At 71.4% G+C, this 57,671-nt stretch carries 45 protein-coding genes, 1 pseudogene and 1 riboswitch (2 of these 47 running past the window's edge); of the genes and pseudogenes, 13 read left to right on the top strand and 33 right to left on the bottom strand.

Annotation, left to right across the window (positions count from 1 at the left end; all coding sequences use genetic code 11):
* On the bottom strand, positions 1-1,167 hold the 5' portion of the coding sequence (locus tag OG802_RS26785) for a bifunctional acetate--CoA ligase family protein/GNAT family N-acetyltransferase (protein ID WP_329414409.1). 1,647 nt of this gene lie to the left of the window's left edge; 1,167 of the gene's 2,814 nt are visible here — the first part of the coding sequence; it begins with the start codon at positions 1,165-1,167; its stop codon lies beyond the left edge, outside the window.
* 176 nt (positions 1,168-1,343) lie between these two features.
* On the opposite strand from OG802_RS26785, the gene OG802_RS26780 reads away from it, so the two are divergent.
* Positions 1,344-1,625: an HPr family phosphocarrier protein gene (locus OG802_RS26780; RefSeq protein WP_007385204.1), complete on the top strand. Its 282-nt coding sequence runs from the start codon at positions 1,344-1,346 to the stop codon at positions 1,623-1,625.
* 143 nt (positions 1,626-1,768) lie between these two features.
* Here OG802_RS26780 and OG802_RS26775 read toward each other — a convergent pair whose 3' ends face one another.
* From OG802_RS26775 to OG802_RS26760, 4 genes are all read right to left on the bottom strand, one after another.
* A complete protein-coding gene (locus OG802_RS26775; protein WP_329414407.1) occupies positions 1,769-2,464 on the bottom strand; it encodes a GntR family transcriptional regulator in 696 nt (231 codons plus the stop codon).
* Positions 2,465-2,652: 188 nt separating this feature from the next.
* Positions 2,653-3,396, bottom strand: a complete 744-nt coding sequence (locus OG802_RS26770) for a M23 family metallopeptidase (RefSeq protein ID WP_329414405.1) — start codon at positions 3,394-3,396, stop codon at positions 2,653-2,655.
* A gap of 14 nt (positions 3,397-3,410) precedes the next feature.
* Positions 3,411-3,577: riboswitch (cyclic di-AMP (ydaO/yuaA leader) on the bottom strand.
* 218 nt (positions 3,578-3,795) lie between these two features.
* Complete coding sequence (locus OG802_RS26765; RefSeq protein ID WP_329414403.1) at positions 3,796-5,184, bottom strand: M16 family metallopeptidase; 1,389 nt, start codon at positions 5,182-5,184, stop codon at positions 3,796-3,798.
* Positions 5,181-6,530 (bottom strand): M16 family metallopeptidase, encoded by a 1,350-nt coding sequence (locus tag OG802_RS26760; protein ID WP_329414401.1) that lies wholly within the window; start codon positions 6,528-6,530, stop codon positions 5,181-5,183. The genes OG802_RS26765 and OG802_RS26760 overlap by 4 nt, the downstream gene beginning before the upstream one ends.
* 271 nt (positions 6,531-6,801) lie before the next feature.
* On the opposite strand from OG802_RS26760, the gene OG802_RS26755 reads away from it, so the two are divergent.
* Positions 6,802-9,267: a DNA gyrase/topoisomerase IV subunit A gene (locus OG802_RS26755; RefSeq protein ID WP_329414400.1), complete on the top strand. Its 2,466-nt coding sequence runs from the start codon at positions 6,802-6,804 to the stop codon at positions 9,265-9,267.
* Here OG802_RS26755 and OG802_RS26750 read toward each other — a convergent pair.
* Positions 9,264-10,382 carry a CobW family GTP-binding protein gene (locus OG802_RS26750; protein WP_329414399.1) on the bottom strand — a complete coding sequence of 373 codons (1,119 nt, stop codon included), beginning with the start codon at positions 10,380-10,382 and terminating at the stop codon, positions 9,264-9,266. The two genes, OG802_RS26755 and OG802_RS26750, sit on opposite strands and share 4 nt — an antisense overlap.
* Positions 10,383-10,669: 287 nt before the next feature.
* Between OG802_RS26750 and OG802_RS26745 the strand changes: the two genes are divergently transcribed.
* The 4 genes from OG802_RS26745 to OG802_RS26730 all read left to right on the top strand — a co-directional run bounded on the left by OG802_RS26745 (position 10,670) and on the right by OG802_RS26730 (position 15,900).
* The gene (locus tag OG802_RS26745; RefSeq protein ID WP_329414397.1) at positions 10,670-11,917 is read left to right on the top strand and encodes a citrate synthase; all 1,248 of its coding nucleotides are present in this window, start codon (positions 10,670-10,672) and stop codon (positions 11,915-11,917) included.
* 427 nt (positions 11,918-12,344) lie between these two features.
* Positions 12,345-13,286, top strand: coding sequence for a sucrase ferredoxin (locus OG802_RS26740; RefSeq protein ID WP_329414396.1), 942 nt, complete (start codon positions 12,345-12,347; stop codon positions 13,284-13,286).
* Between the two features lie 227 nt (positions 13,287-13,513).
* The gene (locus tag OG802_RS26735; RefSeq protein ID WP_329414394.1) at positions 13,514-15,223 is read left to right on the top strand and encodes a sensor histidine kinase; all 1,710 of its coding nucleotides are present in this window, start codon (positions 13,514-13,516) and stop codon (positions 15,221-15,223) included.
* Positions 15,220-15,900, top strand: coding sequence for a DUF7342 family protein (locus OG802_RS26730; protein ID WP_329414392.1), 681 nt, complete (start codon positions 15,220-15,222; stop codon positions 15,898-15,900). The genes OG802_RS26735 and OG802_RS26730 overlap by 4 nt, the downstream gene beginning before the upstream one ends.
* A gap of 14 nt (positions 15,901-15,914) precedes the next feature.
* Here the strand turns inward: OG802_RS26730 and OG802_RS26725 are convergent, their stop codons facing one another.
* The 3 genes from OG802_RS26725 to OG802_RS26715 all read right to left on the bottom strand — a co-directional run bounded on the left by OG802_RS26725 (position 15,915) and on the right by OG802_RS26715 (position 18,913).
* The gene (locus OG802_RS26725) at positions 15,915-16,973 is read right to left on the bottom strand and encodes an ABC transporter substrate-binding protein (RefSeq protein ID WP_329414391.1); all 1,059 of its coding nucleotides are present in this window, start codon (positions 16,971-16,973) and stop codon (positions 15,915-15,917) included.
* Positions 16,974-17,244: 271 nt separating this feature from the next.
* Complete coding sequence (locus OG802_RS26720) at positions 17,245-18,108, bottom strand: ABC transporter permease (protein ID WP_329414389.1); 864 nt, start codon at positions 18,106-18,108, stop codon at positions 17,245-17,247.
* Positions 18,098-18,913: an ABC transporter ATP-binding protein gene (locus tag OG802_RS26715; protein ID WP_329414387.1), complete on the bottom strand. Its 816-nt coding sequence runs from the start codon at positions 18,911-18,913 to the stop codon at positions 18,098-18,100. The genes OG802_RS26720 and OG802_RS26715 overlap by 11 nt, the downstream gene beginning before the upstream one ends.
* Before the next feature lie 160 nt (positions 18,914-19,073).
* Between OG802_RS26715 and OG802_RS26710 the strand changes: the two genes are divergently transcribed.
* Entirely contained in the window at positions 19,074-19,766 is a 693-nt protein-coding gene (locus tag OG802_RS26710; protein ID WP_329414385.1) for a response regulator, read from the top strand.
* 54 nt (positions 19,767-19,820) lie between these two features.
* On the opposite strand, the gene OG802_RS26705 is transcribed toward OG802_RS26710, so the two are convergent.
* The 6 genes from OG802_RS26705 to OG802_RS26680 all read right to left on the bottom strand — a co-directional run bounded on the left by OG802_RS26705 (position 19,821) and on the right by OG802_RS26680 (position 27,003).
* Positions 19,821-21,413: a solute symporter family protein gene (locus tag OG802_RS26705; RefSeq protein WP_329414384.1), complete on the bottom strand. Its 1,593-nt coding sequence runs from the start codon at positions 21,411-21,413 to the stop codon at positions 19,821-19,823.
* Entirely contained in the window at positions 21,410-21,988 is a 579-nt protein-coding gene (locus OG802_RS26700; protein WP_329414382.1) for a DUF485 domain-containing protein, read from the bottom strand. The genes OG802_RS26705 and OG802_RS26700 overlap by 4 nt, the downstream gene beginning before the upstream one ends.
* 80 nt (positions 21,989-22,068) lie before the next feature.
* Positions 22,069-22,755, bottom strand: a complete 687-nt coding sequence (locus OG802_RS26695) for a response regulator transcription factor (protein WP_329414380.1) — start codon at positions 22,753-22,755, stop codon at positions 22,069-22,071.
* Complete coding sequence (locus tag OG802_RS26690; RefSeq protein WP_329414379.1) at positions 22,752-23,903, bottom strand: sensor histidine kinase; 1,152 nt, start codon at positions 23,901-23,903, stop codon at positions 22,752-22,754. Before OG802_RS26690 ends, OG802_RS26695 begins: the two co-directional genes overlap by 4 nt.
* Positions 23,900-24,424, bottom strand: a complete 525-nt coding sequence (locus tag OG802_RS26685; RefSeq protein WP_329414377.1) for a DUF1453 domain-containing protein — start codon at positions 24,422-24,424, stop codon at positions 23,900-23,902. Before OG802_RS26685 ends, OG802_RS26690 begins: the two co-directional genes overlap by 4 nt.
* 458 nt (positions 24,425-24,882) lie before the next feature.
* A complete protein-coding gene (locus OG802_RS26680) occupies positions 24,883-27,003 on the bottom strand; it encodes a DNA gyrase/topoisomerase IV subunit B (RefSeq protein WP_329414376.1) in 2,121 nt (706 codons plus the stop codon).
* A gap of 446 nt (positions 27,004-27,449) precedes the next feature.
* Between OG802_RS26680 and OG802_RS26675 the strand changes: the two genes are divergently transcribed.
* Entirely contained in the window at positions 27,450-27,677 is a 228-nt protein-coding gene (locus tag OG802_RS26675; protein ID WP_329414375.1) for a DUF7455 domain-containing protein, read from the top strand.
* Positions 27,678-27,810: 133 nt separating this feature from the next.
* Here OG802_RS26675 and OG802_RS26670 read toward each other — a convergent pair whose 3' ends face one another.
* From OG802_RS26670 to OG802_RS26640, 7 genes are all read right to left on the bottom strand, one after another.
* A complete protein-coding gene (locus tag OG802_RS26670; protein WP_329414372.1) occupies positions 27,811-28,677 on the bottom strand; it encodes a serine protease in 867 nt (288 codons plus the stop codon).
* Between the two features lie 144 nt (positions 28,678-28,821).
* Positions 28,822-30,366, bottom strand: a complete 1,545-nt coding sequence (locus tag OG802_RS26665) for an RNA polymerase sigma factor (RefSeq protein ID WP_329414370.1) — start codon at positions 30,364-30,366, stop codon at positions 28,822-28,824.
* Between the two features lie 463 nt (positions 30,367-30,829).
* Positions 30,830-31,717 carry a FadR/GntR family transcriptional regulator gene (locus tag OG802_RS26660; RefSeq protein WP_329414369.1) on the bottom strand — a complete coding sequence of 296 codons (888 nt, stop codon included), beginning with the start codon at positions 31,715-31,717 and terminating at the stop codon, positions 30,830-30,832.
* 163 nt (positions 31,718-31,880) lie between these two features.
* Positions 31,881-34,283: an ATP-binding cassette domain-containing protein gene (locus OG802_RS26655; protein ID WP_329414367.1), complete on the bottom strand. Its 2,403-nt coding sequence runs from the start codon at positions 34,281-34,283 to the stop codon at positions 31,881-31,883.
* 106 nt (positions 34,284-34,389) lie between these two features.
* Complete coding sequence (locus tag OG802_RS26650; protein WP_329414364.1) at positions 34,390-35,148, bottom strand: NUDIX hydrolase; 759 nt, start codon at positions 35,146-35,148, stop codon at positions 34,390-34,392.
* 139 nt (positions 35,149-35,287) lie between these two features.
* On the bottom strand, positions 35,288-37,207 hold the full coding sequence (locus OG802_RS26645; RefSeq protein ID WP_329414362.1) for a glycogen debranching N-terminal domain-containing protein: 1,920 nt from the start codon (positions 37,205-37,207) through the stop codon (positions 35,288-35,290).
* A 705-nt stretch (positions 37,208-37,912) separates the two neighbouring features.
* On the bottom strand, positions 37,913-39,865 hold the full coding sequence (locus tag OG802_RS26640; RefSeq protein WP_329414360.1) for a DUF4192 domain-containing protein: 1,953 nt from the start codon (positions 39,863-39,865) through the stop codon (positions 37,913-37,915).
* Positions 39,866-40,026: 161 nt separating this feature from the next.
* Between OG802_RS26640 and OG802_RS26635 the strand changes: the two genes are divergently transcribed.
* Positions 40,027-42,192, top strand: a complete 2,166-nt coding sequence (locus tag OG802_RS26635; protein WP_329414359.1) for a RecQ family ATP-dependent DNA helicase — start codon at positions 40,027-40,029, stop codon at positions 42,190-42,192.
* A 561-nt stretch (positions 42,193-42,753) separates the two neighbouring features.
* Entirely contained in the window at positions 42,754-43,374 is a 621-nt protein-coding gene (locus OG802_RS26630; RefSeq protein WP_329414358.1) for a hypothetical protein, read from the top strand.
* A gap of 238 nt (positions 43,375-43,612) precedes the next feature.
* Here OG802_RS26630 and OG802_RS35995 read toward each other — a convergent pair.
* The 4 genes and pseudogenes from OG802_RS35995 to OG802_RS26615 form a co-directional block, all read right to left on the bottom strand.
* Positions 43,613-44,054 (bottom strand): annotated as a pseudogene (locus OG802_RS35995) (GNAT family N-acetyltransferase); the annotation flags it as partial.
* A 144-nt stretch (positions 44,055-44,198) separates the two neighbouring features.
* Complete coding sequence (locus OG802_RS26625; RefSeq protein ID WP_329414357.1) at positions 44,199-44,834, bottom strand: hypothetical protein; 636 nt, start codon at positions 44,832-44,834, stop codon at positions 44,199-44,201.
* A gap of 68 nt (positions 44,835-44,902) precedes the next feature.
* On the bottom strand, positions 44,903-45,604 hold the full coding sequence (locus OG802_RS26620; RefSeq protein ID WP_329414355.1) for a ribonuclease HII: 702 nt from the start codon (positions 45,602-45,604) through the stop codon (positions 44,903-44,905).
* A 92-nt stretch (positions 45,605-45,696) separates the two neighbouring features.
* A complete protein-coding gene (locus tag OG802_RS26615; protein WP_329414352.1) occupies positions 45,697-46,320 on the bottom strand; it encodes a TetR/AcrR family transcriptional regulator in 624 nt (207 codons plus the stop codon).
* Positions 46,321-46,504: 184 nt separating this feature from the next.
* Between OG802_RS26615 and OG802_RS26610 the strand changes: the two genes are divergently transcribed.
* A complete protein-coding gene (locus tag OG802_RS26610; protein ID WP_329414350.1) occupies positions 46,505-48,052 on the top strand; it encodes an MFS transporter in 1,548 nt (515 codons plus the stop codon).
* Positions 48,053-48,062: 10 nt separating this feature from the next.
* On the opposite strand, the gene OG802_RS26605 is transcribed toward OG802_RS26610, so the two are convergent.
* The 4 genes from OG802_RS26605 to OG802_RS26590 form a co-directional block, all read right to left on the bottom strand.
* On the bottom strand, positions 48,063-48,215 hold the full coding sequence (locus tag OG802_RS26605; protein ID WP_329414347.1) for a hypothetical protein: 153 nt from the start codon (positions 48,213-48,215) through the stop codon (positions 48,063-48,065).
* Between the two features lie 385 nt (positions 48,216-48,600).
* Positions 48,601-49,506, bottom strand: a complete 906-nt coding sequence (locus OG802_RS26600) for an ADP-ribosylglycohydrolase family protein (RefSeq protein ID WP_329414345.1) — start codon at positions 49,504-49,506, stop codon at positions 48,601-48,603.
* Positions 49,503-50,180, bottom strand: a complete 678-nt coding sequence (locus OG802_RS26595) for a histidine phosphatase family protein (RefSeq protein ID WP_329414344.1) — start codon at positions 50,178-50,180, stop codon at positions 49,503-49,505. The genes OG802_RS26600 and OG802_RS26595 overlap by 4 nt, the downstream gene beginning before the upstream one ends.
* 118 nt (positions 50,181-50,298) lie before the next feature.
* Entirely contained in the window at positions 50,299-50,904 is a 606-nt protein-coding gene (locus OG802_RS26590; protein ID WP_329414339.1) for a YdbC family protein, read from the bottom strand.
* Positions 50,905-51,060: 156 nt separating this feature from the next.
* On the opposite strand from OG802_RS26590, the gene OG802_RS26585 reads away from it, so the two are divergent.
* Positions 51,061-51,594, top strand: coding sequence for a TerD family protein (locus OG802_RS26585; protein ID WP_329414338.1), 534 nt, complete (start codon positions 51,061-51,063; stop codon positions 51,592-51,594).
* Positions 51,595-51,727: 133 nt separating this feature from the next.
* Here OG802_RS26585 and OG802_RS26580 read toward each other — a convergent pair whose 3' ends face one another.
* Complete coding sequence (locus OG802_RS26580) at positions 51,728-54,628, bottom strand: vitamin B12-dependent ribonucleotide reductase (protein ID WP_329414336.1); 2,901 nt, start codon at positions 54,626-54,628, stop codon at positions 51,728-51,730.
* A 161-nt stretch (positions 54,629-54,789) separates the two neighbouring features.
* A complete protein-coding gene (gene nrdR / locus OG802_RS26575) occupies positions 54,790-55,359 on the bottom strand; it encodes a transcriptional regulator NrdR (RefSeq protein ID WP_329414334.1) in 570 nt (189 codons plus the stop codon).
* Positions 55,360-55,943: 584 nt separating this feature from the next.
* Here nrdR and lexA point away from each other — a divergent pair.
* Positions 55,944-56,723: a transcriptional repressor LexA gene (gene lexA / locus OG802_RS26570; RefSeq protein WP_329414333.1), complete on the top strand. Its 780-nt coding sequence runs from the start codon at positions 55,944-55,946 to the stop codon at positions 56,721-56,723.
* Between the two features lie 174 nt (positions 56,724-56,897).
* Here lexA and OG802_RS26565 read toward each other — a convergent pair whose 3' ends face one another.
* On the bottom strand, positions 56,898-57,671 hold the end of the coding sequence (locus tag OG802_RS26565) for an ATP-dependent DNA helicase (RefSeq protein ID WP_329414332.1). 1,290 nt of this gene lie beyond the right edge of the window; the window shows 774 of its 2,064 coding nt (coding positions 1,291-2,064); its start codon lies off the right edge, out of view; the stop codon is at positions 56,898-56,900.

Raw genomic sequence — 57,671 nt, 5'->3', positions numbered from 1 at the left:
GGTGACGCCTCCGCCGCGCCGGTGCAGGCGGGACAGCAGGGCGATGCCGATGGCGCCCGACTGGGCGAACAGGCCGATCCGCCCGGCCCTGGGCATCTCCGGGGCGAGGGAGGCGTTCAGGCGCACCCGCGGCGAGGTGTTGATGACGCCGAAGGCGTTGGGCCCGATGATCCGCATGCCGTACGCGCGTGCCTGGCGCACGAGCCGGCGCTGGCGCTCGCGGCCGTCGGGGCCGCTCTCGGCGTAGCCGGCGGAGAGGACGACGAGTCCCTGCACCCCGTGCTCGCCGCATTCGGCGACGGCCTCGGGCACGTGCTCGGCGGGGACGGCGACGACCGCGAGGTCGACCGGCTCCGCCACCTCCCGCACCGAGCGGTGGGCGGGCACGCCGTCGACCTCCTCGATGCCGTCCGGGAACGCCTTGTTCACGGCGTACAGGCGGCCCGTGAAGCCGGCCTCGCGGAGGTTGCCGAGGACGCTGCGGCCGACGCCGCCCGGGGCGCGGCCGACGCCGACGACGGCGACGGAGCCCGGCGCCAGCAGCCGTCCCACGGAGTGCGCCTCGGCGCGCTGCTCCCGCGCGCGCTGCACCGCGAGGGAGCGTTCGGTGGGTTCGAGGTCGAACTCCAGGTGGACGACGCCGTCCTCGAAGCTGCGTTTCTGGGTGTAGCCGGCGTCGGTGAACACCTTGATCATCTTGGTGTTGGCGGGGAGCACCTCGGCGGCGAAGCGGCGGATGGCGCGCTCGCGCGCGACGGCGGCGATGTGTTCGAGGAGCGCCGAGGCGACGCCGCGGCCCTGGTGGGCGTCCTGCACGAGGAAGGCGACCTCGGCCTCGTCGGCGGGCGAGGTGGCGGCCATGCCGTCCGGCCCGATGCGGTCGTAGCGCACGGTGGCGATGAACTCGCCGCCCACGGTGGCCGCGAGCCCCACCCGGTCCACGAAGTCGTGGTGCGTGAAGCGGTGGACGTCCTTGGCGGACAGCCGCGGGTAGGGCGCGAAGAAGCGGTAGTACTTCGACTCGTCCGACACCTGCTCGTAGAAGCTGACCAGGCGCTCGGCGTCGTCGGCGGTGATGGGGCGGATGCGTGCGGTGCCGCCGTCGCGCAGCACCACGTCGGCCTCCCAGTGGGCGGGGTACTCGGGCCGGTCCGACGCGCTCTGCATGGGCCCCAGAGTACGGCTCGCGTACGACAACGGCGCGAGGCAGTCTGTGGGGGCGGGCGGCGGATCGAGGCCGCGATCCGGCGACCGCCGCGGGTGAGGCCGAGCCTGGCTCTCCCTCACACGCGCCACGTATGGAACACTGGTCTAGACAACCTGAACCTGAAGGGCAGCATCACATGGCTGAGCGCCGCGTCAACGTCGGCTGGGCCGAGGGCCTCCACGCCCGCCCCGCTTCCATCTTCGTCCGGGCCGCCACGGCCGCAGGCATCCCCGTGACGATCGCCAAGGCCGACGGCAACCCCGTCAACGCGGCCTCCATGCTGGCCGTCCTCGGCCTGGGCGCCCAGGGCGGCGAGGAGATCGTCCTCGCCTCCGACGCCGAGGGCGCGGACGCCGCCCTCGACCGGCTGGCCAAGCTGGTCGCCGAGGGCCTCGAGGAACTCCCCGAGACCGTCTGAGCACGTCGCCTTTTCGGCGAAGGGCCCGTCCGAAATCATCGGGCGGGCCCTTCGCATTTCCCGTTCACGGACGACAATTCCGTTCACGGGCAGGGAAGAACAACCCCCGAGAATTATCCCCCTCTTTGTATACGGCCTCCGCGTTAATTCCGAATTCCCGACGTGTTTACGGGATGTTGCGAGGTCCTCACACGGTCGGCGCGCCCCGGGCCGCCGGGAAAGCGCAGTCGGTGCGCCGGCGTCGACCGCTCGGTGTGCAGCGCCGTGATCGCCCGCGCGCGCTCCCCGTCCCCGCGCGTCACCGCGTCCACGATCGCGCCGTGCTCCGCCCAGGACTCCACCGGATCGGCCGGGGCGTCCACCGTGTACATCCAGGCGATCTTGTGGCGCAGCTGGGTGAGCATCGACGTCAGGGCGGGGCTGCCGCAGGACTGGGCGAGCGTCTCGTGGAACCAGCCGCCCAAGGAGCGCAGGTCGTCGCTGCTGCCCCTCCTGGCCCGCTCCTGGCCCAGCCGGACGAGTCCGCGCAGCACCTTCAGATGGGCCTCGGTGCGCCGTTCCGCGGCCCGGCAGGCGCCGAGCGGCTCCAGCAGCATGCGCATCTCCAGCAGGTCTCCGGCCTCCTGCTCGGTCGGCTCCGCGACGCACGCGCCCGCGTGCCGCCGCGTGACCACGAAGCCCTCGGCCTCCAGCGTGCGCAGCGCCTCGCGGACGGGGACGCGGGAGACCCCGTAGCGGCGGGCGAGGAGTTCCTCGGTGAGGCGGCTGCCGCGCTCGTAGACGCCCGCGACGATGTCGTCCCGGACGGCCGTGCACACCGAGTGCGCCGGAATACGCATGACGGACCTCCGCCTTAATCCCCGTGAAACGCCGACGAGCGGCGCGCTTTCATCGACTCTATTGCAGCGGACGGGAATTTCCGACGGCGGGCCGTAATCCATGAATATTTTTTGGACGGAGCGCCCCGGGAAACGGCAAAGCCCCGGCCGAAGGGCCGGGGCTCGACGATCTGCCGTCGTGCGTCGTGTCAGACGTTCACGCCGTGGTTGCGGAGATAGGCGACCGGGTCCATGTCGGAGCCGTACTCCGGGGTGGTGCGGGCCTCGAAGTGCAGATGCGGGCCGGTGACGTTGCCGGTGTCGCCGGAGAAACCGATGCGCTGCCCCGGGGTGACCTGCTGCCCCACCGACACCTCGATGGACGACAGGTGACCGTACTGGGTGTACGTCCCGTCGTGCATCCGGATGACGACCTGGTTGCCGTAGGCCCCGCCCCAGCCGGCCTCGACCACGGTGCCGGAGCCGACCGCGTGCACGGTCGTGCCGTTGGCGGCGTGGAAGTCGATGCCCGTGTGGCTGCCGGAGGACCACAGCGAGCTGCTGGCCTGGTAGCCGGTGGAGACGTAGGAGCCGGCGATCGGCATCACGAAGGTGTTCAGGCGCTTGCGCTCGGCCTCGCGGGCGGCACGCACGCGTGCCTCGCGCTCCTCCACGGCCTTCTTGGCGGCGGCCTGCCGGGCGGCCTCCTCGAAGGCGGCCCGCTTCTGGACGGCGACCTGGTCGTCGATCTGCTCGACGACGGACTCGCCGGCGGTGACGACGGGGATCAGCCCGGTCTGCTCGGGGGTGGGCTCGGCGGCGAAGGCCGGGGCCGAGGCGACGGTGGCCATCACACCGGTGGTGGTGAGCGCCGCGACGCCCGCCGCGCGGACGGTGGTGCGCTGCATCCGGCTGGGCCGACGATGCTTCCCGGTGGCGCAGGTGAACGCCATGAAGTCAGCGGTGTCCTTTCCTTCCCTCTCGCCTACCGGGTTAGCTGACGGGTTCGGAGCAGGAAGGTCTCCTACGGACCCCCTCGCGTTCGCGCGGGCGTCCGATTCACCCCAGGGACTTCACAAGTGGGTCCCCGGCTCCCCTGGCTCGCGCCATGCGGGGACTCGGCGATGGCTGTCCGGTGCCACGGATGCGGCGCGGTGCCTGACGAACAGCCCGGATGACGCTAAGCGGCGCGGGTTTCAATCCTCAAACGAATCACGGGTTTTGTAGCGCATCCCACAGCACAGACCGGCGACTCCACCCCAATTCGGGCACATGAGGGTCTCAATTCCCTCACGCGAGGGCCCCGGTGACGCTCACGTCGACCGGGGCCCCACGCGCGTGCCGTCACCGCGCTACTCCGCGGAGACGACCTTCACCTCACCGATGCCGAGGGCCTCGACCGGCTCCCGGATCTGCGCCGCGTCGCCCACCAGGACCGTCACCAGCCGGTCCACCGGGAAGGCGTTGACGGCCGCCGCGGTGGCCTCGACCGTGCCCGTCGCGGCGAGCTGCCGGTACAGCGTCGCCTGGAAGTCGTCGGGCAGGTGCTGCTCCACCTGGTCGGCGAGCGTGCCCGCCACGGCCGCGGCGGTCTCGAACTTCAGCGGCGCCACCCCGACCAGGTTCTGCACGGCGACGTCCCGCTCCGCGTCGGTCAGGCCCTCGGCGGCCAGGGTGCGCAGCACCTTCCACAGGTCGTCCAGCGCGGGACCGGTGTTGGGGGTGTCCACGGAGCCGCTGATGGCGAGCATCGCGGCGCCCGAGCCGTCCGGCGCGGAGCGCAGGACCTGCCCGAAGGCGCGGACCCCGTACGTGTAGCCCTTCTCCTCGCGCAGGACGCGGTCCAGGCGGGAGGTCAGCGTGCCGCCGAGGCAGTACGTGCCGAGCACCTGGGCGGGCCACACGCGGTCGTGCCGGTCCGCGCCGATCCGGCCGATCAGCAGCTGCGTCTGGACGGCGCCGGGGCGGTCCACGATGACGACCCTGCCCCTGTCGTCGGCGGTCACCGGCGGCACCGGCCGCGGCTCGGCCGTAGAGCCCGTCCAGGCGCCCAGGGTGTCGCCCAGGAGCTCCGCCAGGCCGACGCCGGTCAGATCGCCCACGATCACGGCGGTGGCCGTCGCCGGGCGGACGTGCCGGTCGTAGAAGGCGCGCACGGCGGCGGAGTCGATCTTCTCGACCGTCTCCGCGCTGCCCTGGCGCGGGCGCGACATGCGCGCGGTGGCCGGGAACAGCTCCTTGGAGAGCTCCTTGGCGGCGCGCCGGGCGGGGTTGGCCAGCTCGTGCGGGATCTCGTCCAGGCGGTTGCGGACGAGACGCTCCACCTCGCTGTCGGCGAACGCGGGGGCGCGCAGCGCGTCGGCGAGCAGGCCCAGGCCCTTGGCCAGCCGCGAGGCCGGCACCTCGAGGCTGAGGCGGACGCCGGGATGGTCGGCGTGCGCGTCCAGAGTGGCTCCGCAGCGCTCCAGTTCGGCGGCGAACTCCTCGGCGGAGTGCTTGTCGGTGCCCTCGGAGAAGGCGCGCGCCATGATCGTGGCGACGCCGTCGAGACCGGCCGGCTCGGCGTCCAGGGGCGCGTCGAGGATGACCTCGACGGCGACGACCTGCTGGCCGGGGCGGTGGCAGTGCAGCACGGTCAGACCGTTGTCCAGCGTGCCGCGCTCGGGCGCGGGGAACGCCCACGGCTTGGCCTCGCCCGCCCGGGGCTGGGGGTGGAAGTCCATCGTGGCGAGCTCGGTCACCGGGCCGCCTCCTCGTTCTCGTCCTGGTCGGCGGGGGCTTCGGCGGCGGTCGGCTCGTAGACGAGCACCGCGCGGTTGTCGGGGCGCAGACGGGCCTTGGCGACCTCCCGCACCTCCTCGGGCGTCACGTCCAGCACCCGCTGGACGGCGGTGAGGGCGAGCTGCGGATCGCCGAACAGGACCGCGAAGCGGCACAGTTCGTCGGCGCGCCCGGCGACCGTGCCGAGACGGTCGAGCCACTCGCGCTCCAACTGGGCCTGCGCGCGCTCCATTTCCTCCGCCGTGGGGCCCTCCTCGGCGAACCGGGCGAGCTCCTCGTCGATGGCGGTCTCGATGACGGGCACCTCGACGTCGCCGGACGTCTTCACGTCCAGCCAGCCCAGCGAGGGGGCGCCGGCGAGGCGCAGCAGGCCGAAGCCGGCCGCCACCGCCGTGCGGTCGCGGCGCACGAGCCGGTTGTAGAGGCGGGACGACTCGCCGCCGCCGAGCACCGTGAGCGCCAGGTCCGCGGCGTCGCACGCGCGCGTGCCGTCCTCCGGCAGCCGGTAGGCGGCCATCAGGGCGCGGGCGGGCACCTCCTCCTCGAGGACCTCGCGGAGCTGCTCGCCGATGACGTCGGGCAGGCCGCCGTCGCGGGGGGCGGGCTTGCCGTCGTGGCCGGGGATGGAGCCGAAGTACTTCTCGACCCACGCGAGGGTCTGCTCCGGGTCGATGTCGCCCACCACGGAGAGCACCGCGTTGTTGGGCGCGTAGTACGTGCGGAAGAACGCACGCGCGTCCTCCAGCGTCGCCGCGTCCAGGTCGGCCATCGAGCCGATCGGCGTGTGGTGGTACGGGTGGCCCTCCGGGTAGGCGAGAGCGGTCAGCTTCTCGAAGGCCGTGCCGTAGGGGACGTTGTCGTACCGCTGGCGGCGCTCGTTCTTGACGACGTCGCGCTGGTTCTCCATCGACTCGTCGTCGAGCGCGGTGAGCAGGGAGCCCATCCGGTCCGCCTCCAGCCAGAGGGCGAGCTCCAGCTGGTGGGCGGGCATGGTCTCGAAGTAGTTGGTGCGCTCGAAGCTGGTGGTCCCGTTGAGGGACCCGCCCGCGCCCTGGACCAGTTCGAAGTGCCCGTTGCCCTTGACCTGCCCGGATCCCTGGAACATCAGGTGCTCGAAAAGGTGAGCAAGGCCGGTACGCCCCTTGACTTCGTGGCGTGAGCCGACGTCGTACCAGAGGCACACCGCCGCGACGGGGGTCAGATGGTCCTCCGACAGCACCACGCGCAGCCCGTTGGCCAGGCGGTGCTCGGTCGCTGTCAGGCCCCCGGAGCCTGCCTGGGCTGTGGCCGTGTGACCCATGGGCATGTACGTCCCTTCCGATCGCGGACGCGGTCGTCGAAACCGCGGTTTTCCTGCCGGTCCTGCCACTGTATGCAAGCGTGCGGACGGTCGGCGAAGTTCCCGGGCGACGTACGCCGAGAGCGAGATCGCGTAGCCTGCGGGCAGCCGTGGAGGAGGTGCCTTCGCGTGCCGGCCCGGACGGCCGACGCCGGGTCCTCGCCCGCTCTGTCAGTGCCACGGTCCACAATGGTCCGCATCAGATCCCGTCACACGCCCCAGCAAGGAGCCGGCAGCGATGGCCCGCCGCAGCACGAAGACCCCGCCGCCCGACGACTCGTACGAGGAGCGCATCCTCGACATCGACGTCGTCGACGAGATGCAGGGCTCCTTCCTCGAGTACGCGTACTCGGTCATCTACTCCCGCGCCCTGCCGGACGCCCGTGACGGCCTGAAGCCGGTGCACCGCCGCATCGTCTACCAGATGAACGAGATGGGCCTGCGCCCCGAGCGCGGCTACGTCAAGTGCGCCCGCGTCGTCGGCGAGGTCATGGGCAAGCTGCACCCGCACGGAGACGCGTCGATCTACGACGCCCTCGTGCGCATGGCCCAGCCGTTCTCCATGCGGCTGCCGCTGGTCGACGGCCACGGCAACTTCGGCTCGCTGGGCAACGACGACCCGCCGGCCGCCATGCGGTACACCGAGTGCCGTCAGGCCGCGGCGACGAGCCTGATGACGGAGTCGATCGACGAGGACACGGTCGACTTCGCGCCCAACTACGACGGCCAGGAGCAGGAGCCGGTCGCGCTGCCCGCCGCCTTCCCGAACCTCCTGGTCAACGGCGCCTCCGGGATCGCGGTCGGCATGGCCACCAACATGCCGCCGCACAACCTGGGCGAGGTCGTCGCGGCCGCCCGCCACCTCATCCGGTATCCCGGCGCGGACCTCGACGCCCTGATGAAGTTCGTCCCCGGCCCCGACCTGCCCACCGGCGGCCGCATCGTCGGCCTCTCCGGCATCCGGGACGCCTACGAGAGCGGCCGCGGCACCTTCAAGATCCGCGCCACGGTGGCGGTGGAGACCGTCACGGCCCGCCGCAAGGGCCTGGTCGTCACCGAACTGCCCTTCACGGTCGGCCCCGAGAAGGTCATCGCGAAGATCAAGGACCTGGTCGGCTCGAAGAAGATCCAGGGCATCGCGGACGTCAAGGACCTCACCGACCGCGCGCACGGCCTGCGTCTCGTCATCGAGATCAAGAACGGCTTCGTGCCGGAAGCGGTCCTGGAGCAGCTCTACAAGCTGACGCCGATGGAGGAGTCCTTCGGCATCAACAACGTGGCACTGGTCGACGGACAGCCGCTCACGCTGGGCCTGAAGGAACTGCTGGAGGTCTACCTCGACCACCGCTTCAACGTCGTGCGCCGGCGCAGCGAGTTCCGCCGCACCAAGCGCCGCGACCGGCTGCACCTGGTCGAGGGTCTGCTGACGGCGCTCGTCGACATCGACGAGGTCATCCGGCTGATCCGCTCCAGTGACAACAGCGCGCAGGCCAAGGAGCGCCTGATCGAGCGCTTCTCGCTGTCGGAGATCCAGACCCAGTACATCCTGGACACGCCGCTGCGCCGCCTGACCCGGTTCGACCGTATCGAACTGGAGGCGGAGAAGGAGCGGCTCAACGAGGAGATCGCCGAGCTGACCCGGATCCTCGAGTCGGACGCGGAGCTGCGCAAGCTGGTCTCGGCCGAACTGGCCGCGGTGGCCAAGAAGTTCGGCACCGAGCGCCGCACAGTGCTGCTGGAGTCCTCGGGCTCCACCGCCGCGGCCGTGCCGCTGCAGGTCGCGGACGACCCCTGCCGCGTACTCCTGTCCTCCACGGGCCTGCTGGCCCGCACCGCGAACGCCGAGCCGTTCGCCGACAGCTCCGAGGACACGGACGACCGGCGCACCAAGCACGACGTGATCGTCTCGGCCGTCCCCGCCACCGCGCGCGGGGAGATCGGCGCGGTCACCTCGGCGGGCAGACTGCTGCGGATCAACGTCGTCGACCTGCCGCAGCTCCCCGACACCGCTTCGGTGCCCAACCTGTCGGGCGGCGCCCCGCTGGCGGAGTTCGTCTCCCTGGAGGGCGACGAGACGGTGATCTGCCTGACCACGCTCGACGAGTCGTCCCCCGGTCTGGCCATCGGCACGGAACAGGGCGTCGTCAAGCGGGTCGTGCCCGACTACCCGTCCAACAAGGACGAACTGGAGGTCATCGGCCTCCGGGACGGCGACCGGATCGTCGGCGCCGTCGAGCTGCGCACCGGCGAGGAGGACCTGGTCTTCATCACCGACGACGCCCAACTGCTGCGCTACCAGGCGGCACAGGTGCGGCCACAGGGCCGTCCGGCGGGCGGTATGACGGGCATCAAGCTCACCGAGGGCGCCAGGGTGATCTCGTTCACGGCCGTGGATCCGGCGGCGGACGCGGTCGTCTTCACCATCGCGGGCTCGCGCGGAACGCTGGACGACTCGGTCCAGACGACCGCCAAGCTCACCCCGTTCGACCAGTATCCGCGCAAGGGCCGGGCCACCGGCGGCGTGCGCTGCCAGCGGTTCCTGAAGGGCGAGGACTGCCTGTCCCTGGCCTGGGCGGGTCCCGTCCCGGCCAAGGCGGCGCAGAAGAACGGTCTGCCGGCCGACCTCCCCGAGATCGACCCCCGCCGAGACGGCTCGGGCGTGTCCCTGCCGAAGACGGTCGCGGTGGTGGCGGGACCGGTCTAGATCGGGACTTCGGGCCGCTCGGAATCCTCGGGGTCGACGAGGTCCCCGGGGTTCTCGAGATCCTCAGGGTTCTCGAGATCCTCGGGGTCCTGGACGTAGCGCAGCACGCCCCACATCTCGTGTTCGCCCGCGGGCGGGGCGTCGCTCACGCAGGCCTCCAGCGCCCCGCCGACGGCGGCGGCGTCGATGCCGGAGCCGATGAGGACGAGCTCGGTGCGGCGGGGGTCGTCGCCGGACGGCCAGGGCTCAGGGTGGAACCGGAGAAAGCGCCCGACAGCGTGTACGGCGTACCGGTTGACCGGATCATGTGGACCGAAGTCAACGTATCCCTTGATCCGGTACAGCCCTTCCGGCCGGCTGTCCAGGAAGTCCATCAACCGTCGCGGCGCCAACGGCACTTCGGAGGTGAACGAAACGCTGTCGTAGGCGGTGTGAAGGTGCTCGGCGTGGTCGTCCGCGTCACGGTCGTGCAGGTCGTCGAAGGTCAGCTGCCCGACGCGCTCCTCACTCGGTCTGCAGTCGAAGAGGAACTCCGGGTCGATGCGGCCATAGGTGGCGGGGACGACGGCAGCGCCGTCGGTCAGCGAACGCACCAGCTCCAGCACCCGGTCGGCGTCGGGCGCGCGGTCGAGCTTGTTGACCACGACCAGGTCGGCCAGGCCCAGGTGCCGGTCGATCTCGGGGTGCTTCACCCGGGTGTCGTCGAACTCGGCCGCGTCGACGATCTCGACGAGTCCGCCGTACACGATCCGCGGATGGTCGGTGGCCAGCACCATCCGCACGAGTTCCTGCGGCTCCGCGAGACCGCTCGCCTCGATGACGACGACGTCGATGCCGACGGCCGGACGGGCCAGTCGTTCGAGGTAGGCATCGAGCTCACTGCTGTCGACGGCGCAGCACAGGCAGCCGTTGCCGAGGGAGACCGTGGAGTCGCCCAGCGCACCGGCCACCGCCATGGCGTCGATCTCGATGGCGCCGAAGTCGTTGACGATCGCGCCGATCCGGCTGCCTCCGCTGCGGTGCAGCAGATGATTGAGCAGGGTCGTCTTGCCGGAGCCGAGGAATCCGGCGAGCACGACGACCGGGATCTGCTGCGGACTGCGACTCTGCGACACGTACGTACGACCTCTCTTGCGCCTGCTTCTGCACCGGTTCGCGGCCCGGTGCACCCACGGGACGGACCGCGGCCCAGAATACGAGCCGACCAGGCCGCCGCGGCTCCACGCCCGCTGTTCACCGCCGGCCCCCGCCCGCCGCGCCTGGCCCGGGGCGACGGTCCGGGTCGACGGTCCGGGTCGACGGTCCGGGTCGACGGTCCGGCGACGGGGGCACGCCCCGCCCTGGAACTCCGTTGTCCACAGGCGCGGATTCCACACCTGCGCCAGTCGATACCGTGATCCCCATGCGCGATCAGGAAACCGGCCCCGGCCACCCCGAACGACGGCTGAGCACCAGGGAGGTCGCTGACCTGCTCGGGGTGAAACCCGACACCGTCTACGCGTACGTCAGCCGCGGCCGGCTGAGCAGCAGACGCGCGCGCGGCGGCCGGGGCAGCACCTTCGACGCCCGGGAGGTCGAGGCTCTCGCGCGGCGCACCAGGCGCGAGGGCGGCGGTCCCGGTGCGGAACCGTCCGTGCGCACGCGTCTCACCCTCATCGACAAGGACCGCTACTACTTCCGGGGCGTCGACGCGGTCGCCCTGACGGCCCGCCACTCCTACGAGGAGGTCGCCGAGTGGCTGTGGACGGGACGGCTCCACGAGGGGGCCGTCTTCACCGCGCCGGAGGCGTCGGTCGAAGCCGCCCGCCGTGTCGTGGACGCCCTGCCCGAACACACCGGCCCCACCGACCGGTTGCGGGTCGCGGCCGTCGCCGCGGCGGCCGCGGACCCGCTGCGATTCGACCTGTCCGAGGAAGCGGTACTCGCCACCGCGCGCGTCCTGATCCCCACCCTGGTCGCCGCTCTGCCTCCCAAGCGTCACACCCACCGCGACGGCGACTCCCTCGCGGGCCGTCTGTGGGGGCGGCTCAGCGGGCGGCCCGCCGGCAAGGCGCAACTGCACGTCCTGGACACGGCTCTCGGTCTGCTCGCCGACCACGATCTGGCCGCCTCGACGCTCGCGGTGCGCGTCGCCGCCTCGGCCCGCGCGCACGCCTACGCGGCCGTGTCCGCCGGGCTCGGCGTGATCGAGGGGCCCTTGCACGGCGCGGCCGGCGGGCTCGCCCACCGCATGCTGCTCGACGTCCTGGACCTCGGCAGCGCGGGTCCCGTGGTCGCGCAGGAACTGCGGGCCGGCCGTCGCATCCCCGGACTCGGCCATCGGCTCTATCCCGGTGAGGATCCACGCGCGCGTGCCCTGTTCGCCCTCCTGGAGGAGATTCCGGAGGCCGCGCCCGCCCTCGCCGCGGCCCGGGACGTCGTGGCCACCACCGCCCGGCACACACCGCTGCACGCCAACGTGGACCTGGCCCTCGCCGTCCTCACCGCGTCGAGCGGGATGGAGGCCTCGGCCGCGGAGACGATCTTCGCCGTCGCCCGGACGGCGGGCTGGATCGCGCACGCCCTGGAGGAGTACGGCGAACGCCCCCTGCGGATGCGCCCGAGCGGACACTACGTCGGGCCGAAACCGCCCCAGCCCCTGCCCGGCTGAGATCGGGCCGCCGGGGGGGCGTCGCCGGACACCCCCTGGCGGGCCGCCGCAGCACGGCCGGACATCCGGACACTCCGAGCATCCGGGGCGCGCAGGACGCGTCGCGCAAGGCCGGCCTGCCCGGGTGTCCTCCCGCACACCTTCACGCGTCCGGCCGGATGCCGGACGGACGCGGAGCCCGGTCGGCCGCGAGGCACGCTGGCTTGCGGGTTCTCGGCGGGCGCTCGGCCGTGATCCGCCGCTCCGGCCGACGGCCCCCGGACCCAAGGACGTCGGACCCAAGGGCGTCGGCCCCGGGTGTCGAACCGCGGACCTCGGCCGCCAGGCGTCGGCCCCCATGCGGAAAGGTCGCCCCGGACTCGCCTCAGGACGACTGCCGAACCGGGCCGGAAGTCGTTCGGAGCCGAGTCAGGTTAGGCTCACCTCTGTGAGTACGTGCGCGACCGTCTCGCGGGACCTCGACGAGCCCCTCTCCGGAACCGCGGCCACGGCAACCACCTGGCTGCTCCTCGAGCAGCCCGGCCCCTGGGGCGCCAGAGCGCTGGTCTCGAGCCACCTGGACCCCTCCCTGGGCCGCGCCCTGGAGGCGGCCGCGCAGGGCACGGGGGTGCGCATCGCGCTCATCCGGCGTCCCGGCCCCCACGCGGACTTCGGCGCTCCGGCGCTGCGGCAGGTGTACGCCGCCCACACCGTTCCCGGGCGGGTGTGGCTGCACGGCGCCACGACCCACGATCCGCGCCGGTTGCTGGACCTCGACTTCGCCGCGCTCGGCCGGGGCGAGCACCGCACCTTCGACGACGCGCTGCGCGGCAGGCCCCACACGGGCGACCCGCTCGCGCTCGTCTGCACCAACGGCAAGCGCGACCGCTGCTGCGCGCTCCTCGGCCGTCCGCTGGCCGCGCAACTGGCCGCCTCGGGGATGCGGGACGCATGGGAGGTCACCCATCTGGGCGGCCACCGCTTCTCCCCCACCGTGCTGGTTCTGCCGCACGGATACGCGTACGGCCGCGTCGACGCCCACACCGTCGGGGAGGTCCTGCACGGTGTCCAGGACGGCCGGATCGTCCTGCGGGGGTGCCGGGGCAGCTCCGCGTGGGAGCGGCCCGGTCAGGCGGCGGAGCTGGCGGTGCGCGAGGCGACCGGTGAGGTCGCGGCGCAGGCCCTGAGCGTCGTGCGGACCGCCGGTGGCGCGCCGCGATGGGAGGTGACCGTCGCGCACACCGACGGGCGCCGCTGGGAGGTCGTGGTGGACCAGACCGCCGCGTCGCCGCCCCGGCCGGAGAGCTGCGGTGCGTCGGTCCTCGGTGCGCCCGCGCGGATGGACGTCGTGGCGGTGCGGGAACTGACGGGTGCCGCATCGGTCGGCTAATCGATGCGGCTGGGCGCGCGCCCTGGGGCAGGGCCGCTCCGAACGCAGCGACCGCGCGTTTTCGACGGCCTCCGCACTCTGCGAGGCTTCCGCGCGATCATGGCGAGCCTGGCGAACATGACGCAGTCAGCATGGACGCGGCCGAATCGTTTCCTCTTGAGCCGGTCAAGAGATCCGCATCACTCACCCCTACGGTTGTGCGGTCCCGTCCACGTACCGTCTTGGGTATGAGCCCCACTCCCCCCGCCCGCCGCCTGCGCCTCGGGATGCCGCGGCGCATGTTCTCGCAGCTTCTGCTCATGCAGCTGGCGATCGCCGCGGGGGTCGTGGTCCTCGCCACCGGACTGTTCCTCGCCCCCCTCGGCGACCAGCTCGACGACCAGGCGATGCGCCGTGCGCTGGCCATCGCGCAGACCACCGCCGCGGTGCCGCAGATCGCCGAGGACCTCCAGCACTCACGGCCGACGGTCGGCGGGCCGGTGCAGCAGGAGGCCGAGCGGATCCGCAAGGCCAGCGGCGCCGAGTATGTCGTGGTGATGGACCTGCACGGCATCCGCTGGTCGCACCGGGAACCCGCCGAGGTCGGCGGCCATGTCTCGACCGACCCCGGCGACGCCTTGCGCGGGCGGGACGTCATGGAGATCGACAGCGGGACCCTGGGCCGCTCGGCCCGCGGCAAGGTCCCGCTGCGCGACGGCCAGGGCAAGATCATCGGCGCGGTCTCGGTCGGCATCGAGTACGACAGCGTGCGCGCCCGGCTCATCCACGCGATCCCCGGTCTGTTCGCCTACGCCGGGGGCGCGCTGGCGGTGGGTGCGCTGGCGGCCTGGCTCATCTCCCGGCGGGTCCAGCGGCAGACCCGCGACCTGGCCTTCTCCGACATCTCCGCGCTGCTCGCCGAGCGCGAGGCGATGCTGCACGGCATCCGGGAGGGCGTCGTCGCCCTGGACCGGGCCGGCCGCGTCCGCCTGCTCAACGACGAGGCGCAGCGCCTGCTGGGCATCGGCGACGAGGCGGTGGGCGCGCTCCCCGACGCGGCACTCGGCGAGGGACGCACCGCCGACGTGCTGGCCGGCCGGGTGGACGGCACCGATCTGATCGCCGTGCGCGGCCAGCGCGTCCTGGTCGTCAACCGCATGCCCACCGACGACGGGGGCGCCGTGGCCACCCTGCGCGACCGCACCGAGCTGGAGCAGCTCGGCCGTGAACTCGACTCGACGCACGGTCTCATCGACGCGCTGCGGGCCCAGGACCACGAACACGCCAACCGGATGCACACGCTGCTGGGCCTGCTGGAACTGGAGATGTACGACGACGCCGTGGAGTTCGTCGGCGAGGTGGTGGGCGATCACCGGGCGACGGCGGAGCAGGTGACCGAGAAGATCGGGGATCCCCTGCTCGCCGCGCTGCTCGTCGGCAAGGCGACCGTCGCGGCCGAACGGGGCGTCGCCCTGTGGGTCTCCGACCGGACCCGGCTGCCCGACCGGCTGGTCGATCCGCGCGGACTCGTCACCGTCGTCGGCAACCTCGTGGACAACGCGCTCGACGCCGTCGCGGGCACGCCTCACGCGCGCGTGGAGGTCGAACTGCGCGCCGAGGGCCGTACCGCCGTACTGCGGGTGCGGGACACCGGCCCCGGCATCCCTGTCGAGCAGCGCGAACTGGTCTTCACGGAGGGCTGGTCCACGAAGAAGCCGCCCGCCCACGGCAAGCGCGGCATCGGGCTCTCCCTGGTGCGCAGGCTCGCCGAGCGGCAGGGCGGCAGCGCGGCGGTGGGCGAGGCGACCGGCGGGGGCGCCGAGTTCACCGTCGTCCTGCCGGAGACGTTGACGGAGCCCGGCGTCCCGGCCGGCCCGCCGGGGCCGCGGCCCGGCCCGCAGCCCGCCCTGACCGCCCCGGTGGCGGGCGCGGGCGCCGTCGAGGAGGGGTCGCGGTGATCGAGGTCCTGGTGGTGGACGACGACACCCGGGTCGCCCGGGTCAACGCCGCCTACGTGGAGAAGGTGCCCGGCTTCCGGGTGGCGGGCGAGGCCCACAGCGCGGCCGAGGCGCTGCACCGGCTGGCGACACTGCCCCGTGTGGACCTCGTCCTGCTGGACCACTACCTGCCCGACGAGACGGGTCTGGAGGTCGTCCAGGAGATGCGCCGGCGCGGTCACCAGACCGACGTGATCATGGTGACCGCCGCGCGGGACGTCGGGACGGTGCAGGCCGCCATGCGCCAGGGCGCTCTGCAGTATCTGGTGAAGCCGTTCGCCTTCGCGGGTCTGCGGGCCAAGCTGGAGGCCTACGCGGATCTGCGCCGCACCCTGGACGGCGGCGGCGAGGCCGAGCAGGCCGACGTCGACCGGATCTTCGGCGCGCTGTCGGCCCCGTCGGAGCCGGGTCTGCCCAAGGGGCACTCCCCCACCACCGCCGAACTCGTACGGCAGGCGCTGATGAGCGCCGAGGGACCGCTGTCGGCCCAGGAGATCGCCGACCGGACGGGGGTGAGCCGGCAGACGGCCCAGCGCTATCTGAAGCTTCTGGAGCGTACGGGGAGGGCCCGTCTCACCCTGAAGTACGGCGACGCGGGCCGCCCGGAACACCGTTACGTGTGGGCGACCCGCGCCTGAGGGCGCTCGATCCGTCAGCCCGTCGCCTTCTGGACGAACTCGGCCGTGTACGTCTTGTCGAGGTCGACCTCGGCGTTCTGGATGTTCGGGTTGAACGCCTTGAGGACCTTCTCCACCGTCTCCGGGCCGTTCTTGGGCATCACGCCGTCCGTGGTGAACATGGGCAGCGTGTTCTTGATGGCCACCGAGTACAGCATCTTGTTGCCCTGCGAGTAGTCGGCCGGCATCTTGTCGGCGATGTCGCTCGCGCTGTGGGTGGACATCCACTTGAGCGTCTTGACGAATGCATTGGCCAACCTCTGGACGGTGTCCTTGTGGCTGTTGACCCAGCTCGTCTGCATGTACAGGCTTGACGACGGGTAGGGGCCGCCGAGCGCCTCCTGGGATCCCTGCGGCGTCCGCATGTCGAGGAGGATCTTCCCGGCCTTCTTGTCCAGGATCGTCGCCACGGTCGGGTCGGTCGTCATGCCTCCGTCGATGGCGCCTTGTTGCAGCGCCGCGATGAAGGTCGGCCCGGCGCCCACGGCGACCGGGGTGAACTCGCTGACCTTGACGCCGTTCTTGACGGCGAGGTACTTGGTGAGGAAGTCGGTGGACGAGCCGAGGCCCGTGACGCCGAGCTTCTTGCCCTTGAAGTCCTTGGGCGAGGCGATGTCGTCCTCGGCCTTCGTCGACACGATCTCCACCTCGCCGGGCGCCTGCGAGAACTGGACGACGGACTCCACCTCCTTGCCCTTCACCTGAAGGTCGAGGGTGTGGTCGTAGAAGCCTACGGCGCCCTGCACCTGGCCGGAGACGAGCGCGGTCTCGGCCTGCACACCGGCCGGTTCGCTCAGCAGCTCGACGTCGAGTCCCTCGGCGTCGAAGAAGCCCAGGCGCTGGGTGAGCATGGCGGGCAGGTAGATGACCTTGTCCAGGCCACCGACCATGATCTTGACCTTGATGCCCTTGCCGTCGCCCTTGCTGTCGGCGCCGGAGGACGCCGTGGCGGCGTCGTTGGCGCAGGCGGTGAGCGAGGAGAGGGCGAGGAGACCGGCGGCGGCAACGGCCGCGTATCTGGTGGGTGTGCGCATGGCGGGGTTCACGTCCTTGTGAGAAGGCGCTGCGGAAGGCTGCGAGGTTCGCGGGAAGGGGCGGCGGTGCGGGGGACGACCGGCGCGGAAAGCAGGGCATGTGGGGGCGTCTCGGGGTCCGGGGTGCTCGATGCCGGTCGAGGTGATCTCGGCCGAGCTGGGTGATCTCGGCCGATCGGAGTGATCTGGGTGATCTCGGGCGGTCGGAGCGTCGCGGTAGGGCGGAGGAGTTCCGGGTCGACCGGCGAGGTCGGAGGTGGTGGGGCGGCGGTCAGCCGTCCGAGCCCGAGGGCTTCCAGCGGAAGATGCGGCTTTCGGCGAACGTCAGCAGCCCCTCGGCGACGAGGGCGACGACGGCGAGGATGACCATCGCCGCGTACACGCCCGCCGCGTTGAAGGTGCCCTGGGACTGGGCGACGAGGAGCCCGATGCCCTTGGTCGCGCCGATGTACTCGCCGACGATCGCGCCGATGAGCGCGAAGCCGAAGCTCACGTGCAGGCTGGTGAAGATCCAGGAGGTGGCGGACGGGATGACTACCTGGAGGGTCACCCTGCGGTCGCTCGCGCCCAGGATGCGGGCGTTGGCGACCAGGTTGCGGTCGACCTCGCGAGCGCCCTGGAAGGCGTTGAAGAAGACCGGGAAGAACACCAGGACGACGGCCGAGGCGACCTTGGAGGCCGGGCCGAGTCCGAACCAGATCACGAAGATCGGGGCCAGCACGATCCTGGGTATGGAGTTGAGCACCTTGATGTATGGACCAAGGATGTCGGCGAGAAAGGTGATGCGCCCAAGCGCGATACCGCACACGACACCGGCGACCACACCGATGATCCAGCCGAGCAGCGCCTCGTAGAGCGTGTACCAGATCTGCTCGCCGAGTGAGCCCAGTGCGGTCCCGTGCCTGAGCCAGGTGGAGATCTGGTCCCAGATCTTGCTCGGCATCGAGAAGTTGAACGGATCGATGACCTCGGCGCGGGACAGTCCTTCCCACAGGGCGAGCACGGCCACCAGGAGCAGGACGCGGAACACCGTGACGACGATCTTGCGTCTGCGTGCGGCACGCGCGCGTGAATGGGCGCGATCCGGTGCGGGGACGGCGTCGGCCACCGGTGTGCTGAGAAGGTCAGGCGACATGGGCGGCACCTCTTTCACGGGTGATGCGGACCTCTTCACCGAGGGACTCCCAGATCTCGCGGTAGATCTCGATGAACCGCGGCTCCAGACGCACCGACTCGACCTTGCGCGGCCGCGGCAGGTCGATGTCGAAGACCTGCTTGACGGTCGCGGGACCGGCGGTCATCACGACGACCTTGTCGGCTAGCGCGATGGACTCCTCCAGGTCGTGGGTGACGAACACGACGGACGCGCCCGTGCCCTCCCACAGCTCGAGCAGTTCGTCCGACATCAGAGCCCGGGTCTGCACGTCGAGCGCGGAGAACGGCTCGTCCATGAGCAGGATCTCGGGATCGTTGACGAAGGTCGCGGCGAGGGCCACCCGTTTGCGCTGGCCACCGGAGAGCTGGTGCGGATAGCGGTCCTCGAAGGCGGTGAGTCCGACCCGGCCGAGCCACTCACGGGCCCTGCTCTTCGCCTCCGCCTTCGGCACACCGCGGAAGCGGGGGCCGGCCATGACGTTCGACAGGACCGTGCGCCAGGGAAACGTCGCGTCCTGCTGGAAGACGAAGCCGACCTTGTCGCCGACGCCACGCACGGGCTGCCCGGCGACCAAAACCTCACCCTGGGTGGGCTCCTCCAGCCCGCTGACCAGGGTCAGCGTAGTGGACTTCCCGCAACCGGTCGGTCCGACGACGGCCACGAACTCGCCGTGCCCGACGGTGAGGTCGAGTTCCCGCACAGCGGTGTGCGGAGCCCCCGACGGGGTCCTGAAGACCTTGCTCGCGCCCCGCAGCTCGATGGCGGGGCTGGTGTGTGCGCTCATGGCCGGGGACGGTAGGGGTGACCGGCGAGACAGCATCAGCCTTGTGAGCGCATGCGCTTCTTTTGCTTGCAAAGCCCTGTTGTGCTCGTTTTGCTCGCGCTACAACAGCGAAGCCGAAACACGGGCGCGACGCCCGCCTGGCCCTCAGGAGAGAGGCCCGATGATTGACGTCCTGGTGGTGGACGACGACTTCCGTGTCGCCGAGATCAACGCCAAATACGTGGGGAAGGTTCCCGGATTCCGGGTCGCCGCCCGCGCACACAGTGCCGCCCAGGGGCTCGCCTGCGTGCAACGCGGGAACATCGACCTCGTCCTGCTCGACCACTACCTGCCCGACGGAACCGGCCTCGACCTCGTCCACCGCATGCGGGAACAGGGGCACGGCACCGACGTCATCATGATCACCGCGGCCGGCGACGTGACGACCGTGCAGACCGCGATGCGCCTGGGCGCCCTGCACTACCTGGTCAAACCGTTCACGTTCGCAGCGCTGCGCAGCCGCCTGGACTCCTACGCCGCCCTGCGCCGCACGGTGGACCGGGTGGGCGGCCACGGCGTCGCCGGGCAGGAGCAGGTCGACCGCATCTTCGGCGCCCTGCGCACCGGCCCGGGACCGTCCTCGCCCGGTCTGCCGAGCGGCCACTCCGAACCGACCGCCGACCTGATCTGCACCGTCCTGCACCGCGCGAGCCGCCCGCTGTCGGCCCACGAGGTCGCCGCCGAGACCGGCCTCAGCCGCTCCACCGCCCAGCGCTACCTCCGCCAGCTGGAACAGGCCGGACGGCTGCACCTCTCGCTCAAGTACGGCGACACGGGCCGCCCGGAGCACCGCTACGCGTGGGTGGCGCCGTAGCGGGGCCTTCGCACACCCGGGCTCCTCCACCGTCGGCGGTCCGGGCGGCGGCCGTCACGCGGCCCCCGCCCCGGTCAGGGACCGCACCTCGGTCTCCGCGTGCTTGGCCTCGTCCGCGATCTCGGCCGAGGTCACGGTGCCGAGCCAGCCCGCCACGAATCCCAGCGGGATCGACACCAGACCGGGGTTCTGCAGCGGGAAGTACTGGAAGTCCACGTCCGGGAAGAGCGACTCGGGGCTGCCCGACACCACCGGCGACAGCACGACGAGTGCCAGCGCCGGGACCAGGCCGCCGTACACCGCCCACACGGCTCCCCGCGTGGTGAAGCTCCGCCAGAACAGCGAGTACAGCAGCACCGGCAGGTTCGCGGACGCGGCGACGGCGAAGGCCAGCCCGACCAGGAAGGCGACGTTGAGATCGCGAGCCAGCAGGCCGAGTCCGATCGCGACCACGCCGACGCCGACGGCGGCGACCCGCGCCACCGTGACCTCGCTGCGAGGCTGCGCGTTCCGCCGGCGCAGCGAGGCGTAGAGGTCGTGCGCCACCGACGCCGACGAGGCGAGCGTGATGCCGGCGACGACGGCGAGGATCGTGGCGAAGGCGACGGCCGTCACGACCGCGAACAGCACCGTGCCTCCCGTGGAGTCCGCGCCGCCCCCGAGGTCGAGCGCCAGCAGGGGCACGGCCGTGTTCCCGGAGGCGTTCGACCCGCGCACGGCCTGCGGGCCGACGATGGCCGCCGCACCGAAGCCGAGCACGATCGTCATCAGATAGAAGCCGCCGATCAGCCCGATCGCCCAGACGGCGGAGCGCCGGGCGGCCTGCGCGGTCGGCACCGTGTAGAAGCGGGACAGGATGTGCGGCAGCCCCGCCGTGCCCAGCACCAGCGCGAGCCCCAGACTCATGAAGTCGAACCGCGCGGTCCAGTCCCCGCCGTACTTCAGGCCGGGCGCCAGGAACGCGGCCCCGTGCCCGCTGCGGTCGGCCGCCGTGCGCAGCAACTGGTCGAAGTCACCGTGGAAGCGCACCAGGACGAGCACGGTGAGGACGACGGTGCCGCCCAGCAGCAGCACGGCCTTCACGATCTGGATCCAGGTGGTGGCCCGCATCCCGCCCAGCGACACGTAGACGACCATGAGCGCACCGACCCCGATGACGGCCCAGGACCGCGCCGCCTCGCCCGTGTCGCCCAGCAGCAGTGCGACCAGACTGCCCGCGCCCACCATCTGCGCCACCAGGTAGAGCACGGACACGGTGACCGACGAGGTCCCCGCCGCGATGCGCACCGGCCGCTCGCTCATGCGCGCGGCCACCACGTCGGCGAGGGTGAACCGACCGCAGTTGCGCACCAGTTCGGCGACGAGGAACAACACCACCAGCCAGGCGACGAGGAAGCCCACCACGTACAGCAGCCCGTCGTAGCCGAACAACGCGATGAGCCCGGTGACGCCCAGGAAGGACGCGGCCGACATGTAGTCACCCGCGATGGCAAAACCATTCTCCATCGGGGAGAACAACCGCCCGCCCGCGTAGAACTCCTCGGCCGAACCGTGCCGGTTGCGACTCACCCAGGTGGTGATCCCCAGTGTCACCGCGACGAACACGCTGAACAGCAGCAACGCCGGTGTCTGATGGTTGCCGGTCATGATGCGCCGCCTCTCGCTCCGCGTGTCAGCTCCTGGGTGTCCCAGCGCAGTTCGAGCGCCGCCCGGTCCCGGCGCAGCCGCGCGTGGCGGGCGTAGGCCCAGGTGAGCAGGAACGTGCTGAGGAACTGTCCGAGACCGGCGAGCAACCCGATGTTCACCGCCCCCGTCACGGGCCGCGCCATGAACTCCGGGGCCGTCGTCGCGGCCACGACGTAGGCCACGTACCAGACGAAGAACCCGAGGACGGCGGGCACCACGAAGCGCCGGTACCGTCGGCGGACCTCCTGGAAGGCCGCACTGCGCTGAACCTCGAGATAGACCTGCGCCGCCGCCGCGGCACCCGTCTCCCGCGCACGGCGGGCCGCCGGCACCTCGCCGGCGTGCGGGCCGGCAGCGGCCGACTCGCCCCAGCCGGAGGCGAGAGCGTCGTACCACGGGTCCTCGTAGTGCGGCTCTCCCGGCGCATCGACGAATGCCCGGCTCGGGTCCTCGTGGTGTTCACGCGCGTGCGACGTGGAACCGCCGGTCTCGGGACCGCCCTCGCCGGCACGGGCACGACCGTTGCTTGACTGCATGCCCAAGGATGGACAGAACGGGAACATCCCCGACTCTTCTTCCCGGAACGCTTCACCCCATCAGGTGACCAATGGGCCATTCACCCTGTGGGTGGTCGTACCAACCCCTTTCGATACGCGTAACGCACGGCCTGCGCACGGCCCTTGAGCCCCGTCTTGGTGAACATGTTGTTGATGTGGGTCTTCACGGTGGCGGTGGACACGCTCAGCCTGCGCGCGATCTCCTGGTTGCTGAGACCGTCGGCGATCAGCACCAGCACCTCCGCCTCCCGGGTGGTCAGCCCGTCGGGCGGGACCGGTGGTTCCGCCACCTGTTCCGGTTCCGGGGCCGACAGCCGTTCCAGCAGCCTCCGCTGGACGCTCGGCGACAGCCCGGCGTCCCCGGACAGCACGCTGTGCACGGCCCGGACGATCTCGTCCCCTCCGGCGTCCTTCGTGAGGTAGCCCCGTGCCCCTGCTTTCAGCGCGGGGAACAGGGACTCGTCGTCCCCGAAGGTCGTGAGCACCACGACCTGTGTCCCCGGGTGGTACGCGCGGATGCGACGGGTCGCCTCCACTCCGTCACAGCGGGGCATGCGCAGGTCCATCAGCACCACGTCGGGGGCGAGTTCGGCGACGAGTCGCACCGCCTCCTCCCCGTCGCCGGCGGCCCCCACGACCTCGACTCCCGGCAGCAGTCCGAGCAGCATCACGATGCCTTCCCGGACGACCGTCTGATCGTCCGCGACCACCACCCTGGCGGGCTTCGTCTCCGACTCCTCGGTCATACCGGCACCTTCAGCGTCACCACGAACCCTTCCTCGCCCGGTCCCGCGGCGAGCGAACCGCCCAGCAGTTCGGCGCGCTCCCGCATCCCCAGCAGACCGTACCCGCCCCCGACCTCCGCGAGTTCGCCCGGCGACCCCCCTGTGTCCCGCACGTCCAGGGTGACTTCGCACAGGCCGTACTCCAGGCTGACGCGGACCTTCGCGCCCGGTGCGTGCTTGCGGACGTTGGTGAGGGCTTCCTGGGCGACCCGGCGCACGGCCTGTGACGCCTCGGCCGGCAGCGGCCGGCGTGTGCCCTCCACGGTGACCTCGGCGTCGTCGGACGAGCGGACGAGATCGCTCAGGAAGTCCTCCAGCGGCGTCATTTCGCCCCGCAGCGCGGAGAGCGACTGTCTGGTCTCGTCCAGGCCGTCGCGAGCCATCCCCCGGGCCGCGACCACGCGGGCCAGGATCTGCTCGCGGTCCGCTCCCCGCTCGATCAGCAGCCGCGCCGCCTCGAGATGTACGAGCTGCGCCGAGAGGCTGTGCGCCAGGACGTCGTGGATCTCCCGGGCGATCCGGGCCCGTTCGGCGAGAGCGGCGGACTCGGCTTCGGCGGCGCGCGCCGCCCGCTCCTGGGCGAGCAACCGCTGTGCGTTGCCCCGGGCCTCTGCGTCCAGTCGCAGGGCGTAGCCGGCGAGGGCCATTCCCCCGATGACGGACGCCGAGGTCAGGCCGTTGCCGTCGTCGACCACGGCGAAGACCGCGAACGCGACCGAGGCCACCGGCACGGCGGCCGTCAAGGGGAGCCGCTCCAGAGCCGTGATGGCGCAGCCGCAGCACAGGACGACTGCCGGTGAGCGCAATCCCGCGGCCTCGGCACCGGCCGCCAGCCCGAGCAGCATCACGACGAGGCCGAGGGAGGGCCACAGCCGGTGGTCGAGCGTGGTCCGAAACAGCGCCCACGCCAGCCCGCCGGCCACGAGGACTCCGCCCGCGCCGGCCACCATGGTCCACCCGTGCACACGGCTGTCGTGGAAGGCCGCCCACATCAGGACGGTCAGCACCAGCACCCTCACCGCCCAGGCGAGCAGCCGCCTGGGACGCGACACGTCCTTGGGGCTCAGCGCCTCCCGGGAAGGCCAGCGAGTCCACCCGTTCTCCGTCACACGCTCTCCTTCCACGCGGGCCGGGACACGGCGACGCCGTATGCCGCGGCCGGTACGGGAACCTGGGCCAGAGGCCGCGTACGCCAGATCAGGATGCCCGAGCGGACCAGCAAGGTGGCCGCGAGGGCCAGCATCAGCGCGGAGCTGTCCTGGTGGACGCCCAGCAGCCTGCCGAGTCCGAAGAGCCCCAGCCGCAGCCCGATGCCGACGGCCCACACGGCGGCGCTCGCCCTGGTACTCCTGCTCCAGACGGCGCCGTCCGGCTCCACCCAGACACGGGTGGTCCAGGCCCAGGCGGCGCCCACGGCCAGGCCGACGATCACTTCGGCGCCGAGCACCAGGGCCGCCGTGGCGGGGTGACGGACGTCGAGGAGGTGGGGTTCGCGCAAGGCCAGGACAGCCAGGACGCAGGGCAGGAGCCACCATCTGCGGTCCGTGTCGACGCGGCTCGCGCGAAACTGCCGCACGATCACGACAGCGATCACGGCCACGATCACCAGTGCGTCGACGAGCCCGGACATCACAGCCTCCGTGAGCGGAAAGGGAGAGCCGGCAGCGAGTGCCGCCGACGCCTTCCACGCTACGGAAATCCGTCCGGGCGCAGATCGGAGCCCGGGTGGATCGTGGGTGGATCTCCGTCAGCGGGGGTCTCCACCCGGGGGTGGAGACCCCCGCTGGCAGCCGACCGCACTCAGCCGGACACGCGTCGACTGCCGCGGCCGCGAGAGCCGACGCGGCGGGCGGACGTCGGTCCCGCGGCAAGTCTGCGAGCACCTCCGGTTGCCGGCCCTACGGCCGGTCCGCCCCGGTCAGCAGGGCCGATCGCAGCCTTCGACCGCCTTCTGACCGGGCTCGCACAGCCGACCGCGCCCGGCCCCGAACGCCGGCGGACCCCCGACGCGGTCGGGGGTCCGGGCACGTCGGGGTCGAGGCGCGTCGGGGTCGAGGCGCGGCCGGTCCAGGCTCGGCCGGGCCGCCGTCACGCGTCGATGCGAGACCGGTCCAGCGTCGCCGCGGAGCTGGAGATGAACTCCTTGCGCGGCGCCACATCATTGCCCATGAGCAGGTCGAACACCTGCTCCGCCGACTCCAGGTCGGAGAGGTTGATGCGGCGCAGGGTGCGGTGACGCGGGTCCATCGTGGTCTCGGCCAGCTGATCGGCGTCCATCTCGCCGAGACCCTTGTAACGCTGGATGGAGTCCTTGTACCTGACGCCCTTGGTCTGGAACTCCATGAGCTTGTCGCGCAGCTCCCTGTCCGAGTACGTGTACACGTACTTGTCCTGCCCCTTCTTGGGCTGGACCAGTTCGATGCGGTGCAGCGGCGGCACCGCGGCGAACACCCGGCCGGACTCGACCATGGGCCGCATGTAGCGGTGGAACAGCGTCAGCAGGAGCGTCCTGATGTGGGAGCCGTCCACGTCGGCGTCGGTCATCATGATGATCTTGCCGTAGCGGGCCGCGTCGATGTCGAACGTCCGCCCGGAGCCCGCTCCTATGACCTGGATGATCGCGCCGCACTCGGCGTTCTTCAGCATGTCGGTCACGGACGACTTCTGGACGTTGAGGATCTTGCCCCGGATCGGCAGCAGTGCCTGGAACTCGGAGTTGCGGGCCAGCTTCGCCGTGCCGAGCGCCGAGTCCCCCTCGACGATGAACAGCTCGCTGCGCTCCACGTCGTCGCTTCGGCAGTCGGCCAGCTTCGCCGGCAGGGACGAGGACTCCAGGGCGGTCTTGCGGCGCTGCGCGTCCTTGTGCTGCCGGGCCGCGATGCGCGTGCGCGCCGCGGACACCGCCTTCTCCATCACGACCCGGGCCTGGGCGGCCGCGTCGCGTTTGGTGGACGTGAGGAACGCCTTGAGCTCTCTGGAGATCACCGTGTTCACGATGCGCCGGGCCGCCGAGGTGCCGAGGACCTCCTTGGTCTGCCCCTCGAACTGGGGCTCGGCGAGACGCACGGTGACGACCGCGGTCAGCCCCTCCAGGGCGTCGTCCTTGACGATGTCGTCCTCGGCGACGCGCAGCAGCTTCTTGGCGCGCAGCACCTCGTTCATCGTCTTGGCGACCGCCTGCTCGAAGCCGGCGACATGGGTGCCGCCCTTGGGCGTGGCGATGATGTTGACGAAGGACCGCAGGTTCGTGTCGTAACCGGTTCCCCAGCGCAGCGCCACGTCGACGCCGAGTTCGCGGGTGACCTCGGTCGGGGTCATCTGTCCGTGGTCGTCCAGGACCGGGACCGTCTCCTTGAAGGTGCCCTGGCCGGTGAAGCGCAGGACGTCGCAGACGGGCTTGTCGGCGGCCAGGTACTCGCAGAACTCGCTGATGCCGCCGTCGAAGCGGAAGGACTCCTCGCCCTTGCTGCCACCGTCGCCGAGCCCGTACTCGTCGCGTACGACGATGGTCAGGCCGGGCACCAGGAAGGCCGTCTGGCGGGCCCGCTGATGGAGGTTGTCCAGGGAGAGCTTGGCGTCCTTGAGGAAGATCTGCCGGTCGGCCCAGTACCGCACGCGTGTGCCGGAGCGGTTCTTGGCGATCCGCTTGACCTTGCGCAGGCCGCCGGTCTCGAACTTGGCGTCGGGGCCGTCCCCGGCGAAGGCGCCCGGGACGCCGCGCCGGAAGCTGATCGCGTGGGTGTGGCCGCTGCGGTCCACCTCGACGTCGAGCCGGGCGGACAGGGCGTTGACCACGGAGGCGCCGACGCCGTGCAGGCCGCCGGAGGCGGCGTACGAGCCGCCGCCGAACTTGCCGCCGGCGTGCAGCTTGGTCATGACGACCTCGACGCCGGACAGGCCGGTCTTGGGCTCGACGTCGACGGGGATGCCCCGGCCGTTGTCGCGGACCTCCACCGAGGCGTCGTCGTGGAGGATCACCTCGATGTGGTCGCAGTATCCGCCCAGGGCCTCGTCGACCGAGTTGTCGATGATCTCCCACAGGCAGTGCATCAGGCCACGGCTGTCGGTCGAGCCGATGTACATTCCCGGGCGCTTCCGCACGGCCTCGAGGCCTTCGAGGACGAGCAGGTGCCGCGCGGTGTAATTGGAACCGTCCCGGTCTGCTCCTGCCAGCAGCGCTGTGGACGGCACGGACATTTCGGCGGTCACGCGGTTCGCTCCTCGCTGAATTTCAGTTGGGGCCCTTCTGGGTAAGGGCGCGGCTCGGGTTGCCGCCACGAGGGTACCGAGGCCTGGTAGAGCCGTTGGCACGCCACCCTCGCGTCTGGACTCACACTAGTCCAGCCTCGTATGCATGTTCGATCCCTCGATGGAGTGAAGTACATGTCACGTTCCCTTCGGGGCATGAACCATTTAGGCTCCGGGCACGTCCTCATGAACAAACCGGCAAACCAGCCGGAGGGACCGGACCATGACCGACAGCGCGAAACCGTAAGCACCACAGACCACGCGATACGGCACATTCGCCGCCAAACCGGCAGCAGACGGCCGCCTCGGAAAAGTTTTTTCGAGGAAAAGCCACGAGCGGGAACGTTTTGGGGCTGGTTGGATGTTGACCCTGGTACGACAGCTCGTCGAGCTAGAGAAGAGGCGACGTGACTACTGTTCTGACCCCCGCGAGCCCGCTGACGGCCGCTGACCGCTGCGACCGCTGCGGCGCCCAGGCGTACGTGCGCGTCGTCCTGCTCAGCGGCGGAGAACTGCTCTTCTGCGCCCACCACGGCCGCAAGTTCGAGCCGGAACTCAAGAAGATCGCCGCTGAGATACAGGACGAGACGGAGCGGCTGACGACCGTTCCCGTGTCCTCCGAAGAAGAGCGCTGATCCGACGCGTCCACGACGAGCCAGACCGGCACAGGCCGGCGTACGGGCGGCCGTCCCCGATTCCGGGGGCGGCCGCCCGCGCATGTGAAGGCGGCGGGCCCGGTCTCACGCTGGGCCGCCGCAGGAGCCCCGCTCAGGCGCCCTCAGGGGCTTCGTGGGGGCTTCGGGTCCCGGTGTCCCAGTGCAGCGTCCGCAGGGCGTCCGAGACGCGCGTGTAGACGCCTGGGCTGCCGGGCCGCCCGCAGCCGCTGCCCCAGGAGACGAGTCCGATGAGTCGGCCCTGTGCGACCAGCGGCCCGCCGCTGTCGCCCTGACACGCGTCTTGACCACCCCGCGCCTCCCCCGCGCACACCATGCTCCGCGCGTCGTAGGCGCCCTCGGCGGACCCGGGGTACGCCCGCTCGCAGAGCGTGTCGGCCAGGACGTGCACCCCCGCCGCCCGCAGGCTGTGGGCGTAGGCCCCGAATCCCGTGGTGTCCCCCCAGCCGTAGACGACGGCGTCCGAGCCCGGCGTGTAGGCCGGGTCTCCCGCGGCGGCCATGGGGGCGACCACGGTCGTCGCGAGCGGCTCGGCGAGGCTGAGCACGGCGAAGTCTCCGGCGTTGCTGGAGCTGTCGTAGCCCGGGTTCACCCAGACACTGCGCACCGCGATCTCCTGCCCCGCGGTCGAGTGCAGATCCGTACGGCCCGCGACGACCCTCAGGTCGGACAGCTGCCCCGGTGGCACCCCCAGGACGTCCTCGCCCATGCAGTGGGCCGCCGTGAGCACGGTGGACCGGCCGACAGCGACGCCTCCGCAGAACTGGCCCGAGCGCGTACCTCCGAACCGGTCACGGCTGGACAGGGCGACCACCCACGGGGCCTGGGCGACGTCGATGGGGACACCCCCCAGGACGATGCCGTCGGAGGCCGCCGGGGCGGCGGAGGCCAGCGGTATGGCCATCGCGGCGGCCGCCAGGATCAACGGCCGGGACAGCGCCCGGACCAGACAACGACGCATGCGCGCTCCTCACTCGAAGTGATCGATGAACACCCACAGTGATTCAGGGCGCCCGGAGCCGCACCCGCGCGTGCATGCCGAAGGCCCGGTCCCCAGGGCGGTTTCCAGGGGTCCGGGCCTTCGGCGCGCTGTTGCTGCGACCGTTTAGTCGAGGTAGTCGCGCAGTACCTGCGAACGGGACGGGTGGCGCAGCTTCGACATGGTCTTGGACTCGATCTGGCGGATGCGCTCGCGCGTCACGCCGTAGACCTTGCCGATCTCGTCGAGGGTCTTCGGCTGGCCGTCGGTGAGACCGAATCGCATGGAGACGACGCCCGCCTCGCGCTCGGACAGGGTGTCGAGCACCGAGTGCAGCTGCTCCTGGAGGAGCGTGAAGCTGACCGCGTCGGCCGGCACGACGGCCTCGGAGTCCTCGATGAGGTCGCCGAACTCGCTGTCGCCGTCCTCGCCCAGGGGGGTGTGCAGCGAGATGGGCTCGCGGCCGTACTTCTGGACCTCGATGACCTTCTCCGGGGTCATGTCGAGTTCCTTGGCCAGCTCCTCCGGGGTGGGCTCGCGGCCCAGGTCCTGGAGCATCTGGCGCTGCACGCGCGCGAGCTTGTTGATGACCTCGACCATGTGCACCGGAATACGGATGGTGCGGGCCTGGTCGGCCATCGCGCGGGTGATGGCCTGGCGGATCCACCAGGTGGCGTACGTGGAGAACTTGTAGCCCTTGGTGTAGTCGAACTTCTCGACCGCGCGGATGAGACCGAGGTTGCCCTCCTGGATGAGGTCCAGGAAGAGCATGCCGCGGCCGGTGTAGCGCTTGGCCAGGGAGACCACCAGGCGGAGGTTGGCCTCCAGGAGGTGGTTCTTGGCGCGGCGGCCGTCCTCGGCGATGATCTCCAGCTCGCGCTTGAGCTTCGGCGCGAGCTTGTCGGCGTTGGCCAGCTTGTCCTCGGCGAACAGACCGGCCTCGATGCGCTTGGCGAGCTCGACCTCCTGCTCGGCGTTGAGCAGCGGGACCTTGCCGATCTGCTTGAGGTAGTCCTTGACCGGGTCGGCGGTGGCGCCCGCGGCCGCGACCTGCTGCGCGGGCGCGTCGTCCTCGTCCTCGTCGGACAGGACGAAGCCGGCGCTCTCGGTGCCCTCGGGCTCGCCCTCGGCCTTGGGAGCGTCCTCGAGGACCTCTTCCTCGACCAGCTCGGCGTCGTCCTTCTTGGCGGTGGTCTTCTTGGCCGCCGTCTTCTTCGTGGCGACGGTCTTCTTGGCCGCCGTCTTCTTGACGGCCGTCGTCTTCTTGGCAGCCGCCTTCTTGGCGGGGGCGGCTTCCTCTGCGGCGTCGTCCACAGCGGGGGCAGCGGGAGCGGCCTCGGTGGTGGCGGTGGCCTTCCGCGTGGTCACCGTCTTCGCCGCGACCGTCTTGGTGGCGGTGCGCTTGGCCGGACTCTTCGCTGCGACGCTCTTTCGGGTGCGCTTGGGCTCCGCGGCACTGACCATCAGCGTCACACCCTCTTCCTCGAGGATCTGGTTGAGGCTGCGCAGTACGTTCTTCCACTGAGTGGCCGGAATCTGGTCAGCTTCGAAGGCCCGACGCACATCGTCGCCGGCGATCTGCCCCTCAGCCTTTCCCCGCTCAATGAGCGCCATGACAGAGACGGACTCGGCGATCTCCGGCGGGAGCGTACGGGATGTGCTGGCCGACACGAACAACCTCTCGGAACGTTGGAAAACGGCTTCCGGCCCCGTTCGCAGAGGAACAGGAGCCGACCACCGACCTGGGGACGGGTCGACGGCGCGGGCGGGGACCGGGAGGATTCACAGCGCCTTGAACGGCGTCCGTATTCCCTCCGCGGCAGTCACCTCTTAGGTCATCGCGTTGTTTCCACAAGCGTTACGCCCAATCTTCGTGGCCCGAGTCACACCCCGTAAGTAGCTAAAAACGGTCAGACACGGGCAGAGGCGGTCACTCGTGGTGTCTACCCGAGCCTCCGCGGCCGAATCCCCCTTGCGCCCCCGTCACGTCCCTGGCCGAATCTCCCCCACTCGACCGTCGGACCCCGCAGGCCCCGTGGCGGGTCCTGCGGGGTCCGATGAGAGGGCTGGCGCGTCGCGCGGCGGGTGGGGGCCCGGACGGGACGTCCGCGGACCGGTCCGCCCGCGGAGGCGGTCAGTGCTCGCGCGGCGCCGGCACGACGCGCTCCACCTCGGGGTGCACGGTGAGCAGCTGCCGCATGGCCGCCTCCGCCGCGGCGCCGTCGCCCGCGGCCAGCGCGTCGACGATCCTGCCGTGATGGGAGAGCGAGGCGTCATTGGGGCGCTCGCACCCCGCGACCGGACCGCCGGAGACCTGCAGGGCGGAGGACACGATCCCCGAGAGGTGCTCCAGCATGCGGTTGCTCGCGACCTGGATGAGCAGGGAGTGGAACTCGGAATCCGCCCGGGAGTACGTCAGCGCGTCCCCCTGCCCCACGGCGTGGACCATGATCTCGACCATGTCGGACAGGCGCTGCTGGACGTCGGCCCGCCCGTGGCCGGCGGCGAGGCGCGCAGCCAGCGGCTCGATCGTCCAGCGCAGCTCGCTCAGCTCGCGACGCTGGTCGTCGCGCTGGGGACCGAAGGCGCGCCACTCGATGATGTCGGGATCAAGGAGATTCCAGTCGCTCACGGGACGCACACGCGTGCCGACGTTCGGTCGGGCACTGACCAGGCCCTTGGCTTCGAGGACGCGCAGCGACTCCCGGACGACGGTCCGGGACACCTCGAACCGCTGCCCGATCTCCTCGGGAACCAGCGGGCGGTCGGCGCCCAGGTCGCCCGAGACGATCATCTGTCCGAGCTGCTGGACGAGTTGGCCGTGCAGCCCGCGGCCTCGGCTGCCCGTGGCGCGACGCCCCATGCGGCCCAACTCGGGGTCGGCGGACTCCCAGACGGGAGCTCCGACGCGGTCGACGGCGGGGGCCTCGGCGTAGGGGTAGCGGTCGAGCCCGCCCGGGCCGGCCAGACCGGAGTCGGCGGAGCGGGCGGCGGTCATCATGGTGTGCGCAAGGGTACTCACGGATCCTTTGTCGGCGCTGCCTCCAACTGCCTTGAGGTCTTTGGTGAAAAGCACACGAAAGGGTGATCGCTCACCCCGTCGCAATTGACGCCTTATCGGAAAGAAACGGGCTTTCTGCGGGGAGTTGCGCACATGCCAGGACGGGATCGGCCGGGGACGGTCGTCATCGGACCCTGCTGCGCAGCGTGGTGACCACATACGCGCACACCAGGGCGGTGAGGGACAAGGTCATCGCCCCGCCGACGGGTTGAGCGATCACTCGTGCCGCGGCCGCCAGATACCGCTCTCCCCCGAAGGGCCACTGCATGAGGAGCGTCTCCCGCAACCGCATGGACATACCGGCCGCCGTCCGCACGGACGTGCTGCCCACGAGCCCCTGTACGACGGGCACGACGACCACCGGCACGGCCAGCACCGCCGACAGCCCGGCCGTCGTGGAGCGGAAGACACCGGCCGCCAGCACACCGGCCCACGCGCAGCCGACCACGAGGGCGAGCCAACTCGCACTCAGCGCCATCCAGTCCGCGGGAACTCGGGCGAGCTCCCGTCCGTAGACGAGATAGAGCACTTCGGCATCGCAGCCCACTGTGAGAAAGGCGAGCGTCGCGGCGGTGAGGGCGGCGACGACGAGTTTGGCGGTGAGCACCCCGAGCCGGCGGGGGACGGTGCCGCGGTCCGCGGCCAGGGCGGGGTGGCGGAACTCGTCGCCGAAGGACAGCGCGCCGAGCAGCCCTGCGCCGAGCGCCACCGGCGGCAGCGGCAGTTCCACGGGCCAGGCGGCCAGCAGCCGCGCCTGCGGAGTGTGTCCGGCGTGGGCCAGGAACAGGGTGACGACGGCGGAGACGAGCAGGACGACGCCACCGGTGACGAAGCCGGTGCTGATCCCGGCGGCGCGACGGAGTTCGTAGCGCAGGGGACGCAGAGGGCTGGGAGCGGAACGTACGGAGATGGGGGGTGGCAGGTCGGGCAGCGCGTCGGGGGTGCGGGAGCCTGAGACTCGGGGCGTACGCCGTGCGGACGGCAGGACGGGAGGCGCGGTAGACCGGCGTGCCTCCACGGCGAGGGCCGCGGCTGAGGTGGACGCGTCCACGCCCGGCGTGTGCACGGTGGACCCGTTCGGGGTCGGCGTGTTCGAGGACGACCTGCTCGCGGTCGGCGTCTTCGTGGAGGACCCGTTCACGGTCGGCGGGTTCACGGGGGCGGCCTTCGCGGGCCGGGTACTCGCGGAGGACGCGTTCACGGTCGGCGGGTTCACGGGGGCGGCGCTCGCGGGCCGGGTGCTCGCGGAGGACGCGTTCGCCGTCGGCGTGTTCACGGGGGCGGCGTTCACGGTCGTCGGGTTCGGGGATGCGGGCTCGGCATCCCTGTTCGCCGCCGCGGCACCGGGCCGGGGGCCTCGTCCCTGAAGCTGAGGGAGGTCAGCAGAAGGCGCCTCGGCGAGGCGGTGGGCGGCGGTGGACGGCCGCCGCGGTTCACCCTGGGCCGCCGGCGCCTCGACGGCGGCGGAACTCCGCGTGCTCGCCGACACGCCGGCGCTTTCTGACGACTCCGGGCCGTCCGAGCCCTTCGCGAGGAAGCCCGCGGCGGTTCGCGCGGCGGACGGCGGGCTCGGCTGCGCGGCACCCGAGCGGTGCGCCCCCGCTTCTGCGCGCGCGGAGTGCGAGGGCGCCGGGTCCGTCCCGGCGGCCCCCGGCCCCATGTCCCCTGTTTCGTCGGCCAGTTGGTGGACGAGAACGCCGTGCCGGAACGCCGTCTCGCCGACGAGGGCGCACGTGCTGCCGTACACGGAGAGGCGGTTGTCGTCCTCCTGAACGACCTCGACCGAACGCCGGCCCACCCGGGCCTCCTGGGTGAGCAGGGCGGCCAGGCGGACGGCATGGGGAGTGCGCACCGCCACACGAGGGCGCAGCCGGGTGCGGGCGAAGTCGACGGCCTCCTGATCGGCGACGAGCCGGCCCCGGTGGAGCGTGACGACGTGGTCGGCGGTGCGGGCCGCCTCCTTGGGATCAGCCGTGGTGGTGAGGACCGTGCCGCCCTGGGAGGCGTGTGCGCGCAGCATGCCGAACAGCCACCGGCCTTCCCGCTCGGACAGCCCGTCGGCCGGGTTGTCGAGGACGAGCGTGTGCGGATCCGCGAGGAGGGCACAGGCCAGACCGAGCCGCCGGTCGACGCCACGGGAGAGGGTGCCGAGGCGTTCGTCGCGCAGGCTGACCAGGCCGACGACCTCCAGCACCTCGTCGGCCCGCCGGACGGGTACGCCGGCGGCCGCGCACAGCATGCGCAGATGACCGCGGACCGTGCGGGCCGGATGCCCCGGCACGTCACCGAGGAGGACGCCGACCTCGCGCGAAGGGTGCGCGATGCGGTGCAGGGGACGGCCTCTGAAGTAGGCGAGGCCGCGGCCCTGTTGGAGTTCGAGCAGCAGTCTCAGCACGGTGGTCTTGCCCGCGCCCGGCGCTCCGAGCAGCACGGTGACGCGGCCCGCGCGCGCCTCGAAGGAGACGTCGTCGACGGCGGGCGGAAGCGCCTTGCGGGAGTTGCTGGTCAGTCCGAAGGCCTGGATCACCCGAAGCAAGATAGCGCGCTATGTCCGTTTTTTCCGTTCGCCGCACGGTCGGGTTCGTGAGCGCTCCCACCCGGCGGACGGCCCACGGACGCAGCGTGCGCGTCCCTCAGACCTCGGGGCGCAGCATGGGCGGGTTGAGCAAGGTCGCGCCGCCGGCCCGGAAGAGCTGGGCGGGGCGACCGCCCTGCCGGGTGGTGGTGCCGCCGGTGGGCACCAGGAAGCCCGGCGTACCGGTCACCTTGCGGTGGAAGTTGCGCGGGTCGAGCGCCACACCCCACACCGCCTCGTAGACCCGGCGCAGCTCGCCGACCGTGAACTCCGTGGGACAGAACGCGGTCGCGAGGGACGAGTACTCGATCTTGGATCTCGCTCGCTCCACCCCGTCCGCGAGGATCCGCGCGTGATCGAAGGCGAGCGGTGCGGCCGTCTCGTCGTCGCGGCCGTAGCCCGCCTGCTGGAGCAGTTCCTCGACGGGCGCCCAGCGCGCGTTGCTGGCGTCACCGCCCGCTCGCGGAGCCGGGAGGTCCGGGGCCAGTGCGAGATGCGCGACGCTGACGACACGCATCCGGGGGTCGCGTCCGGGATCGCCGTAGGTGGCGAGCTGCTCCAGGTGGGCGCCGTTGTCCTGGGCGGGGACGGAGGGATCGTGGGCGTGCAGACCGGTCTCCTCGGCCAGTTCTCGCGCTGCCGCCTGCGTCAGGTCCTCGTCGGCCCGCACGAAGCCGCCGGGCAGCGCCCACCGTCCCTTGTACGGCGCCTCGCCCCTGCGCACCGCCAGCGCGCACAGGGCGTGACGGCGCACGGTCAGCACGACCAGGTCCACGGTGACGGCGAAGGGCGGAAAGGCTGACGGGTCGTAGGGCATGCGGTGATCATAGTCGTCTCCCTGACGATAAACACTCCTTTCGCCGGTCGCATCGACGGCTGGTCCGCCGCGGTCCCGCCCGGCCGTATCGACCCGACCGCGACCCGCCCTGGTCGACGTCTTCCGAGGTCATACGGGGTCACACTCCCAGTTGCAGGTTTTCGGCAGCCTCCTCCACCATGGCGAGTCCGAGCCGACTGACCCGTACGGCGAAGGGCGCGCCCGCGACCCGCAGCCCCGTCAGCCCGACCTCGCCCAGCGGCGCGCTGGGCAGCGGGCGCAGGGTGACCGTTCCGGCGGGGGCGTCGGGGCGGACGCCGACGAGAGTGGTCAGAAGCAGGACCCCGGCCGCCGCCGCGGTGGCCGCCGGGCGGCAGGCGGCCGGATGCGGGAGGGGCGCGCTTCCGGCGGCGCGCTGCTCCCCCGCGTACATCTCGGGCAGGCGATGGCCGAAGGCGTCGGACGCCGCCAGTACGCCGCGCAGCAGGGCCACGCTCTCTTTTTCGTAGCCCGTGGCGGCCAGTCCCGCGACGGCGATCGCCGTCTCGTGGACCCGGACCGCGCCGCTCCGGTGACCGAAGGGATTGTGACCCGCCTCCTTCGCCCCCAGCCCGCGAAGGCCCCAGCCGGAGTCCATGGCGGGGCTTCCGAGCAACCGGGCCAGTTGTTCAGTCTGCACCTTGTCCAATAGCCCCGGGGCGTGGGCGCCGCCGCCGAGCAGCCCGGTGTCGAGGATGTGGACGGTCGTCGCGCAGAGGTGCGGCAACGGCCGCCCGTCGGGGCCGAGGGCGGCCGCGGGCCGGCCGCCCGCCCCGTCGTCGATCCAGAAGTCCCGGCGGAACACCGCGCGCGCTGTCCTGGCCCATTCCCGCAGCCCGCCGTCGCCCGCTCCCCCACAGGCGTCGAGCAGGTCCGCGCCCAGGAGCGCGGCACGGTGGGCGTGCGCCTGGGTCTCGCAGCGGACGGGACCGTTGGGATGCGGGTCCCGCAGGTAGGGGCCGTCGCCGACCGAGGTGCGCAGCCAGGTCAGACAGCGTTCGGCCGCCGGCAGCAATTCCTCCGTGTCACTGTCGGGCAGACCCCACCGGCGGGCCTCCGCGAGAAGCGCCGGGAAGAGCAGCGTGGCCTCCGTCCCCGTACAGGCGGGCGGCAGGTGGACGCCCGCGTCCCGTCGCGGTCCGGGGATCAGGCCGCACCTCGGTCCCGGGGCCGTGACCTGGGTGCGGGCGAGCGTGCGCAGCGTTCCCGCGGCGAGACGGGTGCCCAGTGGCAGTGTCATCCGGGCCGCGGCGAGCGCTTCGGCCGGAGCCAGCCCGCAGCGCCAGGGGGCGCCGGCCGCCAGGTGGGCGTCCGCCGGACGCTCGGGATCGCGCACCAGCAGGGCCTGCAGATCCTGGACGCTCCGCGTCAGCAGCGCTCTGACACGGGGGTCGTCGCCCGTGGCCTGCGCCGGCGCCAGGAGGCTCGTCGCCGCACGGCCGACGGCGCGCACCGGGCCGGTGCCCTCCAGCCGGACCCTCAACTCCACGTGGACGCTGCCTCCCGGGGGCACGTCGAACTCCCAGCGCAGCAGTCCCGCGGAGGCGATCGCGTCGGAGGGCGCGGGCGCGGCGCTGACGCTCGAGGTCCCGGCGGCACAGGACCAGCGCAACCCCGAGTCGTAGACGCTGGCGGGCAGTTCGGGGCCGGCGGCCCCTGCGGCGATCGCCCCCAGGTCGGCCAGATCGGTCCCCAGGGTCACTTCGACCGGGAGGCGCAGCGGGCGTGCGGCCGTACTGCGCAGGGTGATCCGCTCCGTGCCGTCGGCGGACCGGACCCGCTCGACGACCACGTCCGGATCCGGGCCGCCGTGCGGGGTGACCCGCAGGGTGCCGACGAAGCGCGCGGAGTCGGCCAGTGTCATCCGGGCCTGCACCACCAGAGGTTCTCGTCCCGCCACCCGCAGCTGGCACCGGGACAGGACCCGCCGACCCGCCCGGTAGAAGCCCTCCAGCCCGTGTCCCGTCAGTTGCCCCTGTTCCGTCGAGATGGCGAGACCGGGCAGGGCGACACAGATCATCGCGGTGTGGGTGGGCGGCAGGCCCGCGATGCGCGGTGCACCGGGTGAGCCCTGCGACGGCGCACTGCCTCCGGCGGTGGCCGCCGGCGGACGGCCGACCGTGCCGGGCGACTGAAGCCGGTAGGGCGCGGTGCGGTGCTCCGGAGGTTCTCGGTCAGGAGGTCGCCGGTCGGGACGTTGCCGACCGGGAGACAGCCGGTCGGCATCCGTGTCATGGGGCGCCCGGCGGACGGCGCCGGAGCTCTCATCGAGACCGGAGAGTGCGTCGATGCCGAGACGAGCGTCGGCGGCGGAGGGCGGAGTCGGCTGGTGCATGCGGTGACTTCTTCTGCTCTCTGTACGCCTCGGGCTGGATCGAGGCCTGATGGGAGGCTCCGGCAGGGCGGGTGAGCTGCGGTGGCGTGTCCGAAGGCAATCCGCCACTCAGGTGAACGGGGCGGGACTCCCCCGGGTCACGCCCCCGGCCGGAAGCCCCCACCGAATGGCGGCCGCCTCCACAGCACTCCGGCCGGACAAGGACGACCGGACGTGGCGGGGCTGGACGTGGCGGGGCCGGACGGCGGGACTGGATGCGGCAGGGCCGGGACGAAGGGGATGGACGGGGAGGGGATGGACAGGGAGGAATCGGCTGGGGGGAGTCGGTCGGGGCGGGCGCAGTTGGCCGGGGGCTTGGGATTCCGTCGGCGCGCGTGTAGCGACGGAGCGTCAGGGGTTGCCCGGGGTTTCGCCCGCCCGGAACCGCACGCCTTCCCCGCCCTCGCCGTGACGTCGAGCGGGGAGTGCCGCTCCGGGGCGCGTGCGTGATCCCGCACGGCTCGGGGGACTGAGACGCACGGCGTTCGTCGGCGTCGAACGGTGACGGGGCGCGTGCGTTCCCGGGCCCTGCCCTTCCCTGCCTCCTTCCCCAGCCGGAGCGGGCCCGGTCCCCACAGCGGTGGGACGGGGGCGGCGACGCCTGCGGAGGGTCGGGTGGACGGCAGGCGGCAGAGACCCTGGGGCCCTGACCGGTGAGTCGTGCGGGTCCGAGCCCTCGGCGTCCGCGGTGCCTTCGGCGACGGGAGGACGGACCGCGTCGTCGGTCTCGTCGGCGTCGTCCCCGTCGTCCGGGTCGTCCGGGTCGTGGAGCCCGTCGGGTACGAGGGTCACTCCGGCTCCGTCGGGTTCGGTTGCCTCACCGGGTTCGGCGGTTTCATCGGTATTTACGGGCGCGGGGTGGCCGTCGGTCCCGCGTTCCCAGTCCGATGCCGCACAGCTTCCGCGTCCGTCACCTCCTTCGCCGCCTTCCCCTCCTTCGCCTCCTTCGTTTCCGTCCTCTCCGTTGCGTCCGTCGGCTGCAACCCGTCCGTCGCCGGCAACTCGTCCGTCGCGTGCGACTCGCCCGTCGCGTTCGGCGCGTAGGCAGCGTCGTACCGACTCGGGGTCGAGGCCTTCGTTGCAGGCCTGGTGCAGCAGGCGGGCGAAGAGATAGCCGGGGTCCACGCCCAGGGCCATGGCGAACGCCTCCCTCGCCTCGAGTTCGTCACCGCCGGACCAGGCGACCCACCCCGCAAGGGTCAGCGGCGCCGCCGCGTGTTCCGCGTACGGTCCGACACAACGTCGTGCCAGTGCTCGCCACAGACGCAGCGCGGGAGCCGCCTCGTCGCCCTCCATCCACTCGGCCGCCCGGTCGCGCGTCATACGGTCCTGAAGGCCGAGGATCAGAGCGGCGGCCTCATCGCATCCGATCAGCTCGTCGTCCCGGTGGTCGGCGAGGAGCACGCCTGACACCACGGGCGCCTCGGCGAGCCGCCGCATGGCCTGTGCGGCGAGCCGGAGCGTCTCTGCGGCCACCGCAGCACGGCTCTCGTCGTCGAGGATCCTCGGGACCAGCTCCATGGCGGCGGTGTCCAGCGCGACTTCCTGCTCCAGCGCCGCGCCGGTCTCCAGCGGCTGCAGCCTGGCCCGCAGCTCGCGCAGGGTGCCTCGGACCTGGATCCCCGCGTAGGTCGCGGCGGCGGCCAGCACCGAGGTTCCCGGCAGGCCCATCGGGACGCCTTCGACCGGACAGCAGCCCTCGCCGGCGCAGCAGTACGACCAGAAGCGGCCGTCCGCGATGCAGAGCGCTTCGATCACCGGGATGTCGAGACGGCCGCACGCGAGACGCAGCTGCTCTGCGAGCGGCTGCAGGCGTTCCATGACCTGGCGGCCGGTCTCGCCCCGCGCCGGATCCTGGCACAGGTAGGCCACCATCTGCGCGGGACGGTTGCCCCTGCGCTCGCTGCCCCTGACCAGGCCCTCTGCCAGTTGCTGTGCGACGGCGCCCCAGTCGTCCGGGCTGGCCGGGATGCCGAGCCTGGCCCGGCCGCCGAAGCGTCCTCGCCCGCCGCGGTCGTGCAGGGCCACCAGCACGATGCTGTCCTCGGGCCGGTATCCGAGCAGGTAGGGCAGCGCGTCGGCGAGTTCGTCCGGGGACCGCAGAGTGACCCGGTGGACGGCCTGGGCGGTGCCGTACTCGGCCTCACCGTCATACATCGGGTGACTCGTGTGGGCGGCGGTGTGGGCGGTGTGGCCGCCGGTCTCCGCCCACCGTCCCTGCTGAAGTTCCTGGGCTTCCCAGCCGTCGCGCCGGGCGATGTCGCCGTTGTCGGATGAGCCCGTGGATTCGCTGTGATTCGTCATGCGCAGACGATCTCGCGGATGACGAAATCCCGCTCGACCTGTGGATAACTCCGATCACGGACATGTCAGGCAAGCCGGGCCGTCGCGACCCGAACCCCTCGGAGCCCAGCTCCCACAACGGCCGTGACCGGATTGTCAGCGCCGTCCTGTTGTATGGAGGCATGGAGCACACGAGCAACACGGATCTCCGGGCTGACGCCGACGCCGTCCTCGCCCGTCTCGTCGGCGACGCCTCGGGCGCGGCCCGGCTGCGGGAGGACCAGTGGCGGGCGATCGAGGCGCTGGTCGCAGACCGGCGTCGGGCCCTGGTGGTCCAGCGGACGGGATGGGGAAAGTCCGCGGTCTACTTCGTGGCGACCTCCCTGCTCCGCGCCCGTGGCTCCGGGCCCACCGTGATCGTCTCCCCCCTGCTCGCCCTGATGCGCAACCAGGTCGACGCCGCGGCCCGGGCCGGCATCCGTGCGCGGACCATCAACTCCTCGAACACGGAGGAGTGGGAGACCGTGCAGCGCGAGATCGCGGCGGGCGAGGTCGATGTCCTGCTGGTCAGTCCGGAGCGCCTCAACAACCCGGACTTCCGCGACCAGGTGCTGCCCGCGCTGTCCGCCGCCACCGGGCTGCTCGTGGTCGACGAGGCGCACTGCATCTCCGACTGGGGCCACGACTTCCGGCCGGACTACCGCCGGCTGCGGACGATGCTCACCGATCTTCCGCAGGGCGTGCCGGTCCTCGCGACGACCGCGACCGCCAATGCGCGCGTGACCGCGGACGTCGCCGAGCAGCTCGGCACCGGGGGCGCCTCGGACGCCCTGGTGCTGCGCGGACCGCTGGATCGCGAGAGCCTCAGCCTCAACGTGCTGCGGCTGCCCGACGCGGCGCACCGGATGGCCTGGCTCGCCGACCATCTCGACGAACTCCCCGGCTCCGGGATCGTCTACACGCTCACGGTGGCCGCGGCGGAGGAGGTCACCGCCTTCCTCCGGCAGCGCGGTCATGTCGTCGCCTCGTACACGGGCCGCACCGAGAACGCCGACCGGCAGCAGGCGGAGGAGGATCTGCTGGCCAACAAGGTGAAGGCGCTGGTCGCGACCTCCGCCCTCGGCATGGGTTTCGACAAACCCGACCTGGGGTTCGTCGTACACCTCGGCTCCCCCTCCTCCCCCATCGCGTACTACCAGCAGGTCGGCCGTGCCGGACGTGGTGTCGAGCACGCGGAGGTGCTGCTGCTGCCGGGACGGGAGGACGAGGCGATCTGGGAGTACTTCGCGTCGCTCGCCTTCCCGTCCGAGGAGCTGGTGCGACGCACTCTTGACGTTCTCGCGCAGGCGCAGCGCCCCGTGTCCCTGCCCGCCCTGGAACCCTTGGTGGAACTGCGCCGTTCCCGTCTGGAGACCATGCTCAAGGTTCTCGACGTCGACGGGGCGGTGAAGCGGGTCAAGGGCGGCTGGCTGTCCACCGGCCTGCCGTGGCAGTACGACACCGAGCGGTACGCGTGGGTCGCGCGGCAGCGCAAGGCCGAGCAGGAGGCGATGCGGCAGTACGCGTCGACGACGGAGTGCCGGATGGAGTTCCTCCAGCGCCAGCTGGACGACGAAGGCGCCAAGCCGTGCGGCCGATGCGACAACTGCGCGGGAGCCCGATACACAGCCGACACGTCCTCCGCCGCGCTGGACGCCGCACGGACGGACCTGGGCCGTGCGGGCGTCGAGGTGGAGCCCCGCCGGATGTGGCCCACCGGACTGGCGGCGATCGGCATGGACCTCAAGGGGCGCATCCCGGCGAGCGAGCAGGCGGCGCCCGGGAGGGCCCTGGGGCGTCTGTCGGACATCGGCTGGGGCAACCGGCTGCGCCCGATGCTGACCCCGCAGGCCCCGGACGCGCAGGTTCCGGACGACGTGGCCAGAGCCGTGGTGGAGGTGCTGGCGGACTGGGCGAAGGGGCCCGGCGGTTGGGCCTCCGGAGCGGCGGACGCCTCACCGCGCCCGGTCGGCGTGGTCACCGTCGCCTCCCGCACCCGACCGCGACTGGTCCACTCGCTGGGCGCGCGGATCGCGGAAGTCGGCCGGCTGCCCCTGCTCGGCGAGGTGGAATACACCGCCGACGCCTCGCCGATCTCCCGCAGCAACAGCGCCCAGCGCCTCAAGGCCCTCGACGGCATGCTGCAAGTGCCCCCCGCGCTCGCCGCCGCACTCGCCGAGACCCCGGGCCCGGTCCTCCTCGTGGACGACTACACGGAGACGGGCTGGACCCTCGCGGTCACCGCCCGGATGCTGCGACGGGCAGGCGCGCAAGGGGTGTTGCCGCTGGTTCTGGCCATGCAGGGCTGACGGCGAGACGCCGACCGTCAGATCCACAGGCCGACCCGTGGCCCGGGCGCCCGGACATCCGCATCCGGCGCCCGGCGGCTGGCGGCTGGCGCCCAGCACCCGGACCCGCCCATAGGCGGACTGCGTGCGGCGGTCGGCAGCCGCCATAGCCGCGGACGACCTACGGCCGGTGATCGACAGCCGACGACCGACGGCCGGCGATCCACCGCCGGATCACGCTCGAGCGGCCGCCGCGGCAGCCCATCGCCGGGTGACGGAAGGGCCCGCGTCCCCGGCCCCTGCGGGAGAGCCGGCGTCGGATCTTCCGTCCTGGACGCACCTACAAGCCTTGAACGTCGACTCGCGCATCCTCCGGCGAAACACTGGGTAGGGATATAAGCCTCTCACCGCCATATACCGGTCGGTGGCCCCAATTGCTCGTTGCCGCATCCAAGTTCGGCAGGAAGAATTGAAGTCCGCTCCCCGCACGGCTCGGCCCGTAGTCCGGTTGGGCTCTGCTGCGGCGTGCGCTCCCCCGAATCCGACCCGCCCGCAGTGTGGGCCGTAGCCGAAGGGAGGATCGTGACCTTCGGATTCGCTCCGTCCTCGGCGGCATCGTTGTCGACGTCCACGTCCGCCACCTCCGCCAGCCGCTTGCTCGAGCCTGCCGAGTGGGCCGCGGCCGGGATACCCCTGCTGCGCAACCCGCGGGAAGTCGTCAGCGGACTGCACTCGCGACATCGGCCGCGGCCGACCACGGCGATCGTGGCGGTCCTCGACCCGGAGGAGCGGGTGCGGGCCAGCGCTTCGTTCACCCGACGCCAGGCCTCGAGTGACGGCTGGGTGTTCCGCAACGCCCTGCTCGCCCAGCTACGCCGGGTCATACCTCACGACCTTCGCCTGCGTACCCCGGTGCGTACGGCCGTGCTGCTCTACTGCCGTGACGGCGACGCGCGCTGGACGGAGGAGGACGGGGCGTGGATGTGGGGCCTTCGGGACGCCTGCACGCTGCACGGTCTGCGCTGCGGGGCGTACATCACGCTGACCCGGGACGGCTGGCAGGTCCTCGGCGAGGGACGCGGCGGACGGCGGCCCAACGCGGATTCGGTTCCGGAGCCCTTCGCCCTGTCCGAGGCTCCGCCGCCGCTCCCGCGGACCGGCGGCTCCGCCTCCGAGGTGATGCGTCGCGCGGCCGCCCGGTGACCGGCTGACCGACGAGCGCCCGGCAACCGAGGACTCGGCCGTCGCCTCACCCCAACCGACCGGGCACGTCGGACGGTTGGGGCCTCGGAGGGTTAGACGCGTGGCACGTTCGGCGCTTGGGACCGTTGAGCGCATGGCACGTCGGGCGAGCGGTCCGCGCACGGGACGGGCGCCCAGCCCGAAGCGCACGCCCCGAAACCGGACGCCTGATTCCATGCGGGACCTCGTCCTCGTCCCTCAGGCGGAGATCGATCCCGGGAATCGTCTCGCCCGGCAACAGATACTCGTCGATCTCCACGAAGCCGCGCTGCCGCGCTTCCGCGCGAAGCGGAGGCCGTCCGTGTTGGATGCCGGTACCACCGTCTCGATGACCGCGGCGTCGAGCTGCCTCGCCCGGCGAGACCACGCTCATAGAGTTCCGCACCGAATTGCCGGCCACGGTGGCCGGGGAGGACTCGGGCGATGACGGTCGCCACGGGCGTCTCGCCGGTGGGCGGACGGACCGTCGTACATCCGATCAGGGTCTCGCCGAGACGGGCGACCTCGAAAACATGGCGCCGGCACCGTTCGCGCACCTCGTCGAGCGATCGGTGGTGCGTGGGGATGACGAGATCGTGGACGTACTGCCAGTCGTGGACGGTGGCGTCGACGTTCACCCTGTCGATGCGAAGGCGGGACATCGGCTCAGCAAGCCCGCGGGCAACAGCCCTCGTCGACAGTCACAGGGGGCAGTCAAGGTCGACCGGAGGGACGCGCCGAAGAGGCGCCGCGCATCTGCGACGCCTCTTCAGGAGCTCTGTACCTCGTGGCCTGCCGGGAGGGGCTCAGACGCCCGCGCCCAGCACCCCTTTGATCTGCTGCGGGTCGCCGCAGACGATCAGCAGCGCCGAGGCGCGCGCCAGGGCCAGCGGCAGGACGGTGGCTGCCACGGTGTCGGGTCCGCCGTTGACGGCGACGACGACGACCGGGCGCACGCCCGCTCGGGCCACCGCGGCGGCATCGGCGTAGAAGACGTCGTCCCCGGCGTCGTGCTGCGCCCAGTAGGGCGCCTCGCCGAAGGACAGCTCGTGGGCGGCCCACGGGTGACGTTCGCCGGTCGTGATCACCAGCACGTCACCGGGAGCGCGCCCGGAGTCCAGGAGGAGGTCCACGGCCTCCTCGGCGGCGTCCAGCGCGCCCTCGGCCGAGGCCGGGATCAGCTGGACCTGAGCCGCCGCCGGTGCGGGCGCGGCGGCGGGAGCGGCCGAGGCCGTGGGCCCGGGCTTGGCGGCCGTGTCACGCGGCGCGCGTTGCGCCGGCGGCGTGGGCCGGAGGGGTCCGGGACGACCGGGACGCGACGGAGCCGCGGGACGGGGTCCGGGTACGGGTCGAGGGGTCGGCGCGGTGCGGCCGCTGGCCGGAGTGGCGCGGGGACCCTGGGCACTCTCGTGAATCTGAGGCTCCTCGGGAATGAGAGGCATGAGCTGTTGTCTATCAAACGTTGGTGCGGCACGCGCCAGCGGGTGGCACATCAGTGCGAACGGAACGGTCAGAAGTCGAAGCCGAGTTGACCTTCGACCTCCGGAGCGCTTCCGATCGCCCAGCTGCGGGCCTTCTTGAGGTGCCGCCACTGGGGCAGCGCATCAAGATACGCCCACGACAATCGGTGGTACGGGGTGGGCCCCCGCTCCTCCAGTGCGGCCTTGTGCACGGGTGACGGGTACCCGGCGTTGTCCGCAAAGCCGAAGTCTGCATGCTCGGCACCCAGTTCGGCCATCATTTTGTCGCGCCGGACCTTGGCGATCACCGAGGCCGCCGCGACGGCCACGCACGACTGATCACCCTTGATCACCGTGCGGACCCGCCAGGGGGTGCCGAGGTAGTCGTGCTTGCCGTCGAGGATCACCGCGTCCGGGCGGACCGGGAGCGCTTCCAGGGCACGTCCGGCGGCGAGCCGCAGCGCGGCCGTCATGCCGAGTTCGTCGATCTCCTCGGGCGAGGCGTGCCCCAGGGCGTACGACGTCACCCACTTCAGCAGCTCCTCGGACAGCTCGTTGCGACGCTTGACGGTGAGGAGCTTGGAGTCGGTGAGGCCGACGGGCGGTCGGCGGAGTCCGGTGACGGCCGCGCAGACGGTCACGGGCCCGGCCCACGCACCCCGGCCCACCTCGTCGACGCCGGCGATGACCTTGGCTCCGGTCGTGGCGCGAAGGGAGCGCTCGACGGTATGAGTGGGTGGTTCGTACGGCATGGCGTCCTTAGGTTACGCCGCCTCGATCCCCTCGCGACACCCCGGTCGGTCCACGTCCCTCACGGGCCACGGCACGGGCGTCGGCGTCGCGCTCAGGGTGCGTCCGGCCGGAGCAGGGGGAGCATGAGCCGGTCCACCATCTCCTCGAGTTCGCGATCTTCCCATTCGCAGGCGCTTATTTTCGAGCGGTACATCATCATGGCCGGCATGGCGTCGAAGACATAGCTGTTCGCTGCGTCGGACCGGACCTCACCCCGCCGGATTCCCCTGCTGATGACGTCATGCAGGAGCCTGATCGTCGGTTCGACGACCCCTTCGAAGATCAGGACCTGGAAGCGCTCCGCCTGATGCGGATCGCATTCGTGAATCACGGAGCGGAGCGCGAGGCCCGGGCGGGAGAACATGGCGTCGCGCGCGTCACGGCACAGCGCCAGCAGGTCCTCCCGCACGCTCCCCCGGTCCGGTGCGCCGTCCGGACGCGGCAGCCCCGCCCGCAGGGCCTCGGCGACGAGGTCCTCCTTCGAGGACCAGCGGCGGTAGACGGCGGCCTTGCCGGTCTGGGCGCCGGCTGCGACGCCCTCCATCGTGAGGCCGTTCCAGCCGACCGTGCCCAACTGCTCCAGCGCGGCATCGAGAATCGCACGTTCGAGCACGGCGCCGCGCCGGCGAGGGGAGGCCGCCTGAGCGGGGGCGGCCGTCCAGCGCGAAGTAACCATCTGAGTGTCTCCAGCGAGCAGAAAGAACGGGGAGGGAGCGGCGAGAGGCCCAGGGCGGCAACGGCGGGGGGCTCGCCGGGGGAAACCGCCATAAGTGAACGCTTGCGTTCACTACGAGGAACTCACTACCTTTGACGGGCCAGTGAACGCCATCGTTCACTAACGCTTTTGTGGGGGACTCACAGTGACAACCTCTCAGTTGATCAAAGACCAGAAACCGGGTACCGCCCGGCGGGCGGGACACCCGGGCATCGCGCTCGCCGTCATCGCAGCCTGCCAACTCATGGTGGTACTCGACGCGACGATTGTGAACATCGCGCTCCCGCACATTCAAGGAGCGCTGAAGTTCAGCACCACCGACCTCACCTGGGTGGTCAGCGCCTACACGCTCACTTTCGGCGGCCTGCTGCTGCTCGGCGCCCGCGCCGGCGACATCCTCGGCCGACGCCGGGTGTTCATGGCCGGCATCCTGCTCTTCACCTTCGCCTCGCTGCTCGGCGGACTGGCCCAGGAGCCGTGGCAGTTGCTGGCCGCGCGGGCGCTGCAGGGCATGGGAGGCGCCATCGCCTCGCCCACGTCGCTGGCGCTCATCACCACGACGTTCCCCGAAGGCCCCGAGCGCAACCGGGCCTTCGGCGTGTTCGCCGCGGTGTCCGCGGGCGGCGGCGCCATCGGACTGCTCGCCGGCGGCATGCTCACCCAGTGGCTCGACTGGCGCTGGGTGCTGTTCGTCAACGTGCCCATCGGGATACTCATCGCCACGCTCGCCCCGATGTACATCAACGAGTCCGAACGCCACCCCGGGCGCTTCGACATCGCCGGCGCGCTGACCTCCACGACCGGTATGGCCTCCTTGGTCTACGCCTTCATCAGGGCGGCGGAGGAAGGCTGGCGGGACGAGCTGACGCTCGGCGCCTTCGCGGCCGCGGCGGTCCTGCTGGTCGCCTTCGTGTTCACCGAGCGGCGCGCCAAGGAGCCGATCACCCCGCTCAGGATGTTCACCGACCGCAACCGCGCCGGCACGTACGTGATCATGCTGAGCCTCGCCGCGGCCATGTTCGGCATGTTCTTCTACATCGTGCTCTTCGTGCAGAACGTGCTGGGCTACAGCCCCATCAAGGCCGGCCTCGCGTTCCTCCCGGTCACGGTCGCCATCGCCGTCGGCGCGGGTCTGTCGCAGCGGTTCCTGCCGGTCCTCGGCCCCAAGCCGTTCATGGTCGCCGGAACCGCTCTCGTCGTGACCGGTCTCACCTGGCAGGCCTTCATCACCCCGGACAGCTCCTACGTGAACGGCGTGCTCGGCCCGATGGTGATTTTCGGTTTCGGCATGGGACTGAACTTCGTCACGGCGACGGTCACCGCGGTGGCGGGGGTCGCGCCGCACGAGGCCGGCGCCGCCTCCGGTCTGCTCAACGCCATGCAGCAGGTGGGCGGTTCGCTCGGTCTGTCCATCCTCACGACGGTCTTCGGCACGGCAGCCAAGGACGAGGGCGAGAAGCAACTGCCGAAGTTCCTCGCAGAGGGATCGCCGGAACAGAAGGCCGAGTTCGCCCGGACGCATCAACTGCCCGCGCCCTGGGGGCACGAGGTGCTCGCCCACGGCATCTCCTCGGCCTTCGTGCCGGCCGCCGGCATGGCCGTCCTCGCTCTGGCGACCGCCTGGTTCGTGATCCGGGTCCGCAAGAGCGACCTTGAGGCGCTGTCCGGCACGGCGGCCCCTGTGGTGGGCTGACCGCACGGCTTCACGGGTCGACCCCGGAGTGTCGCCACCGGCCACGGTGGAGACGCGTCCCCCGCTCCCCGGTCGGCCCGTCCAGCCCGTCCACACCCCCGGCACCCGCCGCGTCCACGACGTCCACGACGTCCACGACGTCCACGACGTCCACGACGTCCACGACACGATCATCGGCAGCCCGTATCGCACATCCCACCCCCTGCGTTTCCGGTCGACCCGCTCCCCGGCCGCTGTGCGGGCATTCGTCGCACAGCGATCGTCCGAACAACGCCCGGCTGTCACACAGAGTTCCCGTCGAATACGCAGAGTTCGCACGCCGATGTGGTGAAGTGGTCCGCGCAGGGCGCGCCGTGCTCCTCCCGTGCGCCTCTCGCGCTCCGTGGGGCCCGCCCCAGCCGCCCGGTCACCCGCGAACGGCCGCCGTCATCGGCAGTACCCGTCCTCACGCGCGGCGCACGAGGCGTCGCCCCAAGGCCGTCGCTCCGAACGGCCGGTGAACTCACGGCCTTCGGGTCTCCCGGCCTTCGAGTCTCCCGGCCATCGCCTCACCGGGAGGCGGACAGCCACTCCGGCAGGTCCTCCACCTGCCGTGTCCACGCGACGGGCGGCCCCCCGGCCTTGCCCGCGGCGAGCACCCCGCCGACGATGGCGCACGTGGTGTCCACGTCCCCGCCGACCTGCGCGGTCGTCCAGAAGGCCGTCTCGTAGTCGGTCAGGGCCCGTGCGGCCGACCACAGCGCGAACGGCACGGTGTCATGGGCCGACGTGCGTCTGCCGCAGCCCAGGACGGCCGCCACGGTGGCCGCGTCCGCGTAGTCGAGCATGTCCCGGGCGCGCCCCAGTCCCGCGCGAACGGCGCTTTTGGGAACCAGGGCGATGACGCCGTCCAGCAGCGCCTCGGCGGAGGGAGATCCGCCCGGAGCGCCCGCCAGCGCGGCGGCCGCGGCTACGGCCATGGCCCCCACCACGGCCTCCCGGTGCTGATGCGTGGGGTAGGAGGAGATCTCCGCCTGGTGGGTCGCCTGCTCGGGGTCGTCCGCGTACCAGGCGCCGAGGGGGGCGATCCGCATGGCGGCGCCGTTGCCCCACGATCCCTGCCCGTTGAAGAGGGCGGACGACAGTTCCCGCCAGTCGTCGCCCTCTCTGACCAGTCTGAGCAGGCGGTTGACGGCGGGGCCGTAGCCGCGGTCGAAGTCGTGGTGCTCGGCGAAGGACCGGGCCAGCGCGTCCTGGTCGATGCGATGGTGCGCGGCGAGGACGGCCACCACCGAGCAGGCCATCTCGGTGTCGTCGGTCCACTGCCAGGGGCCGGGCGGCAGCTCGCGGCGCTGCAACAGCGGATAGTTCACCGGCACGAAGAACTGGGAGCCCAGTGCGTCGCCCACGGCGAGGCCGCGCAGGCTGGCCAGGGCGCGCTCCAGGCGCCCGGCGGGAGAGGAGTCAGCGATCATCTTTCACCCACTCTATCCCCGGTGATCCCGTAGGGCGCCGGTTCCCGCCAGCGGTCGAAGGGCCGGTCGAGGGCGTACCGGTCGTCGTCCTGCAGAACGAGCATCCGCATCTCCGCGTTCCCCGGATTCGCGAGGGATTCGAATTCGGCGACCGTCCAGTGGAACCAGCGCATGCAGAACAGGCGCATGGCCAGGCCGTGGGTCACCAGCAGGACGTTCGGCGGGTGGTCGGGGGCCTCGAAGCTGCGGAACAGGCTCTCCAGGAAGCCGCCGACCCGGTCGTAGACGTCCGCTCCGCTCTCGCCCTGCGCGAAGCGGTAGAAGAAGTGCCCGTAGGCGTCGCGGTAGGTCTTCTGCAACTGGACGTCGTCGCGGTCCTGCCAGTTCCCCCAGTCCTGCTCACGCAGCCGGGGCTCCTCGCGGACCCGTATCAGCTCGGGATGGAGGTGGAAGGCCTGCAGGGTCTCGTGCGTGCGCCGGTAGGGGGAGACGTACACACTGACCCGCTCGCGGCCGAAGACCTCCCGCAGGTGCTTTCCCGTCTCCTCGGCCTGCTTGCGGCCCCGCTCGGTCAGGGCCAGTGCGTGGTCGGGTTCACGTTCGTAGACGGTGTCATCAACATTGCCCGTTGACTCCCCGTGCCGGACAAGGACGATGCGCCGTGGTCGTGCCATGCCAAAACCCTAGATCGGTCGGCGGCCGATCGAGCACCCGTGGGCACTCCATACGGCGTAGGTCACACAAACACTCTCCCGGAAGGCCGCGGGCAGCGCACGTCGGACGGCCGTGTCCTCACACCGTCCAGGCCGACTCCAGTTCGACGATGTCGCCGGTCATGGAGGAGACGTCGGCCTCCGTCTGCGCGCGCAGGGCGAGCCGCTCCACTCGTTCGGTCCGGTATTTTCCGTGTTCGGCCTGCGAGCGCCACATCGACAGGACCAGGAACTCGGGGCCGGGCGCCTCGGCGAACAGGCCGCGGATCATGCCGGGAGAGCCGGCCATGGCCGGGTTCCACACCTTCTCCTGCATCAGCGTGAAGTGCTCGGCGCGTTCCTCGTGGACCCGGCAGAGGGCGACCCGCACCAGGTCGGAGTCGGTGAAGCGGGGCTCGAAGCCGGTCTTCACGTCGAAGCGGTAGTCGAACAGCCGTACCTGGGGATCCTTGAAGGTGCCCGACTGGGCCGTCGCCAGCCGGTCGTGGGAGCGGGCCATGAAGGAGTCGTAGAAGGCGCGGCTCTCCCAGAACGTGAAGACATGCGCGACGGAGGGCCGTGCCCTGCTCCAGCCCCCGCCCTGTCCCCGAAATCCCGGCTCCCCCAGAAGCCCCGCCCACTTTCGCTGTCCCCGTTCGAAACCGCGGCGGTCCACCACGGTGCAGCGAATCCACTTGACCAGCACCGCGCCATGGTAAGGCCAGCGGGCGTGGCGTTGGTCACTCTCGTGCACAGTGCTCTGCCACGGCCGTGCACGCGCGCGTGGCAGGATGGACAACCGGCCCTGGCGGACGGCCCGTTCGGGGACGACGGCAACGGGGAATCGGGGAGGGGAAGTCCGGTGAGCGGCCTCAACAAGGGCATCCGCAAGATCGAGATGGCGCTGAAGTGGGATCCCAGTCCGGCGGGGCAGGCGCCCACCGACCTGGACGTCGTGGCGGCGACCTACCTGGAGAGCGATCCACACGGCGACCCCGCCTATGTGGTGCACTTCGACAGCCGCTCGCCCGACGGCACGATCTATCTCAACCGGGACAGCAAGGACGGCAAGGGCTTCGGCTGGGACGAGGTCATGACGCTGGAGCTCGACCGTCTGGACGCGCGGTACGCGCGCGTGGTCGTGGGCGTCGTCATCCAGCAGAACCCCCAGCCCCGGACGTTCGTCGGGGTCCACAACCCCGCCTTCCGCATAAGGGAGGGCTACACCGTCCTGGACGAGGGCGAGTTCGGCGACGTCCTGGGCGCGACCGCGGCGACCGTCGGTGAGTTCGTGCGCGAGACGTCCGACAGCTGGTCGTTCCACCCCGGGATACGGGGCTTCGAGGACGACCCGGCGACGTTCACCCGCGTCATGGGCCGGGTGCACCGGTCCTGATCGCGCCGGGCGCGAACGGGCGTCGGCACGCGGGCCCGCCCGAAGGCGCGGGCGGGCGGGAACGCCGAGGGCGGTGGAGCCGAAGACCGGCTCCACCGCCCTCGCCGGATCACGCCGATCCGGCCGTTACGGCCTAGCTGCAGCCGCTGGTGGAGCCGCAGCCCTCGCAGATGTAGCAGGAGCCGGCGCGCTGCATCTTCGTGCCGCAGGAGAAGCACAGCGGGGCGTCGGCCTGGATGCCCAGCTGCATCTCCACCAGTTCGGCGCTGGTGTGGGCCTGCTGGGGCACCGGACGGGCAGCCTCGGGCTCCGCCTTGGGCGCGGCGACGGCCTTCAGATCCGTCTGGCGGGGCGCGGACTGGGCCAGGCCCTCCACGTCCACGTCCTCCTCCTCGAGGTGCGGCTCGTAGGAGCCGGTCTCGAGGTGGCGCTGACGCTCCTCGGCGGAGTGGATGCCGAGGGCGGAGCGGGTCTCGAAGGGCAGGAAGTCGAGCGCCAGGCGGCGGAAGATGTAGTCGACGATCGACTGCGCCATCCGCACGTCCGGGTCGTCCGTCATGCCGGCCGGCTCGAAGCGCATGTTGGTGAACTTCGAGACGTACGTCTCCAGCGGAACGCCGTACTGGAGGCCGACGGAGACCGCGATGGAGAAGGCGTCCATCATGCCGGCGAGGGTCGAACCCTGCTTGGACATCTTCAGGAAGACCTCGCCGAGACCGTCGTCCGGGTAGGAGTTGGCGGTCATGTAGCCCTCGGCGCCGCCGACCGTGAACGAGGTCGTGATGCCGGGACGGCCCTTGGGCAGCCGCTTGCGGACCGGGCGGTACTCGATGACCTTCTCGACCGCGGCGCGGATCGTGTCCTCGGCCTTCTCGGTGACCTCGGCCTTCTCCTTGTCCTTGGTCTTCGCGGAGAGGGGCTGGCCGACCTTGCAGTTGTCGCGGTAGATCGCGAGCGCCTTGACGCCCAGCTTCCAGGCCTCGAAGTAGATCTCCTCGACCTCCTCGACGGTCGCCGTCTCCGGCATGTTGACCGTCTTGGAGATGGCTCCGGAGATCCAGGGCTGGATCGCGGCCATCATGCGGACGTGGCCCATCGGGGAGATGGCGCGCTCGCCCATGGCGCAGTCGAACACCTCGTAGTGCTCGTGCGCGAGACCGGGGGCGTCGATCACGTTGCCGTTCTCGGCGATGTGGGCGACGATCGCCTCGATCTGCTCCTCCTGGTAGCCCAGGCGGCGCAGGGCCTGCGGGACGGTGCCGTTGACGATCTGCATGGAGCCGCCGCCGACCAGCTTCTTGAACTTGACCAGGGCGAGGTCGGGCTCGACGCCGGTGGTGTCGCAGGACATCGCCAGACCGATGGTGCCGGTCGGGGCGAGCACGGACGCCTGGGCGTTACGGAAACCGTTCTTCTCACCGAGGCGCAGCACGTCCTGCCAGGCCTCCGTGGCGGCGGCCCAGACCGGTGTGTCCAGGTCGTCCATGCGCACGGCCGTCGCGTTGGCGTCGGAGTGCTGCTTCATGACGCGGTTGTGGGCGTCGGCGTTGCGGGCGTAGCCGTCGTACGGGCCGACGACCGCGGCCAGTTCCGAGGAGCGGCGGTAGGCCGTGCCGGTCATCAGGGAGGTGATGGCGCCGGCGAGGGAGCGGCCGCCGTCGCTGTCGTAGGCGTGGCCGGTGGCCATCAGCAGGGCGCCGAGGTTGGCGTAGCCGATGCCGAGCTGGCGGAACGCGCGCGTGTTCTCGCCGATCTTCTGGGTCGGGAAGTCGGCGAAGCAGATGGAGATGTCCATCGCGGTGATGACGAGCTCGACGACCTTCTGGAAGCGGTCCGCTTCGAAGGACTGGGTGCCCTTGCCGTCGTCCTTGAGGAACTTCATCAGGTTCAGCGAGGCGAGGTTGCAGGACGTGTTGTCCAGGTGCATGTACTCGCTGCACGGGTTCGACGCGGTGATCCGGCCGGACTCGGGGCAGGTGTGCCAGTTGTTGATCACACCGTCGTACTGGATGCCGGGGTCGGCGCAGGCCCAGGCGGCCTCGGCGAGCTTGCGGAACAGCGCCTTGGCGTCGACCTTCTCGATGATCTCGCCGGTCATGCGGGCGCGCAGGCCGAACTCGGCGCCGTTCTCGACGGCCGTCATGAACTCGTCGTTCACGCGGACGCTGTTGTTGGCGTTCTGGTACTGGACGGACGTGATGTCGTCCCCGCCCAGGTCCATGTCGAAGCCCGCGTCGCGCAGGGCGCGGATCTTCTCCTCCTCCTTCACCTTGGTGGCGATGAAGTCCTCGATGTCCGGGTGGTCCACGTCGAGGACGACCATCTTGGCCGCACGACGCGTGGCGCCACCGGACTTGATGGTGCCGGCGGAGGCGTCGGCGCCACGCATGAAGGACACCGGGCCGGAGGCGTTGCCGCCGGAGGAGAGGAGTTCCTTGGAGGAGCGGATCCGCGAGAGGTTCAGGCCGGCGCCGGAGCCGCCCTTGAAGATCATGCCCTCTTCCTTGTACCAGTCGAGGATCGACTCCATGGAGTCGTCGACGGCCAGGATGAAGCAGGCCGAGACCTGCTGGGGCTGCGGGGTCCCGACGTTGAACCAGACGGGGCTGTTGAAGCTGAAGATCTGGTGCAGGAGGGCGTAGGCCAGCTCGTGCTCGAAGATCTCGGCATCGGCGGGCGAGGCGAAGTAGCTGTTGTCCTCGCCGGCCTTCCGGTAGGTCTTCACGATGCGGTCGATCAGCTGCCTGAGGCCGGTCTCGCGCTGCGGGGTGCCCACGGCACCGCGGAAGTACTTGCTGGTGACGATGTTGACCGCGTTCACCGACCAGAAGTCGGGGAACTCGACGCCACGCTGCTCGAAGTTGACCGAGCCGTCGCGCCAGTTGGTCATGACGACGTCACGACGCGCCCAGGCAACCTCGTCGTAAGGATGCACTCCGGGGGTCGTGTGGATGCGCTCGATGCGCAGGCCCTTGGTGTTCTTAGCGCCCTTGGCTCGGGAACCTCGTGCCGGACCGCTCGCCGTCTCTGTCATGCCGCCTCCCTCTACGGGCGAAAACGCCCTGAAATGCCACGTTGTTCCCGTGACACGTTGTTCTGTCTTGTGCTGTGGGCACCCACGCGCTGCCGCCCACAACAGGTCTTCGTCGGCCGCCGCCCTGCCGCCACGGAGGGGCTCCGGGCGCGGCCCGTCGGTCAGTCGGCGGCCCGGGCCGGCTCGGGGACCTGCACGGTCCCTCCGCGCCCGCCGTCGTCCTTCCGGCTCCCCGCGACATCCCCTGCCTCGTCCGGGCGGTCGTCGTCGTCCGCGGCGGAGGGTCCCGTCTGGTCCCTGAGTTCCGTGATCGCCGCCTCGAAGTCCTCGAGCGAGTCGAACGCCCGGTAGACGGAGGCGAACCGCAGATAGGCGACGAGGTCCAGCTCCTGCAGCGGACCGAGTATGGCCAACCCCACGTCATGGGTGGTCAGCTCGGCGCTTCCGGTGGCCCGGACCGCCTCCTCGACCCGCTGGCCGAGCTGGGCGAGGGCGTCCTCGGTGACGGGCCGCCCCTGACACGCCTTGCGTACACCGTTGATCACCTTGGTGCGGCTGAACGGTTCGGTGACCCCGGACCGCTTGACCACCATCAGCGAGCACGTCTCCACGGTCGTGAAGCGCCGGGAGCAGTCGGGGCACTGACGCCGCCTGCGGATCGACGTGCCGTCGTCCGTCGTACGGCTGTCGACCACACGACTGTCGGGGTGCCTGCAGAAGGGGCAGTGCATGAACTCCAACCCTCCTCACAGCAGACTCAATGGCCTCGCCGGACCTCAGGGGCCCCACGAAGCAGCCCCAAGCATAGGGGATCCATCAGCATCCGAAGACACCGGGGACCACAACTTCTGGGCCACTGCGCCAATCCAACCACTACATGTGGGGCTTGGCGCATACATCCAGGCCGTATCGCGTGTCGCGCCCGTCGCGCTCACCGCACGCGTTCCGGCCGTCACGCCGAGCACCCGGAATCCACCCCGGCACGCGCGCGTACGGGCGTATCGCGACGGCGCTCACGGCGATACCGTGAGCGCCACGAGGAGGAGCGGTGGGACTCTCGCGCAGTAGCGGTACCGGTCCTCGATCCACGGGAGGCCGGATGGCAGACTGGGGCCACGCCTCACAAGGTCATCGTCTCCGGCGGTGAAGAGTACAACGATGAGGTCCTCCACCTGGCCGGAGACCGCGTTAGCCATACACCCAGACACATGATCAAGTCCGGTTATCCACGTTTTTTCACTCGAACGTGTGTTTGGCGCAACCTTTCGAAAGCCACTACCGTTGTCCAGCAGGGAGACAACCGAGAGGGGCCGACGTGACCACCACCGCAGACAGTGCCACCATCACTGCCCAGGACCGCTCCCAGGGCCGACTCGAGCCGGTGCATGCGATGAACGAAACCGTGAATCCCGAGGCGCACAAGCGCTCGTTGCCCGGCCGGCCTCCGGGCATCCGCGCCGACAGCTCGGGGCTCACCGACCGCCAGCGCCGAGTGATCGAGGTCATCAGGGACTCCGTACAGAGGCGCGGGTACCCCCCGTCGATGAGGGAGATCGGTCAGGCGGTCGGCCTGTCCAGCACGTCCTCGGTCGCCCACCAGCTGATGGCACTGGAGCGCAAGGGCTTCCTGCGCCGCGACCCGCACCGCCCGCGCGCGTACGAGGTGCGCGGTTCCGACCAGGCCGCCTCCGTGCAGCCCACCGACACCGCCGGGAAGCCGGCCGCGTCCTATGTCCCCCTGGTGGGCCGGATCGCCGCCGGCGGGCCCATCCTCGCCGAGGAGTCGGTGGAGGACGTGTTCCCGCTCCCGAGGCAGCTCGTGGGCGACGGCGAACTGTTCGTCCTCAAGGTCGTCGGCGACTCGATGATCGAGGCCGCGATCTGTGACGGCGACTGGGTCACCGTCCGCCGGCAGCCCGTCGCCGAGAACGGCGACATCGTGGCCGCGATGCTCGACGGAGAGGCCACCGTCAAGCGCTTCAAGCGCGAGGACGGCCATGTGTGGCTGCTGCCGCACAACTCCGCCTACGAGCCGATCCCGGGCGACGACGCGACCATCCTCGGCAAGGTGGTGGCCGTACTGCGCCGCGTCTGAGCCTCGCGACGGGCGGGCACGCACCCGCCCGGCCCCTCTGACTGGGCCCCGGGATCCCTGCGCCGGTTCCGGGGCCCTGCGCTGCGCCGACGCGCCCCGCCCCTCCCCCGAGCGGGGCCGCCCGCCTCCTCAGGCAGATGGGCCCCGCCGCCTGAGGAGGCGGGTGCCCTGCGCCTACGCCTCCGTCCGGGTCTCGGCGTTCTCCTCCGTCCCGGCCGCCTCCTCGGTCTCCGCCTTCGTCGGTGTCTCGGACCGCGCCGCGAGGTCGGACTCCGACTGCTTCGCCTTCGCGTCGATCGCGGCGAGGGACCTGCGGACCTGGTTGCGGTCCGTGGTGTACCAGAAGTCGGGCAGGGAGGCCTTCAGATAGCTCCCGTACCGTGCCGTCGCCAGTCGCTGGTCCAGGACTGCCACCACCCCTCGGTCCCCCGACGCCCGGACCAGACGGCCGGCGCCCTGGGCCATGAGCAGCGCCGCATGGGTCGCGGCGACGGCCATGAAACCGTTGCCTCCGGCTTCCTCCACGGCCTTCTGGCGGGCGCTCATCAAGGGGTCGTCCGGGCGCGGGAACGGGATCTTGTCCATGACGACCAGCTGACAGCTCGTGCCGGGCACGTCGACGCCCTGCCAGAGCGACAGAGTGCCGAACAGGCAGGTCTGCGGGTCCGCCGAGAAGTTCTTGATCAGTTCGCCGAGGGTCTCCTCGCCCTGGAGCAGGATCGGGAACTCGGGGAGCCGGGTGCGCAGTTCCTCGGCGGCGAGCTGCGCCGCACGCATGGAGGAGAAGAGACCGAGCGTGCGCCCGCCCGCTGCCTGGATCAGCTCGGTCAGTTCGTCGAGCATGTCGGCGCGGTCGCCGTCGCGCGCGGGCCGCGCGAGGTGTTTGGCCACGTACAGGATGCCCTGCTTGCGGTAGTCGAAGGGGGAGCCGACGTCGATGCCCTTCCA

It is taken from the genome of Streptomyces sp. NBC_00704, assembly GCF_036226605.1.
Taxonomy (GTDB): domain Bacteria; phylum Actinomycetota; class Actinomycetes; order Streptomycetales; family Streptomycetaceae; genus Streptomyces.
This window is presented reverse-complemented; position numbering and strand designations above follow the sequence as displayed.

Bases quoted from the DNA above. Each gene is read 5' to 3' on its own strand.
- OG802_RS26725 (WP_329414391.1), bottom strand. From the start codon at position 16,973: ATGCGCACACCCACCAGATACGCGGCCGTTGCCGCCGCCGGTCTCCTC.
- OG802_RS26640 (WP_329414360.1), bottom strand. From the start codon at position 39,865: ATGACGAATCACAGCGAATCCACGGGCTCATCCGACAACGGCGACATC.
- OG802_RS26615 (WP_329414352.1), bottom strand. From the start codon at position 46,320: ATGGTTACTTCGCGCTGGACGGCCGCCCCCGCTCAGGCGGCCTCCCCT.
- OG802_RS26745 (WP_329414397.1), top strand. From the start codon at position 10,670: ATGCGCGATCAGGAAACCGGCCCCGGCCACCCCGAACGACGGCTGAGC.
- OG802_RS26685 (WP_329414377.1), bottom strand. From the start codon at position 24,424: ATGTCCGGGCTCGTCGACGCACTGGTGATCGTGGCCGTGATCGCTGTC.
- OG802_RS26595 (WP_329414344.1), bottom strand. From the start codon at position 50,180: ATGGCACGACCACGGCGCATCGTCCTTGTCCGGCACGGGGAGTCAACG.
- OG802_RS26710 (WP_329414385.1), top strand. From the start codon at position 19,074: ATGATTGACGTCCTGGTGGTGGACGACGACTTCCGTGTCGCCGAGATC.
- OG802_RS26620 (WP_329414355.1), bottom strand. From the start codon at position 45,604: ATGCCGTACGAACCACCCACTCATACCGTCGAGCGCTCCCTTCGCGCC.
- OG802_RS26580 (WP_329414336.1), bottom strand. From the start codon at position 54,628: ATGACAGAGACGGCGAGCGGTCCGGCACGAGGTTCCCGAGCCAAGGGC.
- OG802_RS26705 (WP_329414384.1), bottom strand. From the start codon at position 21,413: ATGACCGGCAACCATCAGACACCGGCGTTGCTGCTGTTCAGCGTGTTC.
- OG802_RS26735 (WP_329414394.1), top strand. From the start codon at position 13,514: ATGAGCCCCACTCCCCCCGCCCGCCGCCTGCGCCTCGGGATGCCGCGG.
- nrdR (WP_329414334.1), bottom strand. From the start codon at position 55,359: ATGCACTGCCCCTTCTGCAGGCACCCCGACAGTCGTGTGGTCGACAGC.
- OG802_RS26760 (WP_329414401.1), bottom strand. From the start codon at position 6,530: ATGCCCATGGGTCACACGGCCACAGCCCAGGCAGGCTCCGGGGGCCTG.
- OG802_RS26645 (WP_329414362.1), bottom strand. From the start codon at position 37,207: ATGATCTGTGTCGCCCTGCCCGGTCTCGCCATCTCGACGGAACAGGGG.
- OG802_RS26670 (WP_329414372.1), bottom strand. From the start codon at position 28,677: ATGCGTCGTTGTCTGGTCCGGGCGCTGTCCCGGCCGTTGATCCTGGCG.
- OG802_RS26600 (WP_329414345.1), bottom strand. From the start codon at position 49,506: ATGATCGCTGACTCCTCTCCCGCCGGGCGCCTGGAGCGCGCCCTGGCC.
- OG802_RS26635 (WP_329414359.1), top strand. From the start codon at position 40,027: ATGGAGCACACGAGCAACACGGATCTCCGGGCTGACGCCGACGCCGTC.
- OG802_RS26775 (WP_329414407.1), bottom strand. From the start codon at position 2,464: ATGCGTATTCCGGCGCACTCGGTGTGCACGGCCGTCCGGGACGACATC.
- OG802_RS26770 (WP_329414405.1), bottom strand. From the start codon at position 3,396: ATGGCGTTCACCTGCGCCACCGGGAAGCATCGTCGGCCCAGCCGGATG.
- OG802_RS26700 (WP_329414382.1), bottom strand. From the start codon at position 21,988: ATGCAGTCAAGCAACGGTCGTGCCCGTGCCGGCGAGGGCGGTCCCGAG.
- OG802_RS26755 (WP_329414400.1), top strand. From the start codon at position 6,802: ATGGCCCGCCGCAGCACGAAGACCCCGCCGCCCGACGACTCGTACGAG.
- OG802_RS26780 (WP_007385204.1), top strand. From the start codon at position 1,344: ATGGCTGAGCGCCGCGTCAACGTCGGCTGGGCCGAGGGCCTCCACGCC.
- OG802_RS26625 (WP_329414357.1), bottom strand. From the start codon at position 44,834: ATGCCTCTCATTCCCGAGGAGCCTCAGATTCACGAGAGTGCCCAGGGT.
- OG802_RS26695 (WP_329414380.1), bottom strand. From the start codon at position 22,755: ATGACCGAGGAGTCGGAGACGAAGCCCGCCAGGGTGGTGGTCGCGGAC.
- OG802_RS26715 (WP_329414387.1), bottom strand. From the start codon at position 18,913: ATGAGCGCACACACCAGCCCCGCCATCGAGCTGCGGGGCGCGAGCAAG.
- OG802_RS26650 (WP_329414364.1), bottom strand. From the start codon at position 35,148: ATGCCCTACGACCCGTCAGCCTTTCCGCCCTTCGCCGTCACCGTGGAC.
- OG802_RS26720 (WP_329414389.1), bottom strand. From the start codon at position 18,108: ATGTCGCCTGACCTTCTCAGCACACCGGTGGCCGACGCCGTCCCCGCA.